Source organism: Coprococcus sp. AF19-8AC (assembly GCF_003603115.1).
Classification (GTDB): domain Bacteria; phylum Bacillota; class Clostridia; order Lachnospirales; family Lachnospiraceae; genus Coprococcus; species Coprococcus aceti.
Window position 1 is genome coordinate 57,672 of record NZ_QTMI01000005.1, and the last position, 50,467, is coordinate 108,138.

A 50,467-nucleotide genomic window follows, 5' to 3' on the forward strand; every position below is an offset into this window, starting at 1 on the left:
GTGGATTTTAGCGTAAATGATGTGGATAACATATACTGTGAAGAGACCTTTGAAGGTGTGCTGAGAACACTGCTTTGCTGGTCATCAAGACCGGCGGTGGTGGTGCTCAATAACGTTTTCTACGACACGGGTGTGAGCACCCAGGATATCCACAACCGACTTGCAGATCATTATGGAGTGCCGCATGTGAGCGTGTACGATACCATATACAGGCGGATGAAGGCGGGAGAATATAACAGGATCGACATAACCCCGGATGGACTTCATCCAAATGACAAGGGACATGGCCTGGTAGCCGGTGAGATAACAAAGTTTCTTGAGAGAATTATGGAGGATCTCATACAAGATGAGAATTTGGCTGATGACTCAAATACGGATACCGCAGATGCTGGCGCGGACACAGAGAATGATATCCAGGACGAATCAGCCTGCTCATGTGTACTTCCTACCCCTGTTACCGCAAATGCTTATGAGTATGCAAAGAGGCTTACCATACGCGAGATATGTCCTAAGCTTTCAGGGTTCAGGGCTGATACTCATGAGAAGATGGGACACCTTGATCATTTCAAGAATGGATGGACAGGTGTACATGCCGGTGATAGCATAACATTTGAACTTGAGGGAAGCTGCATAGGAATTCAGTACAGAAAGACCATATCAAGACCGGCGGTCAGGGCGCAGGCTGTGCTTGATGGGGATACTGCACATCCGATATTGCTTGATGGCAATTTTGATGAGGACTGGGGTGACTGTCTGTATATAGAGCCTGTGCTTCATCATGGTGAGAAGAAGAAACACACACTTGAGATAACGGTTCTTGATGATGAGAGTGTGGGTACAACACCATTCTATCTTATGTCCATAATAGTTGCATGATAAGTATGTGATTAAGAGAATGACAATGTTCAGATTGGCATAGATATTTGAAGAATTAAATTAAAATAAATAATGTTGTGTATTGCAATATTGGGGATAGAGGACTATTATTAGCTCAGATGTACAAAGAGGTACTGCATAATCTTGCAGTGCCTCTATTTTTTTATGATGGATTTTATATCCGTACAGATTTTTGAGGAGGATGATATTATGCCACCGATGAACAATGCAGATTATCTTATCAGATTGCAGCACGCAGATGAACTTGACGCTATGAAGGCAGCAAAAAAGGCAAGCGGACTCACATACGAGGCGCTGGCAGAGAAAATAGGTGTGAATAAAGTATGGCTCGCATCAGCATTTGAGGGACAGCAGTATGTGCCTGAAGAATATTGCGATAAGCTTGCAGAAGCACTGGGAATAGATAAGTCAGCCACGGCATTTCTTGCAGAGCACCCATATAAAGGCAACACGGATCCTATTCTCTACAGACTTCATGAGGTCATTGATACATATGGTCCTGCCATCAAGGACATAATCCACGAGCAGGGCGGAAATGCCATCATGAGTGCCATCGATTTTGGCCTTGACGTGGATGTGACTGAGGATGCCGAGGGCAACCACAGAGTCATCATCAAGTTTGACGGAAAACTCCTGCCATATGCCAAGAAAGGACAGTATCCTTGGTAGAGTTGATGTGTTGACATTACAACTGTTGTAAGGTTTAATATCATGTGGGGACGGAGGGGACAGGTATCTCCGTCCCCATCAACATGAAAGACGAGGACATACATAATGGAGAAGAACCTTACGACCGGAAGTGTGCCAAAGACGATGGCGTATTTTGCGCTGCCTTATCTTTTATCTTATTTTCTGCAAACATTATATGGGATGGCGGATCTGTTCATCATAGGACAGTTCTGTGGCAATGATGCCGGGGCCACCACAGCGGTTGCAAATGGATCTCAGGTCATGCATATGCTCACGGTGATTTTGGTTGGTCTTGCCATGGGAACAACTGTTGTCATAGGAAAAGCAGTGGGAGCAAAAAAGCTTCAGGATGCCCAGGCTGCCATCGGAAATACAGTCACCATCTTCATGATAATATCAGTAGTACTTACAGTAATGCTGCTCATTTTTATAAATCCAATAGTTGCGGTCATGGATACACCCAAGGAGGCTGTAAAAGGAATCACCGATTACCTGATAGTCTGCTTTATAGGAATTCCATTTATAACAGCATACAACGTGATAAGTTCCATATTCAGGGGACTCGGCGATTCCAAAAGTCCAATGTACTTCATCGCGGTTGCATGCGGCCTTAATATTGCACTTGATTATATATTTATAGGCGCCTGCGGCATGGGCCCTCTTGGCGCAGCACTTGGAACAACGCTGGCTCAGACGTTCAGTGTCATCATATCATTTGCCGCAATAAAGAGGATGAATACCGGGCTGAAGCTCACGAGAAATGACTTTGTTCCGAGAAAAAACGTGCTCGGCGAGATAGTGAAGATCGGTCTCCCGGTGGCTGTTCAGGACGGATGCATACAGATAGCATTCATCATCATAACCGTCATTGCGAATAAACGTGGTGTAAATGACGCGGCGGCAGTGGGTGTTGTGGAGAAGATGATAAGCTTTATCTTCATAGTTCCATCGTCAATGCTCGCCACAGTATCGGCACTTGCCGCACAGAATATTGGCGCAGGAAAGCATGACCGGGCGGAGCAGATACTAAGGTATGCGCTGGGGATCATAGTGGTATACGGAGCCATAGCTATTGCGGTAGTTGAAATATTTGCACCGGAACTTGTGGGACTCTTTAGTAAGAACAAAGTAGTTGTAGCGATGGGAGTTCAGTATATCAGCAGTTATATAGTGGACTGCGTATTTGCGGGAATACATTTCAGTTTCACCGGATATTTCTGTGCCTATGGCAAATCCTATATAGGGTTTATTCACAATATGATAGCCATAGTATGTGCAAGAATTCCGGGATCATATCTGGCATCTGTCATGTATCCAGACACCCTGTTCCCGATGGGATTTGCGGCACCGGCTGGATCATTTATATCCATAGTGATATGCGTGGGAGCATTTGTGTGGATGAAGAGGTGCGGTACGCTGTATAAGGCCAACTTATAAGAGATATGTATTTGGTGATAGGAATGTTTATTGTGCGTTCATTTCGTAAAGGTATTATGATCGTTCGGATACAAGTGGCAGTTCATTGATCATCAGTCGTGCGGAATATCATGGAATCTACCGTCCAGCTCCTCGGTCTTGACCACGTTGATAAACGCGTGCTCATCTATTCCACGGATCATCGGGATGAGCTCACGCTTTGCCTCGGCGTTGATGACAGAATAGATAAGGGTTTTCTCCTTCTCCTCATAGCAGCCGATCCCGGTGAATAATGTGGCGTCGTGATTTGTCAGATCTTTGATGGCGTGATATATCTCATTTGATTTGTCGGAGATGATGAACAACGTTTCTTTCTTATATCTCTTATATAGAAGCTGGATCACCTGCGTGCTGCAGAACTGGTAGATGATGGAGTACAGAGCCTTTGACCAGCCGAACAGTGCACCGGCTGCGATCAGCATCACGATGTTTCCGAGCAGTATGTAGTTCCACGCATCTATACCCTTCTGGTGGGACAGGAATATGCTGATGAAATCAGTTCCCCCGGTGCTGGTTCCAACGTTCAGGCACAGGCTGATGGCGAGTCCATTGATGAGACCGCCGAACAGGCTTACAAGCATTATGTCGTCCGTAAATACATATGATGGCAGGATATCCACAAATATACTCGACAGAAGTATGACTATGATCGAATAGAGGGTGAATCTTTTGCCGATATATTTGTATGATATGTATGTGGGAAACAGATTCAGCCCAATGTTGAAAACTGCAAAAGGCACGCTTATGTGCAGAAATTTTATTCCAATGTTCTGGAGAAGCAGGGATGCTCCGGAGAACCCGCTTGGAAACAGCCCTGCGGTCTTGGCAAAGCATCGGAGATTCCATGCGTATAGTATAGATGCAAATACGACGATGAACAGGCGAAATACCTGATAAAATCTTGGGTGTTTTAACTCTAGAGATTGAAACATAGCGGTACCTCCTTTGTAAGTGTCACTGTAAATTGCGATTAATTTTCAAATGGACGGACCCTCAAAGTCACGCCTAAATCCTTGCATATCTGGCGGCATCGCTTGATCTTATCCTCGGGCATGACCTTGTCAACAACTGTCATGACAACGTGTGGCACGTACCTTTTGGCAAGAACGGCAAAATCCTTGATGGCCGCGTAGGACTGGATTCCATAGCGTGATCTGGTCAGTTCAAGAAATTCATTTTCATCAGGGGCGTTCAGGGATATTGATACAGTGTCGAATCGGCCCTCAAGCTCTGGTGTGACATCTCTCCCATATATAAGATTGGCAAGTCCGATGGTGTTGAGACGGACTTTGAGATTGGGATATGTGTTTTTCAGTGAATCGATCACCGCGCACACGTCTTCAAGTCTCTCAAGAGGCTCGCCAAATCCACAAAATACAAGTTCATTTATGATATTCAGGTCATACTTTGAGAAAAGCTCCAGAACCTCCTCTATAGAAGGCTCGCCATCCTTCAGCCAGAGAGTATTGTTCTCCTGCTGCTTTTTTGTCTGCCTCAGGCAGAACACACAGCTGCATGGACATTTGTTTGTCATGTTTACATATATATTTTTGCCTGTGAGATCCCCGCTCTTTGCAATGTCGAGGTAACCTTCCTCACCGACTTTTCCGGTTACAGTGTATAAAACCATAGTTGAATCTCCAATCGTTTAAGTTATTCCTCCGTCAGATCCTTCATGTACATCTCAAAGCACAATCCCCAGTTCTCCGGAACATTGTTCTCAACGCAGTAGCTTATGCACTTTGATACATATGAAGCGGCCTTTTTCACGGACTCATAGACGCTGTGTCCGTTCAGATACATACCCGCAATGATGGCTGCGATCACATCTCCAGTGCCGCTCCTGTCGCCGCCGATCCTGTCAACCATGACCATCTGGAAATCCTCATCCTTGTTGTAGATGAAGTTGGCTATCTGAGTCTTATTGAAATGTATTCCTGTCACAACGATATGTTCCGGTCCCTGCTCCGCCAGGGTCATGCACATTTGCCTTAGCTCGTTCACGGTCACAGTGTGCTCCGGATATGGAAGATCAAGGAGGGTGCAAAGCTCCGTCAGATTAGGAGTGATAATGTCGGCATATTTTACAAGCTCCTTCATCTTGCTGCACATAGACGCGGTATAGGTTGGGTACAGCTTGCCGTAGTCACCCATGACGGGATCGACGATAACAAAATTCTTCTCGTTTTTAAAGTATTTGATAAAGTCGATAACTATATCAACCTGTTCCTCAGAGCCGAGAAATCCTGTGGATATGGCATCGAACTGCAGCTCCAGATCTTTGTAGGTCTGGATGTAATCCCGCATTTTTGGTGTGTAGTCATCAAAGTAAAATATAGGAAACTGTGTATGTGTAGATAGTATTGCTGTCGGCACAGTGACAGCCTGGATCTTCATGGCGGACACTATCGGTGCCATGACAGCGATGGAACATCTTCCGAATCCTGTAACATCATTTATTAGAGCGATTTTTTTCTGCATCTTAGTTCTCCAAATTCAATAAATATAGTAGATTTTATCATCAAATACAGGTGTGTTCAATATTTGAATTCCGTCAGACCAAGTGAAATTTATGTTCAAAAGGGAGAGAATAGGTAAAATTTCCACATTGCCCCATATCTTGATAAGTAGTAAAATATAGGCAAATTTTGTATGGCTGGTGTTCAGGAGGAATGAGTATGAATGAAGTCGTTTTAAAGATATATGTCTTTTCGTCAATTATAATAGCCGTCATGGATATTATACTGGCGATGAAATCCATAAAAAAGAATAAGACGACTGGAAGGTTTCTGGGACTTGCCTGCATAGGAGCAGCTATAGTCGATGTCAGTTATCTTATCAGCATTATAAGCGATTCGTATATGGCCATGTCCGTCATGTCGAGTATATATTTCGTAAGCATTGATTATATGCTGGTATGTCTGCTCATATTTATTGTTTATTTTACAAAAGGACGTTTTTCAAAGCGTGGAAGAGCGGCGATAGGCGTATGCTTTTTTTACTGTCTGTATGAGCTTGTAATATTTGCCATAAATCCATTCAAAAATATAGCGATAGGGTATGTCAGAAGAGACACCGTGATAGCGAAATACAGCTATGATATGAAACTGCTGTATGATATGCATCTGGTTTTTTCATATGCGCTGGTGTGTGTAGTACTCATACTCCTTGTAAAGAAACTTTGCAAGATCCCACATGAATATCGTTTGCAGTACAGCAGTGTCATTCTGGGACTTCTTGCGCTCGTTGGGATAAATGCAATATTTCTCTACGCTCCGGGAGCGGAGGTGTACAAACTTCTGGATTATTCCATCTGTGGCTACAGTCTTACATCATTCATTCTGTACTGGAGCTGCTTTAATTATTCAACCCATGGCATGCTCAACAAACTAAAGACAAACATATTCGAGAATATAGGTCAGGGAATAGTTTTGTTTGATTATGACAACCATTTGATCCTGCACAATGACAGGGCGGATGATTTCCTTGGAAAGGAACTCCTCTGCAAATGTGAGAATCTGCAGCAGTTTCTTGAGACGTATGATCTGTCCGTTGATTTTGCAGCTGATGACGACAGTTTTTCTCTGCAGTGCTATATAAAAGGTGATGATGGAGACAGACCTTTAAGGTGCGATATCAGAAGGCTTGACAACAAGGAAGGCCACAGACTTGGTCAGATGTTTGTATTTTCTGATATATCTCTGGAGACGGATATGCTTACAGGATTTCAGAAATGGGATAGCTTTCAGAGACTTGCCATGGAAGAGGTGGACCATTTTACGTTTCCGGTTGGAGTGGCAATATGCGATATCAACGGATTGTCTGTGATCAACAGCACTCGTGGTAATCAGGCGGGTGACCAGAGGATAAATGCACTTGCGGGCATCATGAGAAAGAACTTTCCGGAGAGAACATATTATGTCAGGGGTATTGATGCGCACCTGATAGCACTTTGCAGTCACAGCAGTGAGGAAGAGATGGCTGCATGTGTCAAAAGGGTCAAAGAACAGTATAATGGAAGTATACAGTATGCAGTGGGGGTGGCTGCGGATGAGGGACAGAGCATAGTCGCTGCAATCATTGATGCGGCAACAGCCATGAAGACAAAAAAGCTTGTGGACAGTGAATCATCGCACTCAGATATGCTGACATCACTCATAAGGGCTCTTGAGGAGTGCGACAGCGATACGGAACAGCATGTGCGTCGTACACAGGAGCTGGGGGCTGAGCTAGGCAGACGAATAGAGCTGTCAGATATCCAGCAGAGCAAGCTGGCGCTGCTTTGTCTGCTCCATGACATAGGGAAGGTAGGAGTTCCTATGGAGATACTCAACAAGCCGGGGAAACTCACGGATGAGGAATGGAAGATCATGCGTTCCCACGTTGAGAAGGGTTATGAGATCGCCATGAGCAACACAGAACTCAGACAGATCGCGGAGGAGATAAGGCATCATCATGAGAGATGGGATGGAAATGGATATCCAGATGGACTGAGCCGTGAAAGCATACCGGTTCTGTCACGTGTGATCGCGGTGGTTGATGCATTTGACGCAATGATCAATGACAGACCTTACAGAAAGGGTATGTCGATACCAAAAGCGATAGAAGAATTAAAGAGCTGCGCGGGCAGCCAGTTTGATCCATATATAGTTTCGGAGTTTATCAGGCTTGTATCAGAGAAGTATGCAGATTCGCTGGCAGCTGACTCAAAGCAAGGGGCTGCTGATGGTGGTGTCGGTGCAGATGGTAATGGAGAGAATGTTTGTGATCGAACTGCCCCAGAAGATGGTCTGGCGGACGCTGATGGTGATGGTGCCAGCACAGACGACGAACAGACAGAGATCCGGATTATGGCGCGCAGACAGATGGTGGATTCTACTGAATATGGCAAGGATGCGTTTCGTGTACATGCAGTCAAATATAGCAGATATCTGGTGGATGAAAACTGGAGGATCATATCTGTAGACGATAATTTTGAGGAGCTTACGGGTTACAGCAAGGAGGACATAGAGAATAATATCATAACCCAGATCGACCTTATACCGGACGAGGATAAAACGGAATATCTTTGTCAGGTAAATGCGAATCTGGCAAAGAGCACATTTGTATTTCAGGAACACAAGATACACCGGAAGGATGGCAGGGATATATATGTATTGTGCACTGGAAGAATGTTTTATGATTCGGCACTTCAAAAAGACAGAGGAGAAATAGTAATAGTGGATGTATCAAGTACATATGCTTTGAAGATGCTGACAGATGCGGAGCAGAATAAGGCGGATGTGAGACTCAGAAACTGGGAGAATACCTATCGTACAGATCCCCTCACAGGACTTTTGAACCATGCGGCATTTAGAAGTGACATGGAGCAGAGACTTCTTGAGTGTACGCACACAGCGGTGATGATCATGATGGATGTAGACAGATTCAAGCAGTACAACGACACCTACGGACATCACAATGGCGACAAATATCTTGTCCTTGTGGCACAGACACTGCAGGCGGCACTCCGCGGTGATGACCATGCATGCCGTATGGGCGGTGATGAATTTGCAGCCATGCTGTTCTTCAACAAGAGTGTGTCTGATGACGTGATAAGGGAACGTGCCCAGCAGATATTTGACAAGGTGAACCTGACTGTGAAGGCCACAGAGGGAGGAACAGGAATCTCCATGGGTGCGGTGATCGCAAGAACTGAACTGACATTCAACGAGATGTATGAGGAGGCGGATAACGCCCTCTATGATGTTAAGGAGAGTGGAAGAGGCAGGATTGAGGTGAAGAGGCATGGGGAGTAGATTTAAGGGTGCATGATTTGTGAAAGTGACGAGGTATTGCTTATGATAAAAAGGAAATTAGCAACATTTATGTTGACATTAATACTGGTGATGACAGGTGTATCGACGATTCGTGTGATAGGCTATGCGCAGGAAGAATCTTCTGGTTCATCAACAAATCCCCAAGAGGGAGTTACAGAATACAAGTACAGTGCTGAAAGTGATCCTCAAAAAGGTGTCGCATTAAAGGTTGAATGGAACGAACCGAAATTAGGAGAGGATACAACATTCCATGTTTCAGCGGATGGTGGCAGTGGCCGGTATTTGTTCAGAATGGATGCACCGAGTTATTCCGATCCGGGTGAGTACAGCTTTGAATCCGTGGCGGATCCAAGCCGCGGAGCGTGGATTCAATACACAGATGAGTGCGAATCTCACGACTTTGAATTCACAATGGCTGCTTCGGGAGTCTATAACTTCAGGTTTTATGTAATGGATAAAACCTCAGGGGTCTATTATATGCGTGTGAGCACAAATATACAGGTATCTGACAGGGCTTATCCGAGCGTGGGTGACATCGTGAATGCTGCTGTAAAAAAGTGCAGCAAGGAGACTGATGGTTCAGACTATGAAAAGGCATTGTGGCTGCATGACTGGCTGTTGCAGCAGCTTGATTACGATCATTCCCTGAAATGGTCTTCGGCAGAGAGCGCACTGACACGAAAGCTGGGGACATGTCAAGCCTATGAGAGTGCCTATTCAAAACTGCTTACTGCAGCCGGCATAACAAATGCTGAGACAAGGGATACCTATGATGGACATACCTGGAATGCCATGAAGCTGGATGGCAAATGGTATCAGGTGGACTGTACATGGGATGATACAAAAGACAATTATTATAACTTTGATCCTACGCATTTGTATTTTGGACTGACGGATGAACTCATGGCGTTGGCACACAACGGTCATAATAAGATTTATATGGCAAGCGGTTATGGTACACGTTCTACAAGCCTGGCAGACAACTACTTTGTCAGAAACGGAGATGCCGCAAAGTGGGCGCGGGCCTACGCTGACAGGATTCAGAAAAATCTCAATGCAGGTAAAACCAAATTCGAAGTTAGCACTGACAATGCGTCATATCCGCCGAGCATTTCGGGTATTCAAAATGGGATTATCGCATATGCCTTAAATCAGATGACGTGGAAGGCGGGAAGTAAAAAAGTTACATTGCGTGTGGCGGGAGCATCCACCAAGCTTTCTTTTACTGCAAAATATACGGACACAGTAAAGCGCGTGAGAATAGCATTTGCTCCAAATGGAGGGCGTGTGAGTTCTGGAAGTAAGACAGTCATTTGTGGAAAAACTTACGGAGCACTGCCGGCACCGACCAGAAGGGGATATACATTTGCAGGCTGGTACACAGCAAAGAGTGGCGGCAGCAGGATCGGCAGCAGCTCGGTTGTGAGGACCACCAGGAATCAGACATTATACGCAAGATGGAAGCTGGTAAAGTATAAGATCCAGTACAGGCTTGGCAAGGGGACAAACAGCCGGTCCAATCCAGCCGGTTATACCGTCAGATCTAGGACTATAGTCTTGAAGAAGCCGGTCAGAAAGGGTTATACATTCAAGGGGTGGTACAGCGATCCAAAATTCAAGAAAAAGGTTACGAAGATTGCAGCCGGCAGCACCGGCAGCAGGAAACTCTATGCCAGGTGGGTGAGAAAATAAATTCGTATAAATCGATGCAAAACGAAGAATAGCCCCTTTGTTGTCGAATTGTGAAAAATATGCGATAATGAGTGCTGGAGAAAATATTTGGCGCCAAGGAGGCATAAAGGGGATTATGGCAAAGATTGCGTTTTGTGATGATGATGTTTCTGTGCTTGCTGAGATGCAAAGGCTTATGGAACAGTATTGTGCGGAGAGAGACTGCAAAATAGAATACAGTATTTTTAATCATCCTTTTGACCTGGTGGCGGAAATAGAGAAGGGAAACAGATATGATATCCTGTTTATGGATGTCTTGATGCCGGGAGAGAATGGAATTGAAGCGGCAACGGAGATACGAAAATACGATAAAAACGTCAAGATCATATTTGTCACTTCGTCCTCTGAGTTTGCGGTGCAGTCTTACGTTATAGGTGCATACTATTATCAATTAAAGCCCATCTGGGCAGAGAGCTTTTTCCGTTTGCTTGATTCTGTGCTTGCAGCCTGTAAAAAGGAGGCGGAGACCAGCCTCATTCTGCGATGTAAGAGTGGAATCACCCGTATAGATATAAAAGCCCTGGAATATTGCGAAGTCATTCATCGCACCCTTATATTTCACCTGAATACAGGAAAAGTACTGGAAAGCGCCGGCAGCATGGATGAGCTTGTAAAGCAGCTTTCCACGTATCCTTTTTTTCACAGACCTCACCGTTCTTATCTGGTAAATCTGGAATATGTGCAAAACATAACATTTAGGGGGATTACCATGTCTAGTCTTGCAGAAATACCGGTTCCACGGGGAAAATACAATGAAGTAAAGGATGCATTCCTTGAATATGCGTTCCAGAACAGGCAGGTAATGATATGAGCCTATATATTTCGCTCCTTAACAATATGGCTGTGAGCTTTTTTGGGGGAATATTATCAGCGTCTTTTTGTAATGCGCTGTCCACTAGGAAAAGAAAACTCATTTTCATAGGATGCATGGTTTTACTCCCGCTGATACAGAGCATATTATATTTCAGCAAGGGCGCTGATTTTGTAAGACATATTTATCCGTTGGCGGTGCATCTTCCATTGGTCATTGTTCTCTGGATGTTGACAGGAAAATTGCTGTGGTCTGTTTTTTCTGTACAGGCGGCATACTTGTGCTGCGAACTTAGAAGATGGGTTGCACTTGCCACAGTTGCTGCATTTTCGGGAAGGCAGATGATGCAGGATATTACAGAACTTGTGGTTACAATCCCTGCATTGCTGCTTCTGCTTCATTTTGTGTCACCTGCAGTCAGAGGATTGTCAGATAAAAGTCTCAGGGAGCAATGGCAGTTTGGAATCATACCGGCGCTATATTATGTATTTGACTATTTTACAATAGTGTATACGAACCTTCTTTTGAGTGGCAGTTACGTTGTAGCGGAATTTATGCCTTTTGTATGCTGTGTTGCATATCTGGCCTTTCTCTTATATAACTCCAAAAAGGAACAGATGCAGAATGAGATGAAGCTGATCCGGAATAATCTGGATCTGCAGTTAAGTCAGGCGGTGAGGGAAATCAGCAGTCTGCGTGAGTCGCAGACATTGACCAGACAGTATCGCCATGATATGCGTCATCACCTGCAGTATGTGTCTACATGTATAGAAAATGGTGAAGTTGAACAGGCGCAGGCTTATATATCGGGAATATGTAAGGAGATTGAGGCGCAGAAGGTCCAAATATACTGTGAAAATGAGGCAGTGAATCTTATCCTATCTTCATTTGCGGGTAGAGCCAGGAAGAAAGAAATTGAAATAAAGATACAATGTGCAATTCCCGCAGATCTTACTGTGTCGGAAAGTGATCTGTGTGTGCTCTTGTCTAATGCCTTGGAAAATGCCTTGCATGCATGTGTGCCTTTGGCTGCAGAGGGAAGATCATGCGAGATTGATGTGAATTTTTATGAAAGAAATAAACACCTTTTTTTACAGGTGGTAAATGACTGTAAAGCTCCCATAAAGTTTCAAAATGGAATACCTGTGTCTGATATGGAAGGACATGGTATAGGCGTTCAGAGCATATGTGCGATCGTGCAGCGTTACGGCGGGGTTTTCAGCTTTGCGGAAAATGATGGCAAGTTTACGCTCAGACTGTCATTGTAAAAGAGTGTCGATTCGATACATTTTTGGTACGATTCGTGCATTTAGACCTCACTGATTGCAAATACATAATAAAATATACTCAGATTATGTGATTGCAATAAAGAGGAGGAAATTATTATGAAAAAGACAATGAAAAAACTGATGGTTCTCATAATGACCATGATGATGGGAATGTCGCTGGTGGCGTGCGGCGGTGCAGATAAGCAGCCTGCGATTGATGCGTTCAATAAGACAAGTACATCTTTTAATGAGGTTGCAAACATTATCAACGAAAATCCACAGGCTTATGATCAGGATTTGGTTGATACAATGGTCGACATGGCCGGTGTGCTCAATGAGCATAAACAGATCTTAGAGAGCGATGATGATGTTGAGGAAGAAAAGCTTCAGGAAATGATCGACTGGTATGGTACGGTTGATGAGTGGGTTGCTCAGGTTAAGGAAGAAATTTCAAAATAGTTTATTATTAGATCATGTGGTGAAGACTGCATACCAGAGGGGCGGGCGCATTGGAGTGCCTGCCCTTTTTTAATAGCAAAAATTAAAATTCTCTTGATATATTGCCAAAAGACGTATAAAATGCATGTGTATTTTTATGTTTTATATCTCAGTCTGGACTCTATTTTCGGCAGAGATATACACTCCGTGAGGATTGCTGAGCCGCTGATATGATATATGTCAGCAGAGCTGACTGGCAGCTTGCGGCAAGATTCGCCAGCGAATCTTAAGAAGAAAGACATTCAAATAAGAATATGGCAAAGGAAATAGTGGAATTATGAAAAAGGTAGTAAAATTTGGCGGAAGTTCATTGGCAAGTGCAGAGCAGTTTAAAAAGGTTGGAGCAATCATCACATCAGATGAGAGCCGTGTATACGTTGTTCCTTCTGCACCTGGAAAGAGATTTTCAGATGATACAAAGGTAACAGATATGCTCCTTCATGTGTATGAAACTGCGAAGGCAGGGAATGATTTCACAGAGGAAGTGAAGGCGATCAAGGCCAGATATGATGAGATCATCACAGGCCTTGAGATTAAGGATTTTTCACTTGATAAGGATTTTGAGGAGATTACAAAGCAGTTGGAGGATCTTACCAATCCGGACCCAATGTGCACACTGGACTATGTGGCATCAAGAGGAGAGTTCCTCAATGGTAAGATTATGGCTGCATATCTTGGCTTTGAGTTTATAGATGCTGCAGAGGTTATCTTTTTCAATGCAGAGGGCAATCTCAATAGCTATAAGACGGAGAAGGTACTTGGTGAGAGACTTGCCAAGACACAGCATGCGGTTGTTCCAGGATTCTATGGACTTGGCAAGGATGGCAAGGTAAAGACATTTTCCAGAGGCGGTTCAGATGTAACAGGCTCGATCGTCGCACAGGCAAGCAGAGCCGATGTATATGAGAACTGGACAGATGTCTCAGGCTTCCTTGTAGCTGACCCACGTATTGTTCCAGATCCAAAGCCGATCAAATATATTACTTACAGAGAGCTTCGTGAGCTTTCATACATGGGTGCATCAGTTCTCCATGAGGATGCGATATTCCCTGTACGCCACTGTGGTATCCCAATCAATATCCGCAACACAAATGCGCCTGAGGACGCAGGAACCTGGATAGTTGAGAGTACCTGCCAGAAGCAGGATTATGTTGTAACAGGTATTGCAGGTAAGAAGGATTTCTGCACAATATTTATTACGAAGGCTATGATGAATTCAGAGATAGGATTTGGAAGAAAGGTGCTTCAGGCATTTGAGGAGAATGATATCTCATTTGAGCATATGCCATCAGGTATTGACACGATGACTATCGTAGTTCATGCAGATGAATTCGTACACAAGGAGCAGAGAGTTATATCTGCCATCCATAGACTTGCAGAGCCGGATTCAGTTGAGATTGAGTCAGGACTTGCACTTATAGCTGTTGTAGGCCGTGGAATGAAGTCAGCAAGTGGTACAGCAGGCAAGTTGTTCAGTGCACTTGCAAAGGAAGGCATCAACATAAAGATGATAGACCAGGGTTCATCAGAGCTGAATATCATAATCGGAGTAAAGAACAGTGATTTTGAGACAGCCATAAAGGCAATATATAACACATTTATAACAGACAAGTAATAACAGATTGCTAAGCATCGTAGGGGTGGGCACGTATTGATAATGCATACCTTTGCAGAATGGGGCAGCACAGGGCAGAATATGGCGGAAAACCTCCAAACTGATGTAAGATAAAATTACTCAGTTTGGAGGTTATTTTTATGGCAATAAGAAAAAACAGCCCACAAAAAGTAGCAATGAGAGAAATGACGGTAGAACTGTTCACAAGTTTTAGGGTATAATTTGAATGCAAATTGAGCAACAAATCTGGGAAAACATAATCATCAATGTGTAAAATGTGATAGTCATGAGGAAAAAAACGAGAATTACCGAAAGGGTGTGGGAGGCATTGTGCGGGAAGAGGACCAAACAAGCAGTAGCCTTGGCTGTATTATTTGTTCTAATGTTTATTGGTGGATGTTTTTTTGTGAAAGCCAATCAAGCAAAGGAATTTGAGAAAAACGATTATGGGGTGTTTTTAAATGCGGACGCCTCATCTTTGGAACGATTTAAAACGTATGAAACGATTGTAATTGATGCACAGTATTTTACAAAAAGGGATATTGAATTGCTCCATCAAAATGGAACAGTCGTATATACATATCTAAATATTGGGTCGATTGAAAACTTCAGGGAGTACTATACAACCTATGCGGAACTGGCAATCGGTGAGTATGAGCACTGGGAGGAAGAAGAATGGGTAGATGTAGCAAACCCAGACTGGCAGAAGTTTATGGGACAGCTTTCTCAGGAACTATATGAAAAAGGTGTTGACGGATTCTTTATAGATAATTGTGATGTATATTATTACGATCCGCACGAGAGTATCTTTGAAGGCATTACAGCGATTCTACAAAACATAATGACGTTGGGAAAAGCGGTCATCATCAACGGTGGAGATACTTATGTGGCGGAATATAGGGAACGCTATGGGGCGATTGATCAGATTATGACAGGTGTAAATCAGGAATCAGTATGGAGCAGTATTGATTTTGATAGCGGAACTTTTGGTGAACAAACGAGCGAGACGAGAGATTATTTCTGCAAATATTTGGAAACGTGCAAGGCGGATGGGGTGGAAGTGTATCTGTTGGAATATACAACTAATCAAAAACTGATTCAAAAAATAAAAGAATACTGCAAGGAGCAAGATTTCCATTTTTATATTTCCAATTCCCTTGAACTTAGATAATGAGTGTTGAGAAATACGAAAAAGATGAGCAAATTAAGTTTCGTCACTTCGTTCCGTCAAGGTGGCTACACCCCCTTGCGCCGCTAAAACGGCTATCCCCTGTGGACTTATGGAAAAACTGGTAGCTTTCTTTTATCTCCAAGATGAGAAAAGTTCTGGCGATAGTAACGTTTAATCATCGATATTCTTATTTTATTCTTTACTTTACCAACTAATCTGGCGGTGCAGTTTACGATATTGTCCAGGGGTTATACCAGTGTATCGCTTAAAAATAGAAATAAAATAACTTTGAGATGAAAAATTCAAGTAAGTACTGATTTCGCCCAGACTGTAGTCAGAATGTGCCAGCAAATTCTTTGCCTTTTCGATAAGAACTTTATGGATAAAAACAGTAAGCGTCTGTCCGGTTTCTATATGGAACAGGGCAGACAGATATTTAGGTGTTAAATTAACTAAAGATGCCAGTTGATTTAAGGTTAAAGTTTTATTTTTTTCATGATAGATATAATCAATGACGCGAGAAATAGCTGGTGAATAGTAGTTTTTTGGCGTCTTTTTTGCCTCAGCAACACGAAGCGTATGGGAACAGTCCTTTCCGATACGCAGATCAAGAGTATGCGGGAGGGGGAAAAAGACTTTCGTCAAAGGATTAAAGGGAAAGAAAGGAAGTTATGATGCCTACCTTATCCCGGAGGGAATAGAGGATTATTCCTATACCAAAGATGGAAAGGAAATCAAAGGCTCACAGTATAAGGTCAAGCTGGAATTTCTGAAAAAGTAAAATGAGAATTATATTTGCTTTAAGATTTTTAGGAAAATAGATAAGAACACACAATTCGATTTTTGTGGAATTATGGTATAATATGTAAGAAAAATATATTATGTTCTTCATAAAAATATGAAGGGAGATGGCAAAAATGATTGATTTCAAGAAAAAACTTAATTCTGCCAAAATAGAAAGAAAAACAGAGCCTTGTGAATTATATTCTACATTAGATAGAAAAAGTGTTGCCGGTCCGTTACGCCCTGCTCAAGAGTATATTTTAAGTGAATGGTATACAAACCATCGTGATGATAGAGATTTAGTTATAAAATTGCATACAGGAGAGGGGAAAACATTAATAGGTTTGTTATTATTACAATCTATGATTAATTCTAAAAATGGACCATGTTTATATATTTGTCCAAATGTATACTTAACTGCTCAGGTATGTGCAGAAGCAGAAAAATTTGGTATACCATATTGTGAGATAGGGAACGATAATCAAATCCCAGATGAATTTGTATGTGGTGAAAAAATTCTTATAACTCATGCATATAAGGTTTTTAATGGTAAATCAATTTTTGGAATAGGTAATAATTTTATTGATGTTGACACAGTAATATTAGATGATTCACATGCATGTATTGATGTAATAAAAGATTCTCAGACTATCAGTATAAAAAAAAGTGATTCGGACTATGTATATCAAAAAATAGTATCATTATTTTCAGATGAATTGGTAGACCAGGGAGAGGGAAGCTTTTTAGATATAAAAAATGGCGATTATGATACATTTATGCCTATTCCGTATTGGAGTTGGTATGATAAAAAAACAGAGATGCTAAAAATACTGTCACAAGCAAATGATATACCATCAATACAGTTTGTATGGCCTTTAATGAGAGATAGAATTACAGATTACAGTTGCTATATTTCCGGAAATGAAATTGAAATAGTTCCTTACAACGCTAGCGTTGATGTATTCGGGTCATTTTCAAAGGCAAAACATAGGGTTTTGATGTCTGCAACAACACAGGATGATGCTTTTTTTGTTAAAGGGCTTTCATTTAGTACAAGTGCTGTAAAATGTCCATTGATGTTCAAGAAACAAAAATGGTCTGGAGAGAAAATGGTAATAATCCCATCATTGATAGATGAGAATTGTGATAGAGATTTGGTGGTAACGTATTTTGCAAGAATGGAAAATAAAAAATTCGGTATGGTATCACTGGTTCCTAACACTAGAAAAGCGAAACAGTATAGTAATTTGGGAGCTATTTGTGCGGATAAAAATAATATCTTTGATGTAATAGAATCCCTCAAAAAGAGAGAATTTAAAAGGCTTGTTGTTATTAATAATAGATATGATGGAATAGATTTGCCAGATGAAAGTTGCAGAGTATTGATAATGGATTCTATGCCATATTTTAATAGTTTATCTGATAAATATGAAAAGAAGTGTCGGCCAAATAGTGAAATAATTAACAAAAAAATAGCGCAAAAAATTGAGCAAGGTTTGGGCAGAGGGGTTAGAGGAGAAAAGGACTATTGTGCTATTTTAATAATTGGTTCAGATCTTGTAAAATTTATGAGAAGTGTTACAACAAAAAAATATTTCTCATTGCAGACGCAAAAACAAATAGATATTGGACTTGAGATTGTTAAAATGGCGAGTGAAGATTCGAATCAAACCGAATCCACTATGAAGCCAATTATTTCATTGATAAAACAGATGTTGTCTAGAGATGAAGGATGGAAAGAGTATTATAATGACGAAATGCAATCGATTGAAGAAGAAGAAAATGAGTCTAGTATATATGATCAATTATTAGAAGAGTCTATTATAGAGAAAATGTATAGTGTAGAAGAGTATGAAAAGGCTTCTTCTGCAATGCAAAAATTTATTGATAAATATGTAATGGACCCATTAGAAAAAGGATGGTATTTGCAGCAACTTGCTCGTTATTATTATCCGATTAGGAAGGAGGAATCTATTAAAATTCAAAAAGCAGCGTTTCAATCAAATCCTCAATTATTGAAACCTAAAACAGGAGTTGAATATACCAAGGTATCATTTATTAATGAGAATAGAATTAATAGGATTTCTCAATATTTGAAACGGTATAAGAGCTATAATGAATTAATGCTGGCAGTTAATGAAATATTGGATAATTTATCATTCGGAATTGAAGCCGATAAATTTGAATCTGCGCTCAAGCAAATTGGTGATTTACTGGGATTTGTGAGTCAGCGTCCAGATACAGAAATTCGTAAAGGACCAGATAATTTATGGTGTGGAACTAACGATGAATATGCTTTTTTTGAATGTAAAAGTGAAGTAGAGGAAACTAGGCAAGAAATAAGTAAACATGAAGCTGGACAAATGAATAATCATTGTGCATGGTTTGAGACAGAATATGGTGATAATGTATTAGTAAATAGATATTTATTGATTCCAACAAAAGATTTGTCGTATTATGGTGATTTTACGCATGAAGTTAGAATCATTAGGAGAGGAAAGCTGAAAAATTTTAAGGAGTCTATAAAAAGGTTTATTAAAGAATTAAAACCATATAACTTATATGATATTTCAGATGAAAAACTTCAAAATTTAATTGATTTACATCACTTAAATTTGAAAGATATAAGGGAGTTGTATTCAGAAGAATACTATCATAGAACAAAATAATATTGTTGCATACAAAATTATTATTCAATACCTGTAATTCAGAGATGGATTGCAGGTATTTTTATGCTTATAAAGATATAAATAAAAGAAAGGTGGTTTTCGCGTGAGAAAATATGATTTTATATCTGCTCTAGCACAAGAGACTGCTACAGAAGGGAGGCCATTTTTGTTGGAGTAGAGTAGATATAAGGGAGATATTATATGGTTACGAAAATCAGTTGAAATTAGACAACGAGGATTAACATTAAAATTATAAATAATGCACCCCCCCGTCAGTAGTCTGAACCCCCTTAACTGACTACGATTTGACTACTACACAAGGCATCCGTTTGCTCCGTTTTGCATTATTTTGCAAAAAGTGTAGTTTTAGAAAATAAAAATACGATGCCCGGAAAAGTCGATAAATCAACGCAAAACACGGCAATACAGGGCATTTCAGAACAGGAGAATTTTATGATTAAAGTTTTATTCATCTGCCACGGCAACATCTTAAGGTAAGCGAAAGGATGTTGTAATTAAGTAAGATTTAGGCGAAGTATATAGATTTTATACCTTATTTATACCGATTGGTGTATAAATTTTTGAAGACTATCTTGGTTTTGATTGTAAAGAAGACAGACATATTATTATTCCCGACAATGAAGTCTTTATCGTAAGAAATGGCGTAAAATATGCAGTTGCAGGCGGTTAAGGTCGAAATTTACGACCGATTTACGACAAAATGAGAGAACACGTTCATAAATGGAATCCCTCATATTTGGGGGATTCTATTTTTATATCTGATGTGTGGCGAATCGTATTGATAATGTGCTACGTTTGACATATAATTGCATTAGGAGGTTTTTACCATGAATAAGACGATTTCTATGAGTATAAGAGTAAGTGAAGAAGAATTAGAAAAGCTCAAACAAGCGGCTAGATTAGAATCGTATGCATCTTATAGTGAGTTTGTTAGAAGAACGGTTTTGATTGAAGCAACGAGGATTATTTCTGAAAATGAAGAGAAGGAGAATCAGAAAAATGGCTAAAGAAAAGATACAATCAGTTGAACCAGATATAGCTGATTTGGCTAACGGTTGGATGAAATCGTATGGTCTTGATTACAAATTAGAACAAGCAAGTCTTAATACAGAAATAGATAAGGCTTTAGATGAATACTATTCGAAAAGTGGTGGCTCTGGTGGAAATAGACCAGATGCAAAACTGTTATTACAGGATAAAAACATGAATTATTATCCTGTGCTAATTGAATATAAGGGTTATAAGGATAAACTTGTAAAGCTTGACGATAATGGACAAGTTGAGAATAGAAATACCAAAAATGAACCTATTTATAAAAACATAAATTCTTACGCTGTAAATGGTGCGGTTCATTATGCAAATGCGTTACTTCACTATACAAGTTACACAGATATTATTGCTATAGGTATTACAGGTTACAAAGATGAAAACGGTAAACTCCTTTATTCAATGGGAGTTTATTATGTATCAAGAAGCAATTATGGTGTTGGACAGAAAATTGATGATTATACAGATTTATCATTTCTCAAGACAGAAAACTTCGATTCTTTTATTGAAAAAATAAGAAATTTGCAACTATCACCTAAGGAACTAGAAAAACTTAGAGAAAAGAGAGAAAAAGAAATAGATGCAAGTCTGGTAAAGCTAAATAATGATATTTACCAAAACGAAAAAGGATTGGGCGAAAATGATAGGGTATATCTGGTTGCGGCGTCTATTATTTCAACATTAGGAATACCGGGAAAAGTAGCACCGCTAGAAAAGAGCGACTTAAAATCGTCTTCTGAAGCAGAAAATAAGGATGGCGATATTATGGTTAGGAAGATAACTGCGTTCTTGAATGAGAAGAACTTGCCAAAAGAAAAAAGTGAACTCATTATAAGAACATTGCAGAATACTCTAACTACAGATAATATCAATAAAGTCGAGAATGGAGAAAGTCAATTAAAGAGGGTATTTACAAAAATAGTAGATGATTTAGGCATCTATTACAAGATTGGATTGACTACGGATTTTACAGGAAAACTGTTCAATGAAATGTACAGTTGGCTTGGATTTACTCAAGATAAACTTAATGATGTAGTTCTTACTCCTTCGTATGTTGCAAATCTTCTTGTAAAACTTGCGAGGGTAAATAAGGACTCATATGTATGGGATTTCGCTACAGGGTCTGCAGGTTTGTTGGTTGCCGCTATGAATGAGATGCTAATTGATGCAAAAGCAAAGATTAAATCTCCTGATGAATTAGCGATTAAATCTGCAGAAATAAAAGCAAATCAATTATTGGGTTTGGAAATATTATCCAGTGTATATATGTTGGCGATTCTTAATATGATACTTATGGGTGATGGTAGTTCAAATATATTAAATAAAGATTCATTAAGGGACTTTAACGGAAACTATGGATTTGGGAATACTGACAAAAAGTTCCCTGCGGATGCTTTTATACTAAATCCGCCATACTCAGCAGCTGGTAACGGAATGATCTTTGTTGAAAAAGCTTTGTCCATGATGTCAAAGGGATATGCGGCGATTATTATTCAGAATTCCGCTGGCTCTGGAAAAGCTGTTTCATATAACAAAAGCATTCTGAAACACAGTACGTTACTGGCAAGTATCAAAATGCCAGCTGACTTATTTGTAGGGAAATCAAATGTTCCCACAAATATATATGTCTTTAGAGTAGGAGAAGCTCATCAGAATGATGATATTGTAAAGTTTATAGATTTCACTAACGATGGATATACACGAACAAATAGAAGGAAATCCAGTAGTAATCTTAGAGATACCAACAATGCTAAAGAAAGATATCAAGAGGTTGTTGATTTAGTACGTTTTGGTTCTCAGAAAAGAAAACTACTTAGTGAGAGAGAGTATTACGAAGGGCATATAGATATTGAAAAAGGAGATGATTGGAATCAAACAGCTCCTGTTGAAACAAGACCTTCGATAGATGCATTCAGGAATACGGTTAGTGATTATTTAACTGCTGAAATATCAACTATTTTAAAGACTGAAAAAAATGAAAAGTCGATGGATGAAAGGTTATCATCTGTAGAATGGAAAGAATTTGTTCTAGGTGATTTGTTTGATATTGATAATACATCTAGTTTCAATTCCGATAGCCTTGTTCCGGGAACTCAATACGATTATGTTACACGTACATCGACAAATCAGGGAGTTTTGCAGGAAACAGGTTTTATAAACGAAGAAAATATAAATAAAGCTGGAACATGGAGTTTGGGCTTGCTTCAGATGGATTTCTTTTATAGAAAAAAAGATTGGTATGCTGGACAGTTTGTAAGGAAGATAACAGCAAAAATAGAGATACCAGAAAAAGCAATTCCGTTTATGACAGTTGTTCTAAATAACCAAAAACCTGTATTATTATCTGTTTTGGTCAGAAGCGTTGATACGAAATTTAGAAAAACTAAAGTTCAATTACCGTGTAAAGATGGGAAAATCGATTTTGAATTTATGGAATCATTTATATCGGATTTGGAGAAGGAACGAGTTAAAGACGTTTCGGATTATTTGAAAAAATATAAGGATGCATCTGAGGAAACTTCTAACTAAGAAAGTATAAGGTGGCGAGATAAATTAGATGGATGAGAATTCAATGCTTTTATTGCGATATTCAAGTTATAAGAAATACGATTTTATACGAGAACATAATAGCATTATAAAAAATAAGGGTTCTGTATGGATGCTTAAGGTAGGAAAATGTATTCCAGAAAATAAGCTTCAGAAAATGTATGAGTATGGCGGAGTAATGTACTTGCGCTCACCCAAAATTGAAGGAGAAAAATTTTATAAGGCTATAATTAAAGCATATTATTCAGGTGAACCTAAACGAAATATGATATTTCCGAAGTACTATAATGAGATGCTGAACGATGAAGATTTATGGTTGGTTGATTCTTTGAGTGGAACATGGTTTGAAATCGTGGAAATTAAGGAAATATCTAAAACACAGGCAGAACGATTAAAACTTGTAAGCAATGGAAAACGGGCTGTAGACGTTCTTTCTTGTACAAGAAGTTCAATGTTATATGTAAATGAATAAGAAAAAGAAACGGTTCTGAAATCAATTCAGCTCCGTTTCCTTTTTGTTTTGCGTAAGCTGTATATCTTCCAACCGGAGAATATAATCCGAGGATGCATTTATAAGCTGTTTCCTATATTCTGGATTGTCAATGTTACGGTTACAAACAAGAGCTGCGCAATATGATAAATCCTCGAAAATTAGGTTTTTAACTCTAAGACCGAGGGAAGAAGCATCGGGCATAAATTTCTTCATCATTGGCAAAAATCTATTCTCAACAAGGTCATTCTTTATTGTGTTGTTTAGCATATGAAAAGAATTATTCTTGTTGGCAAAGTCGATAAAATCTGAGAGAAAATCTTTCTTGCATGCCAAAGCTGAAATCGCAAGATTAAAAGTTATGTAAAAAGTCCGTATTTTCGAGAAAAATTCAAGGTATAAAATGCAATATTTTATACCTTACTTTATACCTTTTGCTTGAAATAATATGCCATTTTATGCATATAATATGCCGAGTTAAGAGGTATGCAAACTTTAAGAAATGCCGAAAATACAAGGAGTTTTAACAATGATAAAGGTATTATTCATCTGCCACGGCAATATATGTCGTTCCCCCATCTCCGAGTTCGTCCTCAAGGACAAGGTAGAAAAGCTCGGTATAGCAGATAAATTTGATATAGCCTCTGCGGCCACCAGCACTGAGGAGATCTGGGGCGGAAAAGGCAATCCGATATATCCACCGGCGCAGGAAGTGCTGAGGGCGCATGGCATAGGTAAGACGGTTTATACAGACTTTAGTGGCAAGCGGGCCAGGCAGGTTACAAGGCAGGATTATGAATATTATGATTATCTGCTCTGCGCAGATACAGCAAATGTGAGGAACACAATGCGCATAACCGGTCCGGACTACCAGGACAAGATACATTTGCTGCTCGATTATGCGGGAAGGCACGGACAGTCTATAGCTGATCCGTGGTATACGGGACGATTTGATGAGACATACAGGGATGTGTGTCAGGGATGTGAGGGTTTTCTTGATTATCTCAGGCAAGGCAATAGGTTGTAGATATGTGTTTACACTCTCGAAGGCATGGTTTTATATTGATTTTATATTGCTTGTTTTATATGGCAACACCACAAGAAACGTGATATGATTTACGCATAAATGCATGAGAGAAAATATATAAACCACCAACGGAGGGCATACAAACAAATGGAATTATACAAAGGCAGACCGGATACAAATGAAGGACGACTTGAGAGGGAGATCAGAGTTTATGATTTCCTTGATGATCACGGAATAGAGTATTGGCGCACAGATCATGCTCCAGCAGACACAATGGAAGTTTGCAGCGAGATAGATGCGGTGCTTGGGGCAACCATTTGTAAGAATCTGTTTCTGTGCAACAGGCAGAAGACACAGTTCTATCTGCTCATGATGCCGGGCGACAAGCCGTTCAAGACAAAGGAGATCACATCGCAGATAGGCAGCGCGAGACTTTCATTTGCATCGCCGGAGGATATGGAGAAGTATCTGGATATCAGGCCGGGGGCGGTCAGCGTCATGGGTCTCATGAATGACCATGAGAATTATGTGCAGCTGCTTGTTGACGAGGATGTTATGAAGGGCGAGTATCTTGGATGCCATCCGTGTGTGAACACATCAAGTATGAAGGTCAGGACGGAGGATATATTTGGAAAGTTTCTTGAGGCGGTTCACCACGATATGATCAAGGTGACGCTCACTGGAGAATAGGAGTGGTAAAAATGATGGCAGAGCGAAGAAACGGGGGCAAGCCTCGCAGAGAAGAAAACAATAAAACGAGTGGCAGCGTAAACGAAAGAAAAAGACAGACACATAGCAGAAAGTACGATGTAACAGGTGGAGAGAAACAAATAAAAACAGGAAGCAAAGGTAAAAATGTACAGGGAAAATCGCGACAGGCACACTCATCACAATATAAGCTCAACCCGAACAGCAAATGTCCTATATCCCACCTGTGCGGTGGCTGTCAGTATGTGGATATGCCATATGAGCAGCAGCTCGCCGAGAAACAGAAGTATATAGATGACCTGCTCAGCGTATTTGGTCCTGTGGACAAGATAATAGGCATGGAGAATCCGTATCACTACAGGAATAAGGTCACTGCGGCATTCAGGAGAATGAAGAGCGGAGAAATAATTTCCGGGGTGTACGAGGAGGGGACGCACAATATACTTCCAGTCGAGAACTGTTATGTGGAGGATGAGAAGGCTGCGGCCATCATTAGAACATTTGCCGGACTGATAAAGTCGTTCAAGCTCCAGATATACAACGAGGATACAGGAACCGGACTTATTAGGCATTTGCAGATAAGAGTCGGAAGAAAGACCGGACAGATCATGGTGATCATAGTCACCGCATCGCCGGTATTTCCGTCCAAGAAGAATCTTGCAAATGCACTTGTGACAGCTCATCCGGAGATCACAACGGTTGTCCAGAATATCAACATGAAGGACACGAGCATGGTCATTGGAGACAGGAACCAGGTCATTTACGGCAAGGGGCATATAGAGGATATTCTGTGCGGAAAGCGTTTCCGTATATCGCCGGGCAGCTTCTATCAGGTCAATCCGGAGCAGACTGAGGTTCTATATGGAAAAGCTATCAAGTATGCGGATCTCAAGAAGAAGGAGACTGTGATAGATGCCTACTGCGGTATAGGAACCATAGGCATAGCTGCAAGCGACCGGGCAAAGAAGGTCATCGGCGTGGAGCTGAATGAGGCAGCAGTGCATGATGCCCGGGTGAATGTGAAGATGAACAAGATACAGAATGTTGATATTTACAGCAACGACGCCGGCAGATTTATGGTCGATGTCGCTGAGGAGGGTGACAGCATAGATGTGGTATTCATGGATCCTCCGAGATCTGGAAGTACAGAGGAGTTCATGTCATCGGTCATCACACTTGGACCTAAAAGGGTTGTGTATATATCCTGCGGCCCGGAGAGTCTTGCCCGGGATCTGAAATATATGACAAAGCACGGCTATCAGGTAATCAAGATGACCCCTGTGGACATGTTCCCGCTCACCCGCGGGGTAGAGATCGTGGTGCTCCTCACAAGGGCGGGTGCGGTACATCGTGGATAAAATTAACAAAAAGCCGGTTCTCTATGAGTGAGAACCGGCTTCGTTTATAAAAATGGAAGGTTTTATCGTAAATTAAATCACGTTACATATATTTGACAAGCTCATCGATGATAGGAGCGTAGTGTTCGCCTTCAAGACCATAGTCTTTTTCTTTGTAGTTCCATGCGGCGCGGCCTATTCCGTACTTTTCAAATACAGAATGGATATCTTTGTACCAGTTCAGAGTTCCGTCAAGTGGTGCCTGATCTATAACACCATATTCGCCGCAGTACATAAATCCGTCTCTTTCTTCAACAGCCTTGATGCCGTCGAGAAACATTTTTTCGAACAAATCAGGTCCGATGGAATTAAGTCCAAGGCTACTCTCGGTGATGGCCCCATGCATACACCCTTCGATCTGGCGGGATTTCTCCATGTAGTCATTGAAATCCCCCGGATATTCGATATGAAAATCTGAAGGCATACCTGTTACCCAGTAAGCAGACTGGTGGGTAAATACCATTGGCTCGTAACAGTGGAAATTGTAAACTATGTTCTCATCGTTGTGATGAGGGAGAAGCTTTATAGATGTAACAGCATTGTAGCCAACCCCACCGAGCAGGATCTTGGCAGTAGGTGCTTTCGCACGGATGATCTCGATGCATTTGCTTGATATTTCGTTCCACTCGTTTACAACGGTCGGACTTACGACCTCGTTCAGCGGCTCGAACATCATTATGTCTGCATCCTTTGCATATCTGTCTATGAGCTTTCTCCACATTCCGTAGAATCTCTCCTGAAGAGGCTTCTCATGGAAGAATTCAAGAAGATGAGCCTCATCGTCAAATATATATCCATATGTCTTGTGCAGGTCAAGGACCATGTTGAGTTTGTACTTCCGGCACCACTCAATGCATGAATCGATGTAAGCGTAGCCGTATTCCTTATCACTTCCGTCCTCGTTTTCAAAATTATCGTAATCGATAGGAAGACGAACATGGTCAAGTCCCCAAGATGCTATTCTTGCAATATCTTTTTCTGTGATAAATGTGTCAAGATGCTCCTTGTCAAGTGGTCCCTGTGAAAGCCATCCACCTAAATTTACGCCTTTTTTGAATCCGTCTAAAGTTCTCATAATCTTTAACCTCCTGTGAAATAATAAAATATATATTGCACTCATTTGCCGTTCGGGAGTGCTTATCAGTTTCGTTTTCTGTGACTTTATAGTAGCATTTGCAGCTTTATGCAAATACAACAAATGTGTCATTAATATAATAATTATGCTATAGTAATATAATAGAAAGGAGGATGAACCATGAATATATCGAACGAGATCGTAAAACAGCAGTTTGTACAGAGAGAATACGGACTGGCGCACCCGACATACGACAGTGAACTTGACTTCTATCAGCTTGTCAGCAGTGGCAATGTGAAGGCACTGTCGGGTATGCTCCTCGCAGGAGAGGAGGATGCCGAGGTTCTGGCAGCCAGGGGAATATTGTCGGAGGATAAAGTCCGAAACAGAAGATATCACGAGATCGTGCTTGTGGCGATGATATCCAGATTTTGCATAGAAGAGGGCATGGAGGAGATGGAAAGCTACAATCTCAGTGACTTCTATATTAATAAGCTGGACAAAGCACAGACCACGCAGCAGGTCATAGAGATACATAATCAGATAATCATGGATTATGCCAAAAGGATGCGCCGGGTGAAGAAGAAAACAGTCATATCGCCACACTGTGTCAAGGCTATGGATTACGTATATGACCATTTGCATGAGCGGATAGATGTGCGGGAAGTGGCAGAATTTGTGGGAGTGGAACGCTCTTATCTGAGCAAATTATTTCATAAGGAGGTCGGTCAGACAATCTCAGATTACATCATGGAGAAGAAGCTTCAGACTGCCAGAAATATGCTTCTGTATTCAGATTTTTCCTGTACGGAGATATCGCAGTATCTGGCATTTGCCAGCGGAAGCTATTTTGCAAAATGCTTCAAGACAAAATATGGATCGACTCCGAATTCATATCGCAGGATAAATTACAGGAAACACTGGAAAGAGGCGAAATCATAGTCTTGTTATGTGCTGGTATAATTGACAACATCTGTCAAAGGTTGTAGAATTACATGAGTTTTATTTGTATATATAAGGAGAATGAATAGCTATGTCATCTTTTAGATTTCATGTGGCTCTCGCAGCCGCCAAACTGAGCAAGGGACTCATCCAGCTCCTGGGTAGGAACGGTACGCATACACCTGGAGTTATCGCCCTGAAGATATGTCCGGATTTCCTGGCACAGGCGCCCAAGGCACCGCTTACGATATGTGTCACAGGAACAAATGGTAAGACCACCTGTAGTAACCTGATAACTGATGTTTTGGAGAAGGATGGAAGAAGAGTTGTCAGCAACAGAACAGGTTCCAATATCGTCCCTGGCTGTACGACAAATGTCATCAACAGCCTTACATTTACGGGAAAGGTCAGAGTGGATGCCACTGTATTTGAGGTGGACGAGCGTGCTTCAAGGCTGATACTTCCATATGTGAAGCCGGATTATCTTGTTGTAACAGGACTTTTCAGAGATTCACTCAAGAGAAATGCTCACCCTGACTATATTTTCAGTGTCATAGATACCTACTGCCCTGATTCTGCAAAGGTTATCCTGAATGCGGACGAGCTTTGCTCAAGCATGTTGAAGAAAGACAGCTACAGAGTGTTCTATGGAATCGGCAAGCAGCCTGATGACAAGACCGAGCCATACAACCTTATCGCGGATTACCAGATCTGCCCTAACTGCGGCGAGAAGCTGAAGTACAATTACCTCAGATATCATCACATCGGCGATGTGGTATGCCCGAAGTGTGGACTTCACTCACCAGACAAGAAGTATCTGGCAACCGACATAGACAGAGAGAAGATGACAATTACTATACAGGAGGGAGACAAGAAGACAGTTTATCCGCTGATCCATACAGCTCTCTTCAATATATATAATGAAGTTACAGTTATCTCGGCACTGCGCGAAATCGGTCTCTCGGCTGAGAGAATCAAGGAACTCATGGGTCAGATCCATATACCGGATTCCCGCCACAACGAGACCACAGTGAATGGTGTTACAGTAATCCAGGCGCTCTCAAAGGGGCAGAGTGCGGTTTCTTCATCCAGAACATTTGAGTATGTGGCAAATGAGGAGGGCAAGAAGGCTATCCTCCTTGCGATGGACGATCTTGAGGACAGACAGAAGAGTATAGAGTTCTCAGGCTGGATATACGATCTGGAGTATGAGCAGTTCAACAGGGATGATGTTGTACAGGTCATCTGCACAGGACCTAGATGCTACGACCACAAGGTGAGATGCTTACTGGCTGGTATCCCTGAGGAGAAGATACTCACAAATCTCAGCGAGGTCGCTGCGGCAGACGATGTGACTATAGATGGTGTTGACAGAATATACATCCTGTACGACTGTGAGAATTACGGAATGTCATGTGAGATGAAGAAGAAGATAATCAAGAGACTGGAGGGTGACAAATAATGAAGATTGAGATTTTATATCCGGAAATATGTACACTCTACGGTGACAAAGGAAATACAATGTACCTGCAGAAATGTCTGCCGGATGCGGAATTTGTGGCAACAGGACTTAATGAGAAGCCACTCTTCCTCAAAGAGAATATAGACATGGTGTATATGTGTTCCATGAGCGAGAAGAGCCAGGAGCTCGTGCTTGACAGACTGATGCAGTACAAGGACGAGATCGCAGCATGCATGAAGGATGGAAAGGCGCTTTTCCTTCTGGTTGGCAATTCCATGGAACTCCTTGGTGATTATATCAAGAGAGAGGATGGAACCAGAGTTACAGGACTTGGCGTTGTTCCGGGCATGTACTCAGTCCGCCAGACTCCGAATCGTTTCAACACGCTCATCAAGGCGAAGTTCAACGATATGACACTCATCGGATACACAAGCCGATTTGCCCACACTTACGGAATACCTGATGATATGACATTCTGCAAGGTGGAGATCGGACAGGGCAGCAATCCTGATACCATGAATGAGGGAATCTGCAAGAACAGAGTAATTGCGACATACATTCATGGACCACTGCTCATTCAGAATCCTGATTTTGTACATTATCTGTTGGAAAAACTGGATGCTCCTATGAAAGAGATACCATTTGAGGCAGCTATGCGCAAGGCATATGATGTGAAGCTTGCTGAGTATGGCAAGCCTGATCTGGAGCTGTCATAATATAGAGAATTATAGTGATAATTAAGCCCCGGTGGCCTTTGATATGTACCTGAAATCCAGGACACATGTCAGTATGCTGCCGGGGATTTTATATGTAGTAATGTATAAAACTATACATTTTGTACAGTTATGTAAACCCATTGAAAAGAAAAAGATAATATGTCACAATACAGATGTTGCCACCCCTAGACAGGCTAGGAAAGGGGGCGTATGTCTTGTTGAGTTTATTAGTATCTTTCGGAATTTCTGTTGTGGCTAGTATAGTAGCATACTATATCTGCAAGTGGTTGGACAGAGACAGGTAGCTGGCAATCAGCCCAAGGAGTACGTCGCCTTTGAAAGACGGAGAAAACCCCAGTAGTAGGCGCTACTGGGGTTTTTGTTGTACTATGGGTTAGTACATCTTGAAAATATTAGTATCTTTGTCTGCTGACATTATATCATATGAATTTTACCTTCGCAACATTCATTTTCCTCACATATCTTAATGTTTTTTCAGATGTATCAACTCAAAAGAAAGTAGTATAATGATATCGCAAGAAGAAAAAACAAGCGACGCGAAGCGGCATTTGTTTTTTTCTTGCGATATCAACGAGAACCCGTTCGGCGGAGCCGAACATGGAGCGCGGCAGCGCGAGGGTTCGAGTCTGCAAAAAGCAAGAAGAAAAATGCGCGACGCGAAGCGGCATTTGTATTAGTAAATGCGAAGCGGCATTTGTTTCTGTAAATTGGGGTATATTATTCATAAAAACAGACGAAGAGACAACGTGAAAGGAGCAGTGGGTTACATGTTAAAGGACTGGAACAGACCGGAGCGTCCAACAGATGAGGAGATAGACGCACGGTTAAAGATCGCCAGAGAGAATCTGACGCGCAATCAGATCAAGGTAAAGGAAGGTAAGATACCTGTATTTGTCATATTTGAGGGCTGGGGAGCCGCAGGTAAGGGAAGTCTTGTGGGAAGGATCATAAAGAATATGGATCCGAGATTTTTCAACGTTGAGTCAGTGAAATATTCCACAGACGAGGAAAAACGCAGACCATTCCTGTACAAGTATTTTACGAGAATACCGGAACAGGGGGAGTTTGTATTTCTGGATGGTGGATGGATGAGGGACATAGTAGGTGGCAAGATGTCTGGAGAATTGTCAGACAAGGAATACCGGAAGAGAGTTGACAGCACCAAGAGATTTGAGAGGACTCTGGCGGACAACGGATATCTGGTCATGAAATTTTTCTTCCAGATAGACAAGCATGAGCAGAAGAAGAGGCTTGAAACACTTCTTGAAGATGATACTACAAGCTGGAGAGTGTCTAAGCATGATCTGAAGCAGAACAAAAAGTATGACGAGTATCTTGAGGCATTTGACAGCTTTATGTATGACACCAATCTGTCAAATGCACCGTGGTACATGATAGATGCAAAGGAGAGAAAATGGGCAGAACTTCAGATACTCGATATCATCAATCAGGGAATAGATACTGCGCTGCTCAATCAGGGGCATGCTGTACCTATACTGCAGAATACATTTGCGCTCAAGAAGATCCCGAAACTTTCCGAGGTGTCTCTCGACAAGAAACTGACGGATGAGGAGTACAAGGAGGAACTTGACAAGCTGCAGAAGAAACTCGGCAGACTGCACAATGAGCTTTACCAGAAGGGGATACCTGTTATCATAGGCTACGAAGGTTGGGATGCGGCAGGCAAAGGTGGAAATATCAAGAGGATAGCGGAGGCACTTGATGCGAGAGGTTATGTGGTAAATCCTATAGCAAGCCCGGAGCCGCATGAGAAAGCAAGGCATTTTCTGTGGCGATTCTGGACAAGACTTCCTAAGTCAGGACATGTGGCGATATTTGACAGAACATGGTATGGCAGAGTCATGGTTGAGAGACTTGAGGGCTTCTGTTCGGAAAATGACTGGCAGAGAGCGTACAACGAGATAAATGAATTCGAGAAGGAACTCCACGACTGGGGTGCGATCGTCATCAAATTCTGGGTTCAGATCGACAAGGATACACAGCTTGAGAGATTCACACTCAGACAGAACACACCTGAGAAACGCTGGAAGATCACAGATGAGGACTGGCGCAACCGTGACAAATGGGATGACTATGAGACTGCGGTGGATGAGATGCTGGAAAAGACCAACACCAGCTTTGCGCCATGGCACATATTGGAGTCAAATGACAAGAAGTATGCCAGAATAAAAGCCCTCAAGATCGTTATCAAGGCGATAGAGGATAAGCTGGAGCATCTCGACAACTAATGATGGGCGCCGGATGCGATCACTCGATACTCAGAATGATATAACGCATTTGTGACAGATATAAGTAAAGGTACAAAAAACACGAGGCGGTGATACACCATACTAAGGTATCACCGCCTTTTAAAAAGGTTTTAAGGTATATGTTCCGCCTGGCGTGTATGACCGCAAAGGATAAATTTCAGATATTATCCAGGAGGGAGGTACGGCTTTAGCAACAGGCAGACTGCAAAATATAAAAACTATATTTTCCTGTAGGGTAAGACAGGAAGATAAGTCATTACCATAATTATATTAATTGTTTTTCTTTGATGATGGCGACTCCGAGCGGGGTTAACTCAAGCTCTCCATCAACTACATTCTGAGTCTGAATATTGGTTCCATGAACATCGGATATGGACTGAGGTTCATCGGTATTATTCAGGTAGAAACCATATGAGGTTTCGTCATCTGCGTATCTGCGGTGATATTGAACTCCGTCAGGCAGACATTTGGTTGCTATTCCGGCATCTGCCAGCATCCGCTCCATGATCTCACCAAGTTTGCTGTAATCTATTCTTGCAGCTACGTAGTAGGCCTTGCCTTTGCCGTAGCTGTTCACTGTCACTGCCGCATTTCCGGCGTAGAAATCAGAATCGTAGGTTCCAAGTACATCCGCCGTTCCGACTCTCAGGATCTCAGCATAGTCACGGAGTTCGCATGAACTGCCATCTGTGAAGCTCACGCTGTTTCTGTCAGATGGATACAGGGTGTCTATCTCTTCACTGATGATTCCAAATACATCTGCAAGTCCATTTCCCGGGAATCCACCGAGTATACAGAGCTGATCCTTGTCTACATAGCCCGTAAAGTAAGTGGATAGAAGCTGTCCGCCCCTCTTTACAAATGCGGCAAGAGACTCGGCTGCGCCATCTCTCAGCATGTAGAGCATAGGTGCAACAACCACATCGTAATCGTCGAGTGGTTCATCGGATGCAATGACGTCCACGTCAACGCCGCGCTTTGTCAGCTCTTTGTATACAGACATACAGGTCTCAGGATATTTTTTTGATTCCTGCCCCAGAGCCTTGACATCATCTATGGCCCACATATTGTCCCAGTCGAACAGCAGTGCAACCTTTGATCTGATGAGTGTGCCGGTTATCTCGGAGAGCCCATCAAGCTCTGCGCCGAGGGCGGCAACCTCCTTGAATATTCTGGTGTCATTTGTTCCGAGATGGTCAACAACGGCACCGTGATACTGTTCAAATGAGCCTCTGCCCTTTCTCCACTGGAAATACTGGACTGTATCAGAACCGCAGGCGATTGCGTTGTATGAGAACAGTCTGTGTATGCCAGGTCTCTTCAGCTTGTTGTATGGATGCCAGTTTACAAGCCCCGGAGCACTCTCCATAAGCATGAAAGGTTTGTCCTTCTTCATGGATCTCATAACCGCGTGGTCAAATGTATTCTGGCCCATGACATCCGCAAGACTCTCGTAGTCATTGTGGAATCTAGGGTATGAATCCCATGAGATCACATCCAGCTCCTTTGCCATCGGTCTGTAGTCGAGACCGTCATAGAGCTGCATAAAGTTGGTAGTTATCGGTATTTCAGGGGTGAGTTCACGGAGGAGCGTTATCTCTGATTTCATGTAATCGTTCATGTTCCATGTGGTAAATCTCTTCCATTCGAGGTTCAGCCCCATGATACTGAAATCACCATTTTTGTATGGCGGCTCAATCTGTGAGAAGCTGTTGTATGAGTGACTCCAGAAGGTGGTCCACCATGCTTTGTTCAGCTTGTTTATGTCGTGGTCGAACTTCTCTGCGAGGTAATTCTGAAATCTTTTCACACAGAGACGGCAGTAGCACTCGCCACCAAGCTCATTTGACACATGCCACATGATGAGTCCCGGATGGTTTCCCACATGGGCGTGGAGCTGACGGATGATATTGTCAACTTTTTCTCTGTATACAGGTGAGCTCATGCAGTGGTTCTCACGTACACCCTGGTGTTCCCGGACATCATAGGAATCCACACGCCTGATCTCAGGATACTTCTGTGCCATCCATGCCGGTTTGCCGCCCGATGGCGTGGCAAGAACGGTGTAAATGCCTGCATTATACAGGTTGTCCATAACATCCTTCAGCCAGTCAAAATGGTATTCGCCCTCAACAGGCTCATATGCTGACCATGAAAATACACCAAGAGTAGCGGAAGTCATTCCTGCCTCCTTCATCAGCTCGATATCCTTAGCCAGGATATCAGGGCGGTCCAGCCATTGTTCAGCATTGTAATCACCGCCGTGTAGTATTCCATTTATCTGTGGGAAAAGCTTGTTTTTGTTCATCTATCTGTCATCCTCCTGTAAATAAAAGGTAATGTACTCTATATTAACTGTTCTAAGTTAAAATATATGCGCAAGCGGTTGCACAACTTACTATTTAAAGGTAGCACAAATAGACAAATAATTCAATTGTAATTTGATAATACATTTTAATTTGTGCAAAACACACAAAATATATACACTGCCATTCATCAGGACAATATTGTATATAATTAAGAAAAACGGCTTGAAATAAGAGATATAATTGCTTGTGATTAAGATATCATGAATTGCTCAAAGTTGCGCAATTTGTCAATTTCTACAAGATGTACAAAAGTGAGGTAAAAAGCTATCGAACAGTGTCAAAAAACTATATAATAAAAGTATTGAGGGATGAACGGAAATATAAGGTTGGAACGTATCGTTTAAGGAGGAGTTTTATGATAAAAAAGAGGGAATCATATAGAGCGGTGGCAGGCAGTATAAGGTCTGAGTGGTTAAGGGGGCTGAGCAGAAAAATCTGTATCGGTGCCCTGGCATTTTCGGCGGCTGTTGTGCTATTGACAGGCGGCAAAGTGGAAGCATATGCATCTGATCAGACTCGGGTAAGTTCAGATGAGAGTCAGGTTACGATAGGATATGATGATCTGGACGACACTTTGCAGAAAGGCGGACTTGGCGTTGTCGTCGAGCAGCAGCATGGTGTGGCTGCACTGGCATCTACGTATGATGCAACAGCACTTGAGAAACTTATTGTTGAAGGAATCAAGGCGTGGCAGACGAATATAGATGTATCGGGACTTGGTCTTACGAGCGATGATATTGATAACGGGGCAGTAAGATCTATTATTAATTCTCATCCTGAGTTTATCAGTCTGTCGGGAGGCTATAGATATTGGACTTCTGGCTCCACGATCACCCAAATAGAATTTGCGTATTTGACAAATGCAAAGGAGGAGCAGCAGGAGCTTGATGCTGCACTTCAGGAAGTCAAGAGCAAGATAGATATCAGTGGAATGACCGATGAAGAGATAGTACTTGCATATCATGAGTACCTTACATCCACAGTTGCATATGCATATGAGGATTATTTCAATGGAACAATCGCTGCAAATCACGGGTATGATATGTATGGAGCTTTGGTTAAACATAGTTGTGTGTGTCAGGGATATGCTGAGACTATGTTTTATCTGCTAAGAGAGGCTGGCCTTTCATGTGCAGTCGCATCAAGTGAAAATATCAATCACGCGTGGAACATAGTTAAGATACATGGAAAATGGTATCACATAGATGCAACCTGGGACGATCCGGTGTGGGATATGCCTGGAAGATCATATCATGATTATTTCCTTGTCAGCTTTGATACAATGAATAAGAATACGCTAACCAACCACACTAAGGACAGAACGGATATGGTTGTCAGCGCACAGTGGGGAGATACATATACGACAGCGGTGGACACTACTTATGAGAGTGGTAAGTTCTGGAATGGTATTGAGAAAGCTATTTTTTATAAAGATGGTTATTGGTACAGCATAAGTGAGGGCAGTTCGAAAACATCATTTAACATAAATAAGTACCAGTATTCGACTAACATAAACAAGGTTTTGTATTCGGGCACTGCAAAATGGACAACTCCGAGTGGTGGGTATTATCCCGGTGTTTACAGTTCAATATATCTCCGAGGTGATAATTTATATTTTACTACTCCGGATAGCTTGAACAAGATAGATATAACATCGACAAATGTAATTCCTACAGAGCTTATAAATATACGAACACAGTATAATAGTTCAACAGGAAATAATTTATATGCGTTTGGAGAACAGTATGGTAAGCTGGTGTATTTTATTACAGATTCTCCTAATATAAAGAAAACTAAGGATTCAAGCAATTCAAGCAAGTATAACAAGGAGTATGCCGAGTATACATTCGAGATGTGCATAAGCCACAAGTGGGATGCTGGAGTGGTGACAAAGGAGCCGACCTACACAAGTACAGGAACCAAGAAGTACACCTGTATAAACTGCGGTGAGACCAAGATCGAAACGATAGCCAAACTTGTATGTACGAGCCACGTGTGGGATAGCGGCAAGGTTGTGACAGCGCCGACATACAAGACAGAGGGAATCAAGAAGTATACGTGTAAGAATTGCGGAACAACCAAGACCGAAACGATAGCCAAGCTGGTATGTACAAAGCATGCGTGGGATGCCGGAGTAGTGACAAAACAGCCAACATACAAGACAGAGGGAACAAGAAAGTACACCTGTACAAACTGTGGCGAGACAAAGACTGAGACTATAGCCAGGCTTGTATGTACAAATCATGCATGGGATGCCGGAGTAGTGACAAAACAGCCAACATACAAGACAGAGGGAACAAGAAAGTACACCTGTACAAACTGTGGCGAGACAAAGACCGAGACTATAGCCAAGCTTGCATGTACGACCCATGCATGGGATAATGGAACGGTTACTAAGAAAGCTACATATACAGCTACAGGAGTCAGGAAATATACGTGCAAGACATGTGGCGCAGCAAAGCAGGTCACAATTGCAAAGCTGAAGCTCACAAAGGTAACAGTAAAGGCCGCACAGCAGACTTCAGCGGTAAAACTTACCTGGAACAGATCTGCCGGGGCGTCAGGCTACAAGATATACAGGAGAACCGCAAAGGGAAGATATGTATGTATCAAGACAGTCAAGTCGGGAACGACAAGCTATGTAGACAAGACAGTCAAGTCAGGAAACAGGTATTACTACTGTGTAAAGGCATATAATGGAAATGTACTCAGTGGATATACAGAGGCAAGTATTCTCTACATCAAGGCTCCGGTTGTCACGGTCAGGAAGTCAGCACAGGGAGTGAAACTTTCCTGGAAAAAGTCTGCCGGTGCAAAAAAATACATTGTGTATAGAAAGACACCAACAGGCAAATACAGGGCAGTCAAGACTGTAACAGCGAAAACTCTCAGTTGGACAGACAAAACGGCAAAGAAAGGTCAGACTTATTATTACATTGTGAAGGCAGTGAATAATAAGACATACAGTGCAGCGTCACCGCAGAAGAGAATAAAAAGGTAGATGCTTACTGCGTAATTATAAGGGAGAAAAAGAATGAAATATGAAAATGTAAGACTCACAGAAGCTGTGCGGCGTATCAGGATGATATTTGTGGTGGGCGTCATCGCTGCGTGTGTGCTGTACGGCGGAAAAATACCAGCATTTGCGGAAGATACTCAGGAACAGTATGACTCATCACAAAGCAGCTATGGTCAGTTGCTTGAGCAGGAGGGCGATACTTCAGGTATCCTGCAATTTGGCGGACAGATAATAGAAGATGAAGCATCGGATTCATCGGAAGCGTCACTGGCAGCGGCAAATTCAAAGAAATATGAGAGTGCCATTGTCGGCGCTGTGGAGAAATTTTCACCGAGACTCAATGTAAAGAGCTGGGGATTGACCACACGAAATGTTGCAAATGTAGTCACAACCGCAATGAATGCGCATCCCGAGGTCGTGTATGTGGCAAGATACAGTTATCTGTATGACCAGACCACAGGAAAGGTCGTGTATCTGAAGTTCTCATACAAGCCAAATGCCCGAACCGAAAAGAAGCAGTTGGATGCAGCCATAGCGGAAGTGAACAAGCAGATAAATACAAAGAACATGAAGCCGGCAGAGATCGTGCTTGCATATCATGAGTTCCTGACATCCACAGTTGCATATGACACCAGCGGGGCTAAGGAATTTGATCCAACAACCGGAAGAGACCACATGTATGATATGTATGGTGTATTGGTTAAGAGGAGCAGCGTGTGTCAGGGATATGCGGAGACCATGTGGTATTTTCTCAGGAAAGCCGGGGTTCCGAGTGGAGTTGCCACAAGCCAGTATGTAAACCATGCGTGGAATGTTGTAAATATAGGTGGAAAGTGGTATCACGTTGACGCAACCTGGGATGATCCCGCAAGTGATATACCGGGAAGGTCGATGCATGATTATTTCCTTGTAAGCTTTGACACCTTGAACAGTAAGACTAAGGCCGCTAGCAGCGATTATTATCTTGGCAGATATGACACAAAGGTGGGAAATGTATGGAAGGGAACATACAGCAATGCCACGGATAAGCGATATGAAAAAGGTCAGTTCTGGAATGGCGTTGAGAAGGTCATCTTTTATAGAAAGGGCTACTGGTACAGCATAAAGCAGGGCAGCCAGTCATCATACTATCAGATAAACAAGTACAGCTTCAGCAACGGTGTAAATACAACGATATTTACCGGGCAGGATGAATGGCTGGATACAGATGGTACGACACTTAACAAACAGTATGGAACACTGTTCCTTGCACAGGAAAAGCTCTATTTCTGCACATCGAGATATGTTGCATGGATAGATCTTGAGGTAAATGAGCGCAAGGCGTGGGCTATATATGACATAAGACAGAAGTATGTATCAGGTGTAAACATATATGGAATGGGATATTACGGAAATGATGTTGTGATCTGGGTTTCCGACACTCCATCCTGTACAAGAAAGGACGCTTACTATCTCGGAGCATGTATGAGCCACAAATGGCAGGCGGGAGAGGTTACAAAACAGCCGACATTCACATCCCAGGGATCGCAGAAGTACAAATGCAGCAACTGCGGATATACCAAGAATGTCACACTCGACAAATTGAAGCTTGCGACGGTGACGGTCAAAACGAAGAATACAGGTAAGGGAATAAGCCTTACCTGGAATACCGATTCAAGAGCCACTGGTTATAAGGTATACAGACGCACAGGCAAGGGTGCATACAGACTTATAAAGACGGTGAAGGGAAGCTCTGTGAGATCAATGGTAGACAGATCTGTTGTAGGAGGAAAGACCTACACATACAGAGTATCGGCATACAACAGCTATACAAAGGGCGGCTCCAAGGCAAAGAGCCAGTATTATATAGGCTGCACGACCGCAAGAGCAAAGAATACCTCACAGGGAGTAAGAGTCTCCTGGAAGAAGACAAAGGGAGCCGCCGGCTATAAGATATACAAAAAGACAGGCAGCGGCAGATTCAAATGTGTGAAGGTTGTGAAAGCAAAGACCACAACATATCTTGACCGCCGTGTGAAGTCAGGAACAAAGTACACATACTTTGTAAAACCATACAAAGGAAAGACGGCAGGAACCTACAAGAAGGCTAGTGTCAAGTACAGATAAAAAGTAAATAGAGCACGTAAAAAAATACCATGTACAGCATTTCGCCTGTACATGGTATTTTTGCTTTTGTTATATGCTTAGAATGATATTATTTTTCATTCTTGTGTTCTGTTATGTCCCTGTGGGAATTATCGAACAGATCTGTGTCGGCCACATCTGATGAATCATTTCGATTCAGGGTCTCGCCTATGCGGGCCTTTGCCTCAGTTCCGGCAGCCTTGATACCCTCGGTGATCACCTCGCTCTTTTCCTTGAGATTTTCACTTATCACAGCGCTTTTTTCCTTTACGTTCTCTGTAAGCTCCTCAGCCTTCAGTTTGATCTTCTTTGTTATGGAGAAGCTTTCAGGGTTATTCTCAAATGCTCGTTTGATCGATGCTGTATCGTGAAGAGAGAGAAGGAAGCTTGGCTTCTCCTTGAACTTCTCACGATCCAGAGCCAGTCGGGACTTGAGTTCCTCAACACGGACAATAAGATCATTCTCTTTCGCAAATTTCTTCACCTTGTTCATCAGGTTGAATGATACAACGCAGTCGATCACGAATACCCCGTAGAAGAAACCGATGAAGAAGGAGAATGTCAGGTGATCCGCCAGCCAGTACACAGCGTTCAGTATGTGTGGATGGAGGAAGAAATAGTACAGTGCCGCGATCACACCCCAGAAGAATGAGAACAGCGGACATATGATGCCCTGTATATTGCCCCACTCATCTGAGTAGTCCCACAGCTTGATGTTCATTCCTATTATAAATATACGTCCGGCAATGTATTCCACAACGGTCATGGCGATGGCCATGATCAGTACCACCAGAACCTTTTGCAAAACAGGATGGGCGTCAACAGCATCTATATGGATCAGGGACAGGAGATACAGCACCACCAGGCCTGAACCGTAGAGAGGCAGGTAAGGTCCGATGAGGAATCCCGGGTTGATCCATTTGTGGCTTGGGTTGCTCTTGGAGAAGAACTTTCTGAATATGACTTCAATGCACCAGCCCATGATGCATCCTATGAAAAATAAAAATAATATTACCAGAATACTTTTGATATTGAAATTATCCATACATGGAATCTCCTTTGTATATATGACTTTGCCAATAGTAATAAGATAGTATATAGAAGGAAAAAAAGCAACCTTACAAAATGTCACAAGTGTAAGATAGCTTGTTGATACTTATTGAGAAAAAAAGTCATTTAAATTGCGAATGTTATATTGGACTAACGCCGGGGACAGTGCTATACTTACAGCAAATAAAAAGCCACGAAACAGATGCAGACTCTTTCTACAGTACGAAGATCGAGAATGCATTTTTTACGTTAAGGAGAGTTTGATTGAACAAACCGTGATTAGAAAAATCGAATCACGGCGAAGCCTGTCATATAATCTATCATGCGTATAAGTGGTCATATCATTAATCAGAATAAATATATAATCAAGGAGGACAAAATCATGATGAAGGCATTAAAGAAGGTAAACTGGAAGAAGCTTGGAATATTTGCAGGTGGAGTATTATTTGGAACAGCTGGTATCAAGGTTCTCTCAAGCAAGGATGCAAAGAACGTATATACACATTGTACAGCTGGTGTTCTTAGAGCAAAGGATTGTGTCATGAAGACAGCAAATACTATCCAGGAGAACTGTGGTGATATCTACGCAGGAGCAAAGGATATCAACGAGGCAAGAGCACAGAAGGCAGCAGAGGCTGACTTTGAGGATACTGAGTGCACAGAGGCTGAGAGCGCTGATGCAGCGGAGACTGTAGAAGAGTAATCAGTATAAGACAAAACATAAGAAAGAGGCGAAGATCTTGAAGTTTTCTATTTTAAATGAAACAAAGAATCGTCTGCGTATACACATGGCACAGAGCCGCATGACCATGGCACAGGCCGACATACTTCAGTATTATCTGGAGAACTGTGAGGCAGTGGAAGAGGTCAAGGTGCACGACAGAACCTGTGACGCGATCATCATATATGATGGTGACCGTGCAGCGGTGATAGATGCGCTGAGACAGTTTGGATATGACAGGGTGGAGGTTCCGGCGGATCTCACAGAGACATCAGGCAGAGTCATGAACAGACAGTATGAGGACAAGCTGTTTTGGAAGACCGCCTGGTACATGACCAAGAAATGGATTATGCCAATGCCGCTTCGGTATTGTCTGACATCCGTCAAAGCTCTCAAGTATATAGGCAAGGGGCTCAAGTGTCTTGCGAACAGGAAGCTTGAGGTGCCGGTTCTCGATGCAACAGCCATAACAGCATCCATTCTGACAAATGATTTCGCGACAGCGGGATCAGTCATGTTCCTTCTGGAGATCGGTGAGATCCTTGAGGAGTGGACACATAAGAAGTCGGTGGATGGACTGGCAAGAAGCATGTCACTCAATATCAATAAGGTATGGGTGCGTGTGGATGATTGTGATGTACTTATGGACAGTGCGAAGATCGCAAAGGATGATCTGGTAGTGGTTCATATGGGCAATGTCATTCCATTTGATGGTGTTGTGGATCAGGGCGAGGGCATGGTCAATCAGGCATCCCTCACCGGAGAGTCAGTACCGGTCCACAAGGGACACGGAGACAGTGTATATGCAGGTACAGTTGTTGAGGAAGGTGAGCTGGTAGTCAGGGTTGTAAAGACTGGTAAGACCAGCAGATATGATAAAGTTGTTGCGATGATAGAGGAGTCTGAGAAGCTTAAGTCAGGACTTGAGAGCAAGGCAGAGCATCTTGCAGATGGTCTTGTGCCATGGACTCTCGGTGGAACTATCCTCACATACCTTTTAACAAGGAATATCACCAAGACACTTGCGGTGCTCATGGTCGACTATTCATGTGCATTGAAGATGTCCATGCCTATAGCGGTATTGTCTGCTATACAGGAGGCAAATAAGCATCACCTCACAGTCAAGGGCGGCAAATTCCTGGAGGCTGTAGCTGATGCAGACACGATAGTATTTGACAAGACAGGAACACTTACAAAGGCATCACCTACGCTTGTACGCGTCGTATCATTTGACGGAAGAGATCCTGATGAACTGCTCAGGATAGCTGCGTGTCTGGAGGAGCATTTCCCTCATTCCATGGCAAGAGCGGTTGTGGCAGGAGCTGCAGCCAAGGGGCTGGAGCATGAGGAGATGCACTCCAAGGTTGAGTATGTTGTGGCTCACGGTATCTCATCAAGCATAGACGGCAAGAAGGTTGTCATAGGAAGCTATCATTTCGTATTTGAGGATGAGGGCTGTGTGATACCTGAGGATAAGATAGAGCTGTACGAGTCGTTGTCCAAGACTCATTCACATCTGTTCATGGGAATCGATGGCAGGCTGGCAGCAGTCATATCCATCAAGGATCCGGTGAGACAGGAATCGGCCGAGGTTGTTTCAAGGCTCAAGAAGCTGGGAATCAAGAAGGTTGTCATGATGACAGGAGACAGTGACAGAACGGCCAAGGCTATTGCAGAGCAGGTAGGAGTGGATGAGTATTACTCAGAGGTCCTTCCTGAGGACAAGGCAAAGTTTGTCGAGGCCGAGAAGGCTGCGGGCCGCAAGGTCATCATGGTGGGAGATGGAATCAATGACTCACCTGCACTGTCGGCATCCGATGCTGGAATTGCCGTAAGTGATGGCGCGGAGATTGCCAGAGAGATCGCAGATATAACTGTCAGTGCAGACAATCTGTACGAGCTCGTAACACTTAAGGAGCTCAGCAATAAGCTGATGAGCAGGATCAACAGGAACTATCGCAAGATAGTGACCATCAACACAGGACTTATCATCCTGGGCGTGATGGGAGTTATCCAGCCAACCACATCAGCACTGCTTCACAATTCATCGACGCTTCTCATAAGTCTTGACAGTATGAAGAAGCTGCTGGATTGATGATTGGAGCATAGAATTATATTGATGATCGAAGCGTAGAATCATATAGAATATAAAATAAAGCTGCCCTTTTCACTGGGATGAGTACCCGGGATTCCGGAACATTAGTGAGGAGGGCAGTTTTGTAGTTAAAAAATGATTTTAAATAATAAAAATAATCTGTAAGAATTGTTGACCGGGCCGACAGGATATGACAAAATGTACGTATAAAACATGAGTAGATAGCTGAACATAAGGGCAGAATATTAGCAGATATTATCTGGAATGTTTATGAAATGAAAATATACAGATGTGTGTGGAGCACAGCATGATGCGTGTGTTCATCACAATAGAATGGAGGATGATCAGTATGGTAAAAACGGTAAAAGGCGATAATTTTGAAGATATAAAGGCATGCGGTGTGGCGGTTGCGGATTTCTCAGCAACATGGTGCGGACCGTGCAAAATGATGGCACCGGTATTTCACACGGTTGCAGATGAACTGAATGGTGAAGTGGACTTCTTCAGTGTGGACGTGGATGAGAATCCTGGACTTGCGGCTGCCAATAAGGTGTTCAGTGTTCCGACATTGATACTGTACAAGAATGGTGTTGAGGCATCGAGGAGTGTCGGAGCTATATCCAAGTATGATCTTCTCGATTTCATTGAGAAGATCAAATAATTGTCTGTGATATGTATCCCGGATATTTTCATTGGGATCTGAATTGAAGTGGGGATACAAACTAGAAACAGGAAAAACATAAAGCCCTGTCAGACTTAACATTCATATGGGTCTCATATTATGGATACATATGAATGTTAAGTCTGACAGGGCTTTAAGGTTATTGAAAACACATTGACTATCTGGCGTCTCTGTCTACATATTCTCTATACTTAACCAGACTCTTATATGCCGGTCTGATGATCTTGTCTGTAGTGACAAGCTCCTCGATTCTGTGAGCGCTCCATCCAACTATACGTGCCACTGCAAAGAGCGGTGTGTAGAGCTCCCTAGGAATTCCGAGCATCTCATACACGAATCCGCTGTAGAAGTCTACGTTAGGGCTGACACCCTTGTATATCTTGCGTTCCTTGGCGATGAGCTTTGGCGCGATCTTCTCAATGTTGTTGTACAGAGTCATATCCTCGTCCCTGCCCTTGGCAGCGGCAAGCTGTTCGACAAATGACTTGAAGACTTTTTCTCTTGGGTCTGACAGTGAGTAAACGGCATGGCCCATACCATAGATGAGTCCCTTGTGGTCGTAGGCTTGCTTGTTCAGCAGCTTATCCAGATATGCCTCTATGGCCTCTTCGTCATGGTAATCCTTTATGTGCTCCTTGATATCGTCCATCATGTTCATAACCTGCAGGTTGGCACCACCATGCTTCCTTCCCTTGAGGGATGAAAGGGCGGCGGCAATGGCAGAGTATGTGTCAGAGCCGGATGACGTTACAACTCTTGTGGTGAATGTGGAATTGTTACCACCGCCGTGCTCCATGTGAAGCAGAAGTGCTATGTCAAGAACTCTTGCCTCAAGCTCGGTATACTTCATGTCAGGCCTGAGCATCCTGAGGATGTTTTCAGCCACGGAAGCATCCTTGTCAGGTCTGTGAATGTACATACTTCCGTCGTTCTCATAATGGTTGTATGCGTGATAACCATACACAGCCATCATAGGAAATGTTCCGATGAGACCGATACACTGTCTGAGAACATTGTCTATATCCAGATTGGTAGCCTGATTATCGTATGAAGCCAGAGTCAGCACACTTCTTGTCATGGAGTTCATTATATCCACACTAGGTGCTTTCATGATGACATCACGGGTAAAGTTGGTCGGCAGGTTCATGGACTCGGCGATGACACTGCTGAATTCTGAGAGCTGAGCCTCGGTAGGCAGTTCTCCGAAGAGAAGAAGATAAGCAGCTTCCTCAAATATATGGCGTTTTCCTTTGCCGCCTTTTACGAGATCCTGTACATCATAGCCTCTGTACAATAACTGTCCGTCACACGGAACCTTCTGGCCATCCACATCCTTAAATGCTATGATCTGTGATATATTGGTAAGACCGGTCAGAACTCCCTGTCCATTCTCATCACGCAGTCCTCTTTTTACTCCGTATCTGGCATAGAGCTCTTTGTCTATCACATCATGCTGCTGACAGAGAGAAGCCTGCTTCTCCACGTATTCTGTCAGATTCTCCATATACTCCATATAAGTAACTCCTTTCCGTTTGTATGATAAATCAGATGATCTTTTTGCATATGTCGCTTAGACAACATGCGTCGCAATGTGGCTTCGTTCTGGCTGTGCACACGGATCTGCCGTGATCCACCAGCCTGTGACAGAAGTCATTGCTCTCATCTGGAGGTACAAGCTTCCACAGTTCCATCTCAACCTTCTTCGGATCTTTTATCCCGTCAACCAGTCCCATTCGGTTGACAAGGCGTATACAGTGGGTATCTGTTACAATGGCAGGTTTGCCGTAGATATCACCCATGATGAGGTTTGCGCTCTTGCGGCCTACGCCGGGGAGCTTAAGCAGCTCATCTAGACTGTCAGGAACCTGGCAATCATAGGAATCAACAAGCATATTCATACATGCACTAATATCTCTGGCCTTGCTCTTCCCCAGTCCGCAAGGTCTCACAATGGCCTCGATGTCACTGACATCGGCAGCAGCCAGTTCTTTTACTCCCGGATATTTGGCAAATAAATCCTGGACTACCACATTCACCCTTGCATCAGTGCACTGCGCCGCCAGGCGGACACTGACAAGAAGCTGCCATGCGTGTGAAGTATCGAGGGTGCATACTGTGTCAGGATATTCCTTCTTCAGCCTCTCGATAATGTCCAGTGTTCTCTGTTTTTTCGTATATCTCTTCTGTGATTCCATAAAAAAGACCTCCAGTCTCTATATGATAACATGAAAGGCCTGCAAATGGATATCGAAAAAGAATTCTTAATAAAAATGTTAGAAGTGTGAAAATGTTGGGAAGAGAAGACATGCCGCAGCCCAGTATATGTGCTGGGCTGCGGCATGTCTATGCTGGTATAAATATCATGTCTGAAAGATCTTACTTTGTTCCGAAGATTCTGTCGCCGGCATCGCCAAGTCCTGGGCAGATGTAAGCGTTCTCGTTCAGCTCGCGGTCAACATGACCAACGTATAGCTGGATGTCAGGATGAGCCTTGAGAAGTCTCTCAATTCCCTGCGGTGCAGCGATGATCGACATGAACTTGATATGCTTACCGCCGTGCTGCTTGATGAAATCAACGGCAGCAACAGCTGATCCTCCGGTTGCAAGCATAGGATCCGTGACAACTATAAGTCTCTCATCGATAGGATCAGGGAGCTTGCAGTAGTACTCGTGAGGTTCATGAGTCTCCTCGTCTCTGTACAGACCGATGTGTCCAATCTTGGCTGTAGGAACCAGAGCCTGAAGTCCACTGACCATTCCAAGTCCTGCACGGAGAATAGGTACGATCGCAAGATTTCTTCCTGCGATGACCGGAGTCATGCATTCCTCGATAGGAGTCTCTATACATACATCCTCGGTAGGAAGATCTTTCAGAGCCTCATATCCCATGAGCATGGCGATCTCTTCAACAAGTGCACGGAATTCGGCAGTTCCGGTGTTCTTATCTCTGAGCTTTGAAATCTTATGCTGAATAAGTGGATGTGTCATAACTGTGTAATCTGTCATATTGTGTAACCTCCTAATAAATAATATACAGATAATTATTATGCCTCAATGTCAGAGTTCTGTGGATTCATTCCAAGTCCGCGGCTTACATCACCCTTGGTGTTCTCACCAAATGTATAGTCGTTACCAGGCAGTATAGCGTTCAGCAGGATGCCGGATATAGCTGCGAGGGCAAGTCCTGTAAGAGTGATAGTTGTGCCTCCGATCGTGAATGTAAGGCCATTTTTGAAACCAAGTCCACATACCATGATAACGGCTGCGATGATCAGGTTTCTTGACTTCGTGAAGTCTACGTGGTTCTCAACCACATTTCTTACACCTATGGCTGAGATCATTCCGTAGAGGATGAAACTTATGCCGCCAATGATGGCGAAAGGCATTGAGCGGATGACTTCTGCAACCTTAGGTATGAAACCGAGAATAACTGCAAAAATGGCAGCCAGTCGTATAACTCTTGGATCGTGAACGCGGCTGAGCTCGAGAACTCCTGTGTTCTCTCCGTAGGTTGTGTTGGCAGGACCGCCAAAGAGTGCGGAGAGAGATGTTGCCAGACCATCACCGATAAGTGTTCTGTGGAGACCTGGATCCTCAAGGAAATTCTGGTCAACTGTAGCTGATATGGCACATATATCACCTATATGCTCCATCATGGAAGCGATGGCGATAGGAGCCATGACAAGTATGGCAGTTAAGTTAAATTTACAGATCTGGAAAGGTGGCAGACCGAGAAAATGTGCGTCTGAAACTCCAGAAAAACTGAGTATTGCTGAACCATCAGGGTTGGTCATACCACAGAAGTGAAGTATGAGTGCAACGCCATATGAGATAAGTACACCCATGAGGATAGGTATGATCTTGAACATGCCCTTGCCCCAGATGTTGAACACAATGACAACAGCCAGTGCGATAAATGCAAGCAGCCAGTTAGTGGATGCGTTTGATATAGCTGATGGTGCGAGGCTCAGACCGATACATATGATGATAGGTCCGGTAACCACTGGTGGAAGGAATCTCATGACACGCTTCACGCCGACAAGCTTGACGATCAGTGCAAGTACAAGATACAGAAGTCCTGCAACCACAATACCGCCACATGCATATGGAAGCTTTTCGCCCATTGGCATGTCCTTGAATATGCCTGTTTTAAGGTCTGCAACTGTGGAGAAACCTCCAAGAAATGCAAATGAAGAACCGAGGAAAGCAGGTACCTTAAGCTTTGTGCATAAGTGGAAGAACAGTGTTCCAAGACCGGCACATACAAGAGTTACCTGAATTGAGAGTCCCTGACCCTCGAAGTATCCGTTTACGAGAAGCGGAACAAGAATTGTTGCACCAAACATGGCAAACATATGCTGGAATCCAAGTAAAAGCATCTTTGGAATTCCAAGCTTACGTGCATCACGAATGGCTTCTTTTTGATTATCCATAAGTAATAATCCTCCCATATTTTTTCTTAGTTAAATATTATAAAGTTTATTTACACTAAGGTCAATTTGAATAGTGTAATTTCCGTAAATTTCATGTCACAATTTTGTGAAAACAGCGAAAAAATGGAGACGATGTAATGCCGCGAAAGGTCGAAAAAGAATTAAGAAATGTAATATATGGTAACGCTTGACAAAATGTTACAGAATTGTTACAATTCTGCTTGGATTGAGTAAAGGGGAGAAAAATAAAGATACAGGTCGAAGGAGACTACAGATATTATGATTGAATTAGAGAACGTGAGTATGACATATCCTGGGGGCAATCAGGCACTCAAGAATGTCAATATTAATATAGAGAAAGGCGAGTTCGTATTTATCGTTGGAAGCAGTGGTTCGGGCAAGACCACTCTGTTCAGGCTTCTGCTCAAGGAGCTCGATCCTACGGAGGGCAATATCACTGTTGCCGGATACGACTACGGCAAGATCAAGAGGAAGGATATACCGAAGGTCAGAAGAAGGATTGGAGTCGTATTCCAGAACTTCAGGCTTCTGAAGGACAGGACTATATACGAGAATGTTGCATTTGCACAGAGAGTCATCCAGACCCCGGCGAGATATATAAGAAGACGAGTTCCGGCCATGCTGACGCTGGTTGGACTTGCAGACAAATACAAATCATACCCGAAGGAGCTCTCAGGTGGTGAGCAGCAGAGAGTTGCCATGGCGAGAGCACTGGTCAACAATCCGGACATCATACTGGCGGACGAGCCTACAGGAAACCTTGATCCTAAGAACTCACTGGATATCATGAACCTCCTTGAGG

The 50,467-nt window shown here is 42.6% G+C and carries 38 protein-coding genes (1 of these 38 running past the window's edge); 27 read left to right on the plus strand and 11 right to left on the minus strand.

What is annotated here, in order from left to right; translation table 11 throughout:
* From DWX57_RS11930 to DWX57_RS11940, 3 genes are all read left to right on the plus strand, one after another.
* Window positions 1-876: the 3' portion of an SGNH/GDSL hydrolase family protein gene (locus tag DWX57_RS11930; protein WP_117874481.1), read on the plus strand. Its footprint begins 279 nt before the window's first position; 876 of the gene's 1,155 nt are visible here — the last part of the coding sequence; the start codon falls outside the window, past its left edge; the stop codon is at window positions 874-876.
* A gap of 210 nt (window positions 877-1,086) precedes the next feature.
* A complete protein-coding gene (locus DWX57_RS11935; RefSeq protein WP_117874622.1) occupies window positions 1,087-1,566 on the plus strand; it encodes a cyanase in 480 nt (159 codons plus the stop codon).
* A gap of 105 nt (window positions 1,567-1,671) precedes the next feature.
* Window positions 1,672-3,024 carry an MATE family efflux transporter gene (locus DWX57_RS11940; RefSeq protein ID WP_117874482.1) on the plus strand — a complete coding sequence of 451 codons (1,353 nt, stop codon included), beginning with the start codon at window positions 1,672-1,674 and terminating at the stop codon, window positions 3,022-3,024.
* 92 nt (window positions 3,025-3,116) lie between these two features.
* Here the strand turns inward: DWX57_RS11940 and DWX57_RS11945 are convergent, their stop codons facing one another.
* The 3 genes from DWX57_RS11945 to DWX57_RS11955 are packed head-to-tail and all read right to left on the minus strand — an operon-like array spanning window position 3,117 to window position 5,544.
* Window positions 3,117-3,995, minus strand: a complete 879-nt coding sequence (locus tag DWX57_RS11945; RefSeq protein WP_117874483.1) for a YitT family protein — start codon at window positions 3,993-3,995, stop codon at window positions 3,117-3,119.
* 38 nt (window positions 3,996-4,033) lie between these two features.
* Complete coding sequence (locus tag DWX57_RS11950; protein WP_055147560.1) at window positions 4,034-4,693, minus strand: TatD family nuclease-associated radical SAM protein; 660 nt, start codon at window positions 4,691-4,693, stop codon at window positions 4,034-4,036.
* A 23-nt stretch (window positions 4,694-4,716) separates the two neighbouring features.
* Window positions 4,717-5,544, minus strand: coding sequence for a pyridoxamine kinase (locus DWX57_RS11955; RefSeq protein ID WP_022216280.1), 828 nt, complete (start codon window positions 5,542-5,544; stop codon window positions 4,717-4,719).
* A 197-nt stretch (window positions 5,545-5,741) separates the two neighbouring features.
* On the opposite strand from DWX57_RS11955, the gene DWX57_RS11960 reads away from it, so the two are divergent.
* From DWX57_RS11960 to DWX57_RS11990, 7 genes are all read left to right on the plus strand, one after another.
* The gene (locus DWX57_RS11960) at window positions 5,742-8,861 is read left to right on the plus strand and encodes a diguanylate cyclase domain-containing protein (protein WP_120124396.1); all 3,120 of its coding nucleotides are present in this window, start codon (window positions 5,742-5,744) and stop codon (window positions 8,859-8,861) included.
* A 69-nt stretch (window positions 8,862-8,930) separates the two neighbouring features.
* On the plus strand, window positions 8,931-10,574 hold the full coding sequence (locus DWX57_RS11965; protein ID WP_243106230.1) for an InlB B-repeat-containing protein: 1,644 nt from the start codon (window positions 8,931-8,933) through the stop codon (window positions 10,572-10,574).
* Between the two features lie 67 nt (window positions 10,575-10,641).
* Complete coding sequence (locus DWX57_RS11970; protein ID WP_243002918.1) at window positions 10,642-11,424, plus strand: LytR/AlgR family response regulator transcription factor; 783 nt, start codon at window positions 10,642-10,644, stop codon at window positions 11,422-11,424.
* A gap of 278 nt (window positions 11,425-11,702) precedes the next feature.
* The gene (locus DWX57_RS11975; RefSeq protein ID WP_243105869.1) at window positions 11,703-12,692 is read left to right on the plus strand and encodes a sensor histidine kinase; all 990 of its coding nucleotides are present in this window, start codon (window positions 11,703-11,705) and stop codon (window positions 12,690-12,692) included.
* 117 nt (window positions 12,693-12,809) lie between these two features.
* The gene (locus DWX57_RS11980; protein WP_022216291.1) at window positions 12,810-13,151 is read left to right on the plus strand and encodes a hypothetical protein; all 342 of its coding nucleotides are present in this window, start codon (window positions 12,810-12,812) and stop codon (window positions 13,149-13,151) included.
* A gap of 316 nt (window positions 13,152-13,467) precedes the next feature.
* Complete coding sequence (locus DWX57_RS11985; RefSeq protein ID WP_117550958.1) at window positions 13,468-14,805, plus strand: aspartate kinase; 1,338 nt, start codon at window positions 13,468-13,470, stop codon at window positions 14,803-14,805.
* A 286-nt stretch (window positions 14,806-15,091) separates the two neighbouring features.
* The gene (locus DWX57_RS11990) at window positions 15,092-15,976 is read left to right on the plus strand and encodes an endo alpha-1,4 polygalactosaminidase (protein ID WP_243106231.1); all 885 of its coding nucleotides are present in this window, start codon (window positions 15,092-15,094) and stop codon (window positions 15,974-15,976) included.
* A gap of 204 nt (window positions 15,977-16,180) precedes the next feature.
* On the opposite strand, the gene DWX57_RS14830 is transcribed toward DWX57_RS11990, so the two are convergent.
* Entirely contained in the window at window positions 16,181-16,621 is a 441-nt protein-coding gene (locus tag DWX57_RS14830) for a helix-turn-helix domain-containing protein (protein ID WP_207666525.1), read from the minus strand.
* 272 nt (window positions 16,622-16,893) lie between these two features.
* Here DWX57_RS14830 and DWX57_RS12005 point away from each other — a divergent pair, with 272 nt between their 5' ends.
* From DWX57_RS12005 to rlmD, 7 genes are all read left to right on the plus strand, one after another.
* Window positions 16,894-19,428, plus strand: coding sequence for a DEAD/DEAH box helicase (locus DWX57_RS12005; RefSeq protein WP_120124401.1), 2,535 nt, complete (start codon window positions 16,894-16,896; stop codon window positions 19,426-19,428).
* An 848-nt stretch (window positions 19,429-20,276) separates the two neighbouring features.
* Window positions 20,277-20,456, plus strand: coding sequence for a type II toxin -antitoxin system TacA 1-like antitoxin (locus DWX57_RS12010; protein WP_120124404.1), 180 nt, complete (start codon window positions 20,277-20,279; stop codon window positions 20,454-20,456).
* A complete protein-coding gene (locus DWX57_RS12015; protein ID WP_120124407.1) occupies window positions 20,449-23,025 on the plus strand; it encodes an N-6 DNA methylase in 2,577 nt (858 codons plus the stop codon). The genes DWX57_RS12010 and DWX57_RS12015 overlap by 8 nt, the downstream gene beginning before the upstream one ends.
* A gap of 28 nt (window positions 23,026-23,053) precedes the next feature.
* Window positions 23,054-23,515: a hypothetical protein gene (locus DWX57_RS12020; protein ID WP_120124410.1), complete on the plus strand. Its 462-nt coding sequence runs from the start codon at window positions 23,054-23,056 to the stop codon at window positions 23,513-23,515.
* A gap of 547 nt (window positions 23,516-24,062) precedes the next feature.
* Window positions 24,063-24,560, plus strand: a complete 498-nt coding sequence (locus tag DWX57_RS12030) for a low molecular weight protein-tyrosine-phosphatase (protein ID WP_120124415.1) — start codon at window positions 24,063-24,065, stop codon at window positions 24,558-24,560.
* 147 nt (window positions 24,561-24,707) lie between these two features.
* On the plus strand, window positions 24,708-25,250 hold the full coding sequence (locus DWX57_RS12035; RefSeq protein ID WP_015533662.1) for a prolyl-tRNA synthetase associated domain-containing protein: 543 nt from the start codon (window positions 24,708-24,710) through the stop codon (window positions 25,248-25,250).
* Between the two features lie 11 nt (window positions 25,251-25,261).
* The gene (gene rlmD, locus DWX57_RS12040) at window positions 25,262-26,626 is read left to right on the plus strand and encodes a 23S rRNA (uracil(1939)-C(5))-methyltransferase RlmD (RefSeq protein ID WP_120124417.1); all 1,365 of its coding nucleotides are present in this window, start codon (window positions 25,262-25,264) and stop codon (window positions 26,624-26,626) included.
* A gap of 82 nt (window positions 26,627-26,708) precedes the next feature.
* On the opposite strand, the gene DWX57_RS12045 is transcribed toward rlmD, so the two are convergent.
* Window positions 26,709-27,740 (minus strand): glycoside hydrolase family 5 protein, encoded by a 1,032-nt coding sequence (locus DWX57_RS12045; RefSeq protein ID WP_118649767.1) that lies wholly within the window; start codon window positions 27,738-27,740, stop codon window positions 26,709-26,711.
* A gap of 180 nt (window positions 27,741-27,920) precedes the next feature.
* On the opposite strand from DWX57_RS12045, the gene DWX57_RS12050 reads away from it, so the two are divergent.
* From DWX57_RS12050 to pap, 4 genes are all read left to right on the plus strand, one after another.
* Window positions 27,921-28,682 (plus strand): helix-turn-helix transcriptional regulator, encoded by a 762-nt coding sequence (locus tag DWX57_RS12050; protein ID WP_120124419.1) that lies wholly within the window; start codon window positions 27,921-27,923, stop codon window positions 28,680-28,682.
* Window positions 28,683-28,773: 91 nt separating this feature from the next.
* The gene (locus tag DWX57_RS12055; RefSeq protein ID WP_022215873.1) at window positions 28,774-30,144 is read left to right on the plus strand and encodes a Mur ligase family protein; all 1,371 of its coding nucleotides are present in this window, start codon (window positions 28,774-28,776) and stop codon (window positions 30,142-30,144) included.
* The gene (locus DWX57_RS12060; protein ID WP_120124421.1) at window positions 30,144-30,860 is read left to right on the plus strand and encodes a hypothetical protein; all 717 of its coding nucleotides are present in this window, start codon (window positions 30,144-30,146) and stop codon (window positions 30,858-30,860) included. The genes DWX57_RS12055 and DWX57_RS12060 overlap by 1 nt, the downstream gene beginning before the upstream one ends.
* Window positions 30,861-31,648: 788 nt before the next feature.
* Window positions 31,649-33,130 (plus strand): polyphosphate:AMP phosphotransferase, encoded by a 1,482-nt coding sequence (gene pap, locus DWX57_RS12065; RefSeq protein ID WP_120124424.1) that lies wholly within the window; start codon window positions 31,649-31,651, stop codon window positions 33,128-33,130.
* A 286-nt stretch (window positions 33,131-33,416) separates the two neighbouring features.
* On the opposite strand, the gene DWX57_RS12070 is transcribed toward pap, so the two are convergent.
* The gene (locus tag DWX57_RS12070) at window positions 33,417-35,459 is read right to left on the minus strand and encodes a beta-galactosidase (RefSeq protein ID WP_120124426.1); all 2,043 of its coding nucleotides are present in this window, start codon (window positions 35,457-35,459) and stop codon (window positions 33,417-33,419) included.
* A gap of 416 nt (window positions 35,460-35,875) precedes the next feature.
* Between DWX57_RS12070 and DWX57_RS12075 the strand changes: the two genes are divergently transcribed.
* Both DWX57_RS12075 and DWX57_RS12080 read left to right on the plus strand, forming a co-directional pair.
* The gene (locus tag DWX57_RS12075) at window positions 35,876-38,521 is read left to right on the plus strand and encodes a transglutaminase domain-containing protein (protein ID WP_120124429.1); all 2,646 of its coding nucleotides are present in this window, start codon (window positions 35,876-35,878) and stop codon (window positions 38,519-38,521) included.
* Between the two features lie 33 nt (window positions 38,522-38,554).
* Window positions 38,555-40,645, plus strand: coding sequence for a fibronectin type III domain-containing protein (locus DWX57_RS12080; RefSeq protein ID WP_117550924.1), 2,091 nt, complete (start codon window positions 38,555-38,557; stop codon window positions 40,643-40,645).
* Window positions 40,646-40,733: 88 nt separating this feature from the next.
* Here DWX57_RS12080 and DWX57_RS12085 read toward each other — a convergent pair whose 3' ends face one another.
* Window positions 40,734-41,708, minus strand: a complete 975-nt coding sequence (locus tag DWX57_RS12085; RefSeq protein WP_118758030.1) for a putative ABC transporter permease — start codon at window positions 41,706-41,708, stop codon at window positions 40,734-40,736.
* A gap of 387 nt (window positions 41,709-42,095) precedes the next feature.
* Here DWX57_RS12085 and DWX57_RS12090 point away from each other — a divergent pair, with 387 nt between their 5' ends.
* The 3 genes from DWX57_RS12090 (at window position 42,096) to trxA (ending at window position 45,190) form a co-directional block, all read left to right on the plus strand.
* Window positions 42,096-42,416, plus strand: coding sequence for a DUF6110 family protein (locus tag DWX57_RS12090; protein WP_022217250.1), 321 nt, complete (start codon window positions 42,096-42,098; stop codon window positions 42,414-42,416).
* A gap of 37 nt (window positions 42,417-42,453) precedes the next feature.
* The gene (locus tag DWX57_RS12095; RefSeq protein WP_117550919.1) at window positions 42,454-44,529 is read left to right on the plus strand and encodes a heavy metal translocating P-type ATPase; all 2,076 of its coding nucleotides are present in this window, start codon (window positions 42,454-42,456) and stop codon (window positions 44,527-44,529) included.
* 349 nt (window positions 44,530-44,878) lie between these two features.
* Window positions 44,879-45,190 carry a thioredoxin gene (gene trxA / locus DWX57_RS12100; RefSeq protein WP_022217252.1) on the plus strand — a complete coding sequence of 104 codons (312 nt, stop codon included), beginning with the start codon at window positions 44,879-44,881 and terminating at the stop codon, window positions 45,188-45,190.
* A gap of 178 nt (window positions 45,191-45,368) precedes the next feature.
* Here the strand turns inward: trxA and DWX57_RS12105 are convergent, their stop codons facing one another.
* From DWX57_RS12105 to DWX57_RS12120, 4 genes are all read right to left on the minus strand, one after another.
* On the minus strand, window positions 45,369-46,715 hold the full coding sequence (locus tag DWX57_RS12105; RefSeq protein WP_055146778.1) for a citrate/2-methylcitrate synthase: 1,347 nt from the start codon (window positions 46,713-46,715) through the stop codon (window positions 45,369-45,371).
* Window positions 46,716-46,755: 40 nt separating this feature from the next.
* A complete protein-coding gene (locus DWX57_RS12110; RefSeq protein WP_015533674.1) occupies window positions 46,756-47,406 on the minus strand; it encodes an endonuclease III domain-containing protein in 651 nt (216 codons plus the stop codon).
* A 181-nt stretch (window positions 47,407-47,587) separates the two neighbouring features.
* Window positions 47,588-48,217 (minus strand): uracil phosphoribosyltransferase, encoded by a 630-nt coding sequence (gene upp, locus DWX57_RS12115; RefSeq protein ID WP_015533675.1) that lies wholly within the window; start codon window positions 48,215-48,217, stop codon window positions 47,588-47,590.
* A gap of 38 nt (window positions 48,218-48,255) precedes the next feature.
* Window positions 48,256-49,644: a uracil-xanthine permease family protein gene (locus tag DWX57_RS12120; protein WP_118758031.1), complete on the minus strand. Its 1,389-nt coding sequence runs from the start codon at window positions 49,642-49,644 to the stop codon at window positions 48,256-48,258.
* A gap of 279 nt (window positions 49,645-49,923) precedes the next feature.
* Between DWX57_RS12120 and DWX57_RS12125 the strand changes: the two genes are divergently transcribed.
* Window positions 49,924-50,467: cell division ATP-binding protein FtsE (locus DWX57_RS12125; protein WP_243106232.1), on the plus strand; the 544-nt coding region annotated here is incomplete at its 3' end.

What these genes read in the sequence shown, in the direction of transcription:
- DWX57_RS12005 (WP_120124401.1), top strand. Translation starts at nt 16,894, where the DNA reads ATGATTGATTTCAAGAAAAAACTTAATTCTGCCAAAATAGAAAGAAAA.
- DWX57_RS11960 (WP_120124396.1), top strand. Translation starts at nt 5,742, where the DNA reads ATGAATGAAGTCGTTTTAAAGATATATGTCTTTTCGTCAATTATAATA.
- DWX57_RS12055 (WP_022215873.1), top strand. Translation starts at nt 28,774, where the DNA reads ATGTCATCTTTTAGATTTCATGTGGCTCTCGCAGCCGCCAAACTGAGC.
- DWX57_RS11990 (WP_243106231.1), top strand. Translation starts at nt 15,092, where the DNA reads ATGAGGAAAAAAACGAGAATTACCGAAAGGGTGTGGGAGGCATTGTGC.
- DWX57_RS11970 (WP_243002918.1), top strand. Translation starts at nt 10,642, where the DNA reads ATGAGTGCTGGAGAAAATATTTGGCGCCAAGGAGGCATAAAGGGGATT.
- DWX57_RS12010 (WP_120124404.1), top strand. Translation starts at nt 20,277, where the DNA reads ATGAATAAGACGATTTCTATGAGTATAAGAGTAAGTGAAGAAGAATTA.
- DWX57_RS11935 (WP_117874622.1), top strand. Translation starts at nt 1,087, where the DNA reads ATGCCACCGATGAACAATGCAGATTATCTTATCAGATTGCAGCACGCA.
- DWX57_RS12050 (WP_120124419.1), top strand. Translation starts at nt 27,921, where the DNA reads ATGAATATATCGAACGAGATCGTAAAACAGCAGTTTGTACAGAGAGAA.
- DWX57_RS11955 (WP_022216280.1), bottom strand. Translation starts at nt 5,544, where the DNA reads ATGCAGAAAAAAATCGCTCTAATAAATGATGTTACAGGATTCGGAAGA.
- DWX57_RS12080 (WP_117550924.1), top strand. Translation starts at nt 38,555, where the DNA reads ATGAAATATGAAAATGTAAGACTCACAGAAGCTGTGCGGCGTATCAGG.
- rlmD (WP_120124417.1), top strand. Translation starts at nt 25,262, where the DNA reads ATGATGGCAGAGCGAAGAAACGGGGGCAAGCCTCGCAGAGAAGAAAAC.
- DWX57_RS11965 (WP_243106230.1), top strand. Translation starts at nt 8,931, where the DNA reads ATGTTGACATTAATACTGGTGATGACAGGTGTATCGACGATTCGTGTG.
- DWX57_RS12110 (WP_015533674.1), bottom strand. Translation starts at nt 47,406, where the DNA reads ATGGAATCACAGAAGAGATATACGAAAAAACAGAGAACACTGGACATT.
- trxA (WP_022217252.1), top strand. Translation starts at nt 44,879, where the DNA reads ATGGTAAAAACGGTAAAAGGCGATAATTTTGAAGATATAAAGGCATGC.
- DWX57_RS11980 (WP_022216291.1), top strand. Translation starts at nt 12,810, where the DNA reads ATGAAAAAGACAATGAAAAAACTGATGGTTCTCATAATGACCATGATG.
- DWX57_RS12035 (WP_015533662.1), top strand. Translation starts at nt 24,708, where the DNA reads ATGGAATTATACAAAGGCAGACCGGATACAAATGAAGGACGACTTGAG.
- DWX57_RS12030 (WP_120124415.1), top strand. Translation starts at nt 24,063, where the DNA reads ATGATAAAGGTATTATTCATCTGCCACGGCAATATATGTCGTTCCCCC.
- upp (WP_015533675.1), bottom strand. Translation starts at nt 48,217, where the DNA reads ATGACAGATTACACAGTTATGACACATCCACTTATTCAGCATAAGATT.
- DWX57_RS12070 (WP_120124426.1), bottom strand. Translation starts at nt 35,459, where the DNA reads ATGAACAAAAACAAGCTTTTCCCACAGATAAATGGAATACTACACGGC.
- DWX57_RS12045 (WP_118649767.1), bottom strand. Translation starts at nt 27,740, where the DNA reads ATGAGAACTTTAGACGGATTCAAAAAAGGCGTAAATTTAGGTGGATGG.
- DWX57_RS12085 (WP_118758030.1), bottom strand. Translation starts at nt 41,708, where the DNA reads ATGGATAATTTCAATATCAAAAGTATTCTGGTAATATTATTTTTATTT.
- DWX57_RS12090 (WP_022217250.1), top strand. Translation starts at nt 42,096, where the DNA reads ATGATGAAGGCATTAAAGAAGGTAAACTGGAAGAAGCTTGGAATATTT.
- DWX57_RS12120 (WP_118758031.1), bottom strand. Translation starts at nt 49,644, where the DNA reads ATGGATAATCAAAAAGAAGCCATTCGTGATGCACGTAAGCTTGGAATT.
- DWX57_RS12075 (WP_120124429.1), top strand. Translation starts at nt 35,876, where the DNA reads ATGATAAAAAAGAGGGAATCATATAGAGCGGTGGCAGGCAGTATAAGG.
- DWX57_RS11985 (WP_117550958.1), top strand. Translation starts at nt 13,468, where the DNA reads ATGAAAAAGGTAGTAAAATTTGGCGGAAGTTCATTGGCAAGTGCAGAG.
- DWX57_RS12015 (WP_120124407.1), top strand. Translation starts at nt 20,449, where the DNA reads ATGGCTAAAGAAAAGATACAATCAGTTGAACCAGATATAGCTGATTTG.
- DWX57_RS11950 (WP_055147560.1), bottom strand. Translation starts at nt 4,693, where the DNA reads ATGGTTTTATACACTGTAACCGGAAAAGTCGGTGAGGAAGGTTACCTC.
- DWX57_RS11940 (WP_117874482.1), top strand. Translation starts at nt 1,672, where the DNA reads ATGGAGAAGAACCTTACGACCGGAAGTGTGCCAAAGACGATGGCGTAT.
- pap (WP_120124424.1), top strand. Translation starts at nt 31,649, where the DNA reads ATGTTAAAGGACTGGAACAGACCGGAGCGTCCAACAGATGAGGAGATA.
- DWX57_RS12020 (WP_120124410.1), top strand. Translation starts at nt 23,054, where the DNA reads ATGGATGAGAATTCAATGCTTTTATTGCGATATTCAAGTTATAAGAAA.
- DWX57_RS12105 (WP_055146778.1), bottom strand. Translation starts at nt 46,715, where the DNA reads ATGGAGAATCTGACAGAATACGTGGAGAAGCAGGCTTCTCTCTGTCAG.
- DWX57_RS12060 (WP_120124421.1), top strand. Translation starts at nt 30,144, where the DNA reads ATGAAGATTGAGATTTTATATCCGGAAATATGTACACTCTACGGTGAC.
- DWX57_RS11945 (WP_117874483.1), bottom strand. Translation starts at nt 3,995, where the DNA reads ATGTTTCAATCTCTAGAGTTAAAACACCCAAGATTTTATCAGGTATTT.